The organism is Agrobacterium sp. SOY23 (assembly GCF_027212525.1).
GTDB classification, from domain to species: domain Bacteria; phylum Pseudomonadota; class Alphaproteobacteria; order Rhizobiales; family Rhizobiaceae; genus Agrobacterium; species Agrobacterium tumefaciens_I.
Map to the genome: position 1 here is coordinate 57672 of NZ_JAPWDT010000007.1, position 56867 is coordinate 114538.

Here is a 56867-nt window from a genome sequence, read left to right on the forward strand (position 1 = left end):
ACACTGTTGTTGATGCCGTAGGCGCCGATGCGCCAGAAGCCGATGCATCGAACGGCAGGATCAGGCGCGAGGGGTTCCATTTGGAGTCCCGCCCCTCGCACACCTGATATTGACGGCCGCCTGAGAGCAGCCTTTTTTCATGCGGAACACACGAACGGGGCCAGTCGGTCCCGCGCACCCTTCAGGCCGCTACGCTTAAGGCTCCTGCGGCTGGCCTGTCTTCGCTCTTTGCGTGTCGAGAAATCCCGAAATCCCGTCCTGCGGCCGGCGCTTCTCTAATCGGAGGGGCAACGTCTAGATCTTTCCCGTTTATCCATAGACAACGGAGAGCATCGTCCGCTCACGGCCCATTCCGGACAAAATCGCTTACTCCAACAATCCGCCTGCCAAACCAGCCGCCTCCTGCTGGACCACGTTGCCATCGATACCGAGACGTTTGGGCAATAGAACAGCGATCGCGATGGCGCATACCGATGTTATCGCGGCAAGCCACCAGCACAGAATCGTGAATGCGGCCTGATAAGCATCCTGCAGAGTGCTGGCGCTTATTTCCGGAGATAAAACACCTGCCGAAACCAGGTCACCGACGGCTAATCGCTGTCCTATATCATTTAACACCGAGGGCGAGAGCCCCGTCGCTTGACCAAGCTCTGCCGCGACCAGGCCGGACAACGCCGCGCTAACAATCGCAAGAGCGATACCCTCTCCGGCAACCCGCACGGTGCTGAATATCCCGGTTGCCATTCCGGCACGCTCCACGGGTACGACACTGACTGACAAGCCATCCATCAGTCCCCACGGCAGTCCAGCACCGATGCCGACCATAATCATTGGCAGGACAAGCAGACTCCCATCGTTTCCGTCGATGTCGGCGAGCCAGACAAGGCCAGCAGCGGCGATCAGGAGACCGGCGGCAGAAAGGATGCCGGGTGATATCTGGCGAGCCAATATTGTTGCTATGAAAGGCATAATCAACATCGGGGCTGACAAACCAAGCATCAGGAGGCCCGCCGTGATCACGTCGTACTTTTCAATGCCGATCAGGCGCAGCGGGATAATGACAAGCAGAACGACGAAACAAGCGCAGGTGGCGACGGGCAACAGTTGCACGCCGATAAACCGCCGATAACGAAAAAGTGACAAGTCAAGCATCGGCCGAGGGATCCGGATCTCGACGAGGATAAATGCTGCAAGCGAGATGGTGAATCCCAAGCTCAAAATCACAAAGTCGGCCGCGTTGAGGGAAGGTAATTCTATCATCGCGATGGTGAACAGCGTCAGCATCAGGGTAAAGCAGGCCGTGCCCATCCAGTCGAGGCGTGTCGCTTCGGGGTCGACCGTTTCGCGCATACGCGGCGGCCCGAGCACAAGCGCCAAGAGACCGACCAGTCCTGTGACGAGAAATATCGAGCGCCATCCCACGGTCTCGATCAAGACCCCCGTGATGAGTGGACCCAATGCAAGACCGACCCCGAACGTTGTTCCAAGTAGACCAAAGGCTCGTGTTCTGGCGTGGCCGTCGAACTCCTGGGCAAGCGCGGCAGTCCCGCCTGCCAAGGCTGCGGCTGCGCCTACACCCTGGCACGCGCGTAGCGTATCGATGAGCCAGACCGCATTCGCCAACCCCAGGGCACATGAGAATCCAACGAAGAGCCACAAGCCGGTCAGAAAGACACGGCGTCTTCCAAATTTGTCAGCCAGAGCGCCTGCGGCCATGAGCAGACTTCCGAACGTCAACATGAAAGCGTTCGTGATCCAGATCAAAGCTTCCGGTGAGCCGCCGAGGTCTTGCGCGATTGCGGGTGTGGCGACTGCGCCAGCGGAGAAGCTGAGAGGCAACGTCAACGCCGCCAGGCAAACAGCCGCTAGTACCGAGTGGCGGGCGGCCGATGATTTTCGAGATATATCCCTCATGGAAGCTCCAGTGCAGAAAAATGCCGTCGCGGTGATCTCGCACCGTGATGACGAGCTTGCAGCAAAAGAGTAGGGGTCGATAATTCCTCTTTTTGTCGTTTCATTATGGACTGGAATTCTCTAATCTCAGGGAATGGATAAATTGAGCGAAATCGACGCTTTCGTCCGGGTGGCGGAACGCCTGAACTTTGCCAAGGCTGGCCAGAGTCTCGGGCTATCCCCGTCTGCGGTTGGAAAAAGCGTTGCCCGACTGGAAGCCTCCCTGAATGTGCGGTTGTTTCACAGAACCACGCGGCAGGTCTCCCTGACGGAAGAAGGCGCGATGCTGTTCGAGCGCTATCGAACCATACTGGCTGACCTGCGCGACACGCATGAAGCGGTCAAGGCCGATCGCGATCCGCCGAGTGGCAGCTTGCATGTGACACTGCCTACAATCGGCTACCGCTTTCTCCTGCCAATTCTTCCCGAGTTTCGAAAACGCTATCCACGGATCGATCTGGAGCTCGATTTTAACGACAGGCAGGTCAATCTGATTGAAGGCGGATTTGATGCGGCCATTCGCAGCGGTGACCTGCGCGATTCCAGCCTGATGGCGAGACGGCTCGGGCCATTTCGCTTCGTGGTCTGCGGATCGCCGGATTACTTCAGGCGAATGGGGAGGCCTCTGTATCCCGACGACCTGCGAAAACACGAGGCGTTACGTTTTCGGTTTCCGACATCGGGCAAGTTCCAGGAATGGCGTCTCAAAGACGGAAGCAATCACCTACAGACCATGGTGGTCTCTCTAACGTGCGGGAATATGGAGGCGATCAGGGCCGCCGCGATCGATGGCCTCGGTCTCGCATATATGCCTGAATTCCTCGCTGCCGACGCCATTCGCGACGGCCTACTGGAACCGGTACTGAGCGAAAGCCTCGCAGCGCCCGGTCACTTCTCAATACTTTGGCCATCGGCACGGTTCCTTGCGCCGAGGCTACGCGTCTTCATCGATTTTCTGGCTGAGAAGCTGTTTCCGGAAGGCTAACTCATGACGGCAATCGCCATGTCTCCTATCGGCGCATTCCGGTCGATCAGGAGGATTTCACTGATACTCGCAGATAAGAAGCTGTATGATTACAAGGAAATCGATTCCGCTTAATCAAGCTGATCGATAATGTCCGCCGTTCTGGATGAACCGATCGGCCGGTTTTCCGTGCAATTCAGTTTGGGTAAACAGTCGATCTGCATTCATGTTTTCACCTGCCTTCTCAATTGTTCCGGATCATTTTCCTGAGCCACTTGTCCCAATCGTCGTTGCTCATTATTGACAGGGTCTTCGCGGCGTCCCGGTACCGATCTCATAGCAATCGTCGCAAGTAAGCATTGGAGCTGTTGCATGGCAATCTACAAGGGCGCGCTGGCGTTGCTGGGAAAGTCGGAAACCGACGCAGCGGTCGTGGACTACTTGAAGTCGCTGGGTACGCCACTCCCGCTCAAGCGGCCGCCACGCGGCGAGAAGGAAACGAACGTCGAGGTTCCCGGTCAACAGATTGAACTGCTCTTTACTCTCGGAAGCGAGTTGCCGAACGGCACGCGCTTTGCAGAAGGGGAGTTGGTTCTGCGTACATTCTTCGTTCTTCCGGAGGAAGCAGGAAGACCGATCGATGGAACGCCTTTCGATCTCGATATGACCATGACCCGGGAGCAGGCGCGAGCAAAGTTCGGCGAGCCGGAATGGAGCAGCGGTGGCAGTTTGAAAAACGATCGCTGGGTGCTTGGAGACAAGCGGATGCTTCTAAGTTTCACCTCGGACGAATGGCGCATCCGACAAGTGTCGGTGTCGCAATTGTTCGAGTGAGCGGATGTCCGAACACATCACTCATTGCAAGTCCGAGGTCCTGAGGGGCGTTGGAAATTGCACTTTCTTGCCTGAAGGGTCTGAAGGAGGGCGGGCCGCTGCTCCAGAGCTTTTCGCTGATCTGGAAGAATTATCCAGAACCGCGATCCACGACATCGTTGCGATAACCGTGCTACCGCTCTGGTCAGATACGTGAACGCCAATGGCAGAGAGGGTTTGGCGGTCGGCGGATGATCCGGGAAGCTGTGCAGGACAATCATCGGTTGACCATCGGCATCACCACCCGAAACGTGTGAAAGGTGCTGTGTGGCAGGTCGAAGGTGACGTGTTCGAACTCCATGTCAGTCCGTTCCAAGAGCAGTCGGGTGACAGATGCTGACGCTGGATTCGGTGGGCCTATTTTGGGACGCGTACATCTCCCCGGGGTGCAGGGCGGGGTCAGCCGGCCAGTCGGTTTTCCATGACACCATCCCGCAACCTTCAAAAGATGATGGCTCGCGGCAAGGAATCCGGTGCTGCTTTATCAGCAGGCCCCGCAGCCGTCGGCGGCGGAATAGTCAGAGCCAGCGGCGAACCTCGGCCTTGTAACGGCGGTAGTCGTCGCCGAACTTCTCTTCGAGATAGCGCTCCTCGCGGGCAATCACTTGCGTCTGGATCGCGATCAGCACCAACGGGAGCAAGCCGAAAGCGACCGGCCCGTCGAAGCCGATCGCAAGGCCCGCATAGACAAGTGCCATGCCGAGATACATGGGATTGCGGGTCCACCGATAAGGACCGCTCGTTGCGATAAGGATCGTTGGCTGCGACGGCCGAACGTTAGTGCCCAGCCGCCGGAACAGCCCCGCCGCCGCAAGCATCACCGTCGCGCCGGCAACAAACAGCAGCGCGCCTGCTGCGACAAGCAACCGCCAGTCGATGCCGAAAGAGCGCAAGGTTACGAACCGCTCCGCCGCCAGCCCCAGCAGCAGCGCTCCCAGATAGATGAAGGGCGGAGGGAAGCGCACACCCGCGCTGTCCGGTTCGACGGCCATACTCATCTCCAATCTTTCCTCAAACCAGCATCGACTGCTGGGCAAAAATGCCCGCCATCGCACCCTGCCATGATGCGGTGGTGACCGAGGGGATTCCAGGGTTGGCAAGGTCACCGGCGGCATAGATGCCAGGCATGCTGGTTTCGCGGCGCTCGTCGGTCTTGAGGGCGATGCCGGTTGGCGTGTTGACCGTGGCGAGGCCCAGTGCGTCATGCAGGCTTGCGGACGGCTTATTGCGCGGATGCGCGAACAGGATGTCGGCTGCGACATCGGGGCCGGTATCGAGCTTGATCGTGGCGCCATGGCTCCCGTGACGTGCGATTTCGGTAATCCGCCCATCAACGATTGGTACCTGGCGTTCCGCCAGATCGGCTCGTATGTCGGGGCTGATGCCGTGACCATTGCCGAAGACGGTCAACCTGTCGGTCCAATCGTGAAACAGCCTGACCTGATTCATCGACTGCGGGCCAGACCAGACGAGGCCCCAATGCTGGTCAGCAACCTCGAAACCATCGCAATACGGGCATGGGATAACGGACGTGCCCCAGTTTTCGGCAAAACCCGGAACATCAGGCATTTGGTCAACAACGCCATAGCTCAGGATCAGGCGGCGCGCGCTGAGGCTTTCGCCATCGCCAGTGATGACGGAGAAATTGTCGATGGTACCAGAGATGCTGTCGGCGCAGGCATTGACCATCCTGATAGCAGGGTAGCGCGCGAGTTGCTGCCGCGCCTCGGCTAGGATGGCGGACGGTGGCTTGTCATCGTGGCCGAGCATACCGTGCGAGCGGCCAGCGAAGCGGTTGCGCTGAAGACCGGTATCTAGAACGACGACTTTGCGGCGGGCACGGCCAAGCTGGAGAGCGGCGGCGAGACCGGCAAAGCTCCCGCCGATGATGATGACGTCGTTCATTGTGATGGGCTCCGTGTTGCGGATAGAGGGGGCTGGATTGGATTTCGCGGTAGCCTCAGCAGGAGGGACGCCAATGGCAGAAACTGCGGCCAGCTTCAGCAATGTTCGTCGTTGCATAGCACCCTCGTTCGATCGGCAGAATTTGACTTGCATATTTCAGATACTAAATGGTATCGTAAATTCAATTAATGATACTGTCAAGGACTGGAATTATGGTGACTGAAAATAGTCAGAGCCGGCGCGGCCGGCCCGCCAATGAAGCACTTGGTCAAACGATCGTCGACACCGCAGGCGAACTCTTTGCGGAACTGGGTTTTCAAGCGACGACATTGGACAAGGTTGCTCAGCGGGCGAAGATATCCAAACTCAGCATCTATCGTCACTTCGAGAACAAGGAGGCGCTGTTTGGAGCTGCCTTTGCGGCCCGCTGCCAGCAGTTAATACCACAGGTCCTTTTTGAAGGCGTCGACGGTTCGGCCGAAGGTCAGCTCATGGCGGTGGGATCATCACTGCTTCGCACGCTGTTGCGCCCGGACGTCCGCAATGTCGAAGCCATGGTCATGGTCGACACACCGAACCAGAGGTCGTTGAGCAAGATCCATTACGAAGCCGGTCCCGCCCATATCATCGCGCAAATCGAGGTCCTGCTGCGTCAATTGCACGAGAAGGCGGTTCTGAACGTGCCCGATCCTCTTCGATCCGCCCGCCTGTTTGCCGCGCTTTTCAAAGGCTCCGATCTCCTGATTATCGCGCGCTTCGATGAGGCGAGAGCAGAGGACGACAACGAAATCGAATCCTATTGCCGGTCGGCCGTCGCCATGTTCATGGCCGCGCACGGAGGCAACGACCGCGTGGGCGCATAGCCTGGTTAAGAGCGGGTCGGAAAAGGATGGATGTGGACATGGCTGAACAAAATGCCGATCGGATTGCCGACTGGAAAGGACAAAGAGGGGAGCGCTGGGTTGCTTATCAGGCACGGCTTGATACCATGATGGCGGTGTTTGGCTAGGCCGCGATCGAAGCTGCTGCGCCAGTCACGGGCGAACGCGTGTTGGACATCGGCTGTCGCGCGGGGGCGACTAGTCTGGAACTGGCCGTTCGCGTCGGCGCGGAGGGCCATGTGCTGGGTGTGGACATATCCGAACCGCTGATCGAAAGCGCGCGCTGGCACCGCAGGACACGCCGGAGAACCAATACCTGGCGTCCTTCTACGAGAAGCTTCTTTCGCAGGGCCAGCGCATGCTTCACCTGCACTTCGAATATCCGGAGAGAACGCACGAAGGCTACCTACTGACCGATGAACATGGTCAGATGCTGGAAGCGATCCGAGACCGCAACGTCGATCTCGCAGACGCGCTCGCGCATACCCGCCAATTCCAAGACAATTTCAGGCGCGAGAACTATACAACTGATGTAACGCTTGGACCACTCCGGGCTGCGGAGTAGTGCCTGCTGTCTGCTGGAATGTCCGTTGATGCCGCCGATGACTTCGCAAGGCCGCGCGCCAACGCATCGAACGCGATGCGGTCTCCGGCGCTCAAAGTAATGGGCGTCGCCCGGACCTGGGATGCGGCGCTCGTTGTCGTCCGTGACTTTCAATCGACCGGACAACACGGCAGGGCGCTCCTCGTCCATCATGTACGAGCGAAACCTTAGCGGTGTCTGCACCGGGCTGATAACATTTCTTCAGCAGTTGTAGGCTGCGGCCGAACTGGGTGACTGGGTGAAGTTGACTGGCGTTGAACGCGAACCTACCGGCTGTTGGAGAGCTCGTGGTCTGTGACAACTGACGAGACGTTAATACCGGACGCCGAAAAGGTTAGCCAAGCCCCGCATGTGATCAGCCTTGTCGCTGTTTTCCAACCGCGGTATTTCCGCGAAAGCGGCAATGCTAGTGCTCTGAAAGAGTTCGCTTATCCGCCAGGAAGCTGTATCATGTCGGTTAGAGATGAGCAGCGCTCACCTGCCCTCCAAGGTATCAATACCAAGTTAGGCACATCAACGACCATGTCCAATCCTCTGCCCCCGCTAAATCCGCTTCGCACCTTTGAAATTGCAGCCAGGCTGAACAGCTTCACCTTGGCAGCCGATGAATTGAACGTTTCGCAGGTCGCCGTCAGTCGCCAGGTAAAAGCGCTCGAAGACTACTTGGGCGTCGCGCTATTCAATCGACTGCATCGAGGTCTGGTGCTGACCCGTGAAGGGCAAGAACTGTACAACGGCATTTCCGAAGCTTTCCAGCAGATTGGAAACGCAGCAAAACGTGTGTCACGTCGCGGTCGCCGTGATATACTGGCGGTGCAGGCATATACCACTTTTGCCCAGAAATGGCTTATACCGAGGCTTGTAGCGTTTCACACGGCACATCCCCGTATCGAGGTGAGATTATCCTCCTCCGCCACCGCTGCGAACTTTGATACGCAGAACCTTGATGCAGCCATCCGTTCGGGGAATGGCGACTGGCCAGATTTACATGCCGAGCGTCTGGTCGATGTAGAGTTGACGCCGGTTTGTTCACCGTCTTTCCTTGAAGAGTTTCCGTTGAAACAGCCCAGCGACCTTTCCAAGGTTCGCCTGCTTTACTCCATGGCGCGGCCGAACGACTGGCGCGCCTGGGCCGACAGCGTTCAATGCGACATTGTTTCCAATCAAGGCGTAAAATTCGAGAATTCCGCTCTGGCTTACGAAGCAGCCACCGTCGATGTCGGCGTTGCTATTGCGGTGCGCGTTTTCGTCGAGCGCCATCTACGCTCAGGTGTTCTGGTTGCGCCATTTGAACAAACCTGCCGCACAGGTGACGGCTATTATTTGACATGGCCGAAAGATAAACGGCCATCGCAACCGCTCATGCAGTTTCTGACCTGGATTCGCAAGCAGATGGAGGAGGATGCTGCACGTCTGAGGTCATAAAAAAGCGCCGACTTTGCATCACCGGCGCTTTGATCTTCAAGGTGCTTGCCTCCTATTCGCCTATGACGACGAGCGCATCGCCCGCTCTGACACCCTGCCCCTCCGGCAGAACGAAAACCGGGTTTATTTCAGCCTCGAGCAGACGGGCATCAAGAGAATGCGCCATATCGGCAAAGGAGAGGATGGTCGAGACCAAGCCTTCCGTGTCGGCCACCGGTTTACCCCGGAAGCCTTTGAGGAGTGGTGCGCATTTCAGGGTGTCGATCATCGAAGCCGCCTGCTTGCGATCGATGGGCAAAAGCCTGAGCGACACATCCTGATAAAGCTCGGTCGTGAGACCTCCGGCACCGAGCAATATATACGGTCCAAGCTGCGGGTCGCGGTTAAAGCCGAGAATGAGTTCCACGCCGCCGGTGATATATTCCTGAACAAGGAAGCCGTCGATACGCGCGTCCGTGGCTGAGCGCACCCGCGTCAGCATATCGTTGCAAACCTTCTGGACATGGTCAGGCGCCACACCGACGGCCACTCCACCGACCTCCGATTTGTGAAGAATCTCGTCAGACAAGATCTTGATGACGACGGGACCGCCAAATGTCTTTGCGGCTTCGGCAGCCTCTTCCGAGGTCGGAACGGCGACCTCCCTCGTGATCGGAACACCGAAGCGGGCGTAGAGTGCCTTGGCATCGGCCTCATTCATCGGCCCGGCAACGACGTCCGAGCAATCGATGGCCTGTTGTGCTCGCGCTTCAACGCTTTCCGACTTGCCAAGCTTCAGCAAGGCCGCAAGCGCGGATGCGCAGCTTTCCGGTGCCGCAAATGCGGGAACGCCGCTCCTGTTGAGATGCCGCACAATGCCGGGTGCCTCCGGGCTGACATATGCGATGAGGGGCTTATCGGTGATCGCCATAGAGTCCAACAATGGTCGCGCCACGACATCGGGTTGGGCAATGGATGATGACCCAATAACCACGACAATTGCATCAAAACTCGGGCTTTCAGCCAGTATCCTGATGATGGACCGGAAGAGATCCGGGCGTAGACCGGCGAGCGTCACGTCAATAGGGTTACGGTCCAGCACCGCTTCCTGAAGCTCCAGCGCGAGCAGCTTTTCGGCTGTCTCCTGGTCAGGCGATGGCATGGCAAGCCCAAGGCATCCCACATTGTCAGCGACGATGGTGGCCGCACCGCCAGTCGAGGTCACGATTGCAACCCTGTTGCTTGCGAGCCTTCTCCCCGTGGACAGGATCGCGGGGATGTCGAGAAGGTCTGCGAAGGTCTGCGCCCTTATAATGCCGAGCTGGTTGAAAAGCGCATCGTAAACCTCATCGGCACCGGCGAGAGCACCGGTGTGAGAAACAGCGGATTTGGCGCCGGATTCCGACTTGCCAACCTTGTAAACGACGATGCTCTTTCCGGCGTCGACGACGCGCTTGGCCGCCGTCCGGAACTTTCCAACGTTGCGTATGGTCTCCAGATAGAGCGCGACAACCATCGTCGCATCGTCGTCGGCGAGCGCCTCCAGAAAGTCCGAAGTCTCGAGGTCGCATTCGTTACCGGTTGCGACAAGCTTGGAAAAGCCAATGCCGCGGCCGGCAGCACGGGAGAGAAGCGATCCCATGATTCCACCACTTTGAGACAAAAGCGCGATCGAACCCGTTGGGAAATCCTCCATTTCCATCGCGCCGGTCGCCGTCAGCATGATCTTGTCAGTGAGATTGACAAGCCCAATCGTGTTTGGCCCCAGAATGCGCATCCCACCGGCAGCCTCCATAAGCTGTTGCTGACGCAACTTGCCTTCTTCCCCGCTCTCTCCGAAACCCGATGCGAGAACGACAGCAGCCTTCGTACCGGCTTCCGCTAATTGGCGAACGGATTCGACAACGCGATCGGCACCGACGAGCACCAGGCCAAGGTCGGGCGCTGCGGGAAGATCGCGCGGATCGGCATAAGCCTTCAGCCCCGCAATCGTTTCGTAGCGGGGATTGATGGGATAGATCTCACCGGAAAAATTATGCCTTTGCAGATAGGCTACCGGCCTCCCCGTCAGCTTGGCAGAGTCGTTGGAAGCGCCGACCACGACAACGCTACGAGGGTTGAGAATGGCATGTACGATACTCATATCATCCCTCACTTTGCAGACTTGTTGAGGAAATCCTCAACCGAACGGCGGTGCTCCGCCGTCGTGTAGCAGATGGCCTGGGCCTCCCGTCCAAGCGCAAACACCTGCTCGTCCGTGCTTTCAAATGTCTTGTCAAGGATCGACTTGGTGAGCGCAACGGCAGCCGGCGATCCGGCGCAGAGTTCCTCCGCCCAGGCCTGGGCGCTGTCGACCAGCGCTTCCGGCGAAACGACGCGGTCGATCATGCCGATCTGCAAGGCTTCTTCGGCCTCGAGAACGCGCCCGGTCAGAATGAGTTCTTTCGCCTTTGCAAGACCCACGCGACGCGGGAGAAAATACATGCCACCCCCATCAGAAACGAGACCACGCTTGATGAAGCTCATCGAAAGCTTGGTACCTTCCACTGCAACGATGAAATCACATGCAAGTGCCATATCCAGGCCAAGGCCGAATGCGGCGCCGTTGACGGCGGCAATCACCGGCTTGGAAATGCCATGAATGGCGGCAACACCCCGGTGGGTACTCTGTTGACGCCGCCAGCCGTTGAAGGCCACTTCGCCTGCCGGAGCGTCGAGTCTGGCGCGCATGCCGGCGACATCGCCGCCGGAGCAGAAGCCTTTGCCGGCACCGGTCAGGATAATGCCGCGCACGGCCCTATCGGCACTCGCCGCGTCGAACGCCGCAATTAACTCGGCGCGCATCTGATCATTGATGGCGTTGCGTACGTCCGGCCGGTTGAGCGTGATCGTGGCAATGCCGTTTTTTTCACTTACGAGCACGAATTCGGCTTGGCGATTGGCAATGTTCATCATGTGCTTCCTCAAATTTGATAATGCGAACGGCAGCACTCCTCCGCGCCGCTTTGACATTCATGATTAGTGAGATGGGCGCTATTTCCGCAACCGAGGATCACGTCAGGCTTGGCCAACATTAGGTTGGGCAAAAGAAGCCGCGTGGCGCGGAGGTTCTGTTCCGGCCAAAATTGCTTTCCTTAACGTTGCCAAATCGCGTTCGGCAAGCACGCTTCCGGCCAACTCATCAAACTTTTGAACCACTTCCTGAAGGGTCAGGGGATCCTCGGGATCGCCTTTTCGTGTTTCCTGGAGATGCTCGAAACCACGTCCGTCTTTCAGCTGTACCACCAGTTTTGCCATGCGCTTTCGAGGGTAAAGCGCGGCGAGGGTCGGATCTATACCAACATTAACCCTGGGCATCACCGCCCGAATGTCCGGATGAGTAAGGGCGGCCTCATCGAAGGCACTCAACCGAACCGCTCCAAGCACCATATCCGCGGCTATGCAATACTGCACGCTGAACCTGGCGTCTGAAGCACCTTGCGGATCGGGGCGATCACACATGGTCTTCGTCGCCTCATAGCCCTTGATCCGTATTGATCGGACGGCCTGCCAGGAAAAACCGTATTGCCGCCGCATCAGGCGCAAGCCGTCGAGGGCCGGAACGATATGGCCACAACAGCCATGGTTCTTGATCGTTATCCGTTCGATCGGGGTCCACTCGCCCAACCCTTCCAGGGCGGCTGTCCAATCACCTGGCGAAGCACTTGTGGCTGCGGCGTAACCAGTCTTGCCGTGCAATGCATCTGGTGAACCAGTCATGCCGTTTGCCGCGGCAAAGGCTGCAAGCATGCCGGCTTCGGCCGCATGCCCTGCATGGAGGGCCTTGGCTGTACCTCCATTCTTGAGGTTCTGCTGATGGCCGCCCGCAAAACTGCTGGCGAGTGAAATGGCGTGCGCGATTTTCTCCGCGTCACAACCAAGCAACATCGCACAGGCGGCGGCCGCGCCCATCGTACCGATGGTCGACGTCGTGTGCCAAAAAGAATAGTGGCTCGGCTGCACCGCAAGCGAGATTCGACAACCGATGTCATATCCACCGATGATTGCCCGATGAAGATCAACGAGGGAACAATCCAGATGCTGGGCAAGAGCAAGGGCTGCCGCAATCGTTGAACTGCCCGGATGATAACCGCCGTCCTTGAATATATCATCGAACTCAACGACGTGGCTCGCGGTGGCGTTCAAGAGCGCAGCAACTCTGGGCGAGCGCATGACACCATCAGCATAACAAACGGAGCGGCCAGGCGCTTCCTCGATTTGCAGAGCGCGCACAAGCGCAAGCGATGTGTCCTGCTTGCTTCCGGGAATGGTTGTGGCGAACCAGTCGAGAATTACACGCCGCGCAGCCGCCTCAAGGCCCGGCGTCAATTTCGCCGACTTCCAACGGTCTGCCTGAACGGCGAGAGCCTCAAGTGGATTAACCATGACATATCTTTCGAAGCGTTAGGAATAAATAGGTGAAAAGCCGGACCGTCTCGTCAGCATCGATAAGCGGGTCACGTCTTTATCAGGTAGCCATCAAGCTAAGCGACGGTTCGGACTTCACTCGGCGCGGCATCTGCCATATACATCGGACCGCCCTTATGACGCGGAAACCCGTAACCGTTGATCAGCACGACATCGATATCGTCAGCGGTTTCTGCTATGCCTTCGTTGATCACCGCACGCCCCTCACGCTGGATCGTGCTTAGAATACGGTTCATGATTTCCGCCTCGGTGAAGGAACGCCTGACGAACCCGCCGCGTTTGCTTTCCTCAAGAATAAGGGCAACCACCTCGTCATCGGGCACCGGTTTTCCCGACCTGTAATCAAACCAGCCCCGGCCGGTCTTTTTGCCAAACCTGCCGGCCTCGCAGAGCCTGTCGGCAATATGAGCGATGCGCTCGTTACCGGAATGCGATGCGGCTCTGGCTTTTCGCTGCGCCCACGCTATGTCGAGGCCGCTCATATCCTGAACCTCAAAAATACCCATAGCGAAACCAAAATCGCGCATTGCGGCATCAATCTGGGATGGCAAAGCCCCCTCCTCCAGCATGAACTCGCAATCGCGACGATAAGCAGCCATGATCCTGTTACCGATAAAACCATCGCATACACCGGAAACGACCGGGATTTTCCGCAGTCTTTTGGCAAGTTCATGGGCGGTCGACAGTGCGACAGAACCGGTCCGTTCCCCTCTCACAATCTCCAGGAGTTTCATGACGTGAGCCGGAGAGAAAAAATGCAGCCCGAGAATTCTTTCCGGATGAGCGGTCGATGCTGCCAGCCGATCGACATCGAGATAGGACGTGTTCGTCGCAAGGATCGCCGACGCCGGCATGACAGCATCGAGCTTTGCAAATACGTCGCGCTTGACGGCCATATCCTCAAACACGGCCTCGATGACGAGCGGACAAGTTTTCAGGGCATCATAGTCGAGGACAGTAGAAAACCGTTGCACCGCCCAATCAGCCGCCTCGGCATTTATCACCTTGCGTTCGGCGCTTTGTGCAATCGTGTTCCGAACCCGTTCCCGCGCTTCAAGAGCCGCTTCTGCGTTCTGTTCAACGAGTGTGACGGCGGAGCCTGCAAGCAATAGTGCTGACGCAATTCCCGCCCCCATTGTTCCGCCTCCAATCACACCGACATGGGACAAATCGACGGGTGAACCCCCGACATTCCTGAGGCTTTTTCCCGCGTTTCGTTCAGCAAAGAAAATGTGCTTTAATGCACGGGATTCGTCCGACACGGCGAGCCGAAGGAAGCGTTGCCTTTCACTCGCGAGCGCGATCTCAGACTCGTGTGTAACGGCGTCCTTTAGAGCCGCCAGAGCCTCAACCGGGGCCATGGCACCACGTCCTCGCAAGCTGACCGAGCGTTGTGTGGCCTCCCAATCCACCGCTTCATCACCTCGAATGGCGCGCTGAAGCAGTGGCACCACAGGATTCTCGATCAACGAGCAGGCATGAAGACACGCCTGCCCTACCAGATCGCCTTCCGCAACCTTGTCAACGAGGCCCAAAGTCAGCCCCTCTTCCGCCGATATGGGTTTTCCTGTGGTGATCAGAGTGATGGCTTTTTCAAGCGGGATCAGCCGGGGAAGCCGCACGGTGCCACCGGAACCCGGTATGACACCCAAGGAAACCTCAGGCAGACCCAGCTTCGTTCCCTTCTGTGCCACGCGCCCGTGACACGCCATGGCGAGCTCCAATCCACCACCGAGTGTCGTGCCATGTACAGCCGCGACCCACGGCTTCCGGGAATGGTCAATTTTTTTAAGCAAATCGGGCAGGTAGGGTTGCAGGGGATTTCCAAGTTCATTGATGTCGGCACCGGCAACGAATGTCCTACCGGCACAGGCAAGGACGACTGCGTCTACATTCCCATCAGCCTCCACAGCTTCCACAACCTGGAGCATCGACTGCCTTACCTGTTGGTTCAAGGCATTAACCGGCGGGTTATCAATCGTAACAAGGGCGACGCGGCCTTCAACTTTATAATCTACCAACACCAATTCCAAGCTCCTGTCATCGTCCTCGGTCTTGGCTTCGCGCCATTCGGAGGGAGTAAAAATGTCCTCGTGGGTGACGAAACTTTGCGCCCCGCCACCCACGAAAACCAATTTCCAGATCGAAAGATTACTTCTTCAGTTCCGCAACTGCCTGTTCCACGTAGCTATTATCGAAATACTTCTGAGGCCCGCCCTCGATCTTGGCGCCCTGAAGCTCGCCCAGGAATTGAATAACGCGCCCTACTGTTTGTGCCGTCAAAGCAGGTGTCTTCGGATATGTGCTGGCATTCGACTTCCATGCCGCTTCGAAGACCGGACCGGATGTCGCTTCGAACCGTTTGCGGACAGCAGCTTTCGCCTTTTCAGGATCATTGTGGATGAGCTCGTCGGCTTTGGTGATTGCGCGAAGGAACTTCACGGCCTTGTCGCGATTGTCCACCAGCCATTTGTCCTGCGCTGAAATAGCAATTGATGGATAGCCGGCGAGAGGTTCATATTGGCCGGCGGACATATCGATCAGAAGCTTTCCCTTGTGATCGAGCACGGCGATGTCCGAGGTGGGCGACGACAGGGCAAAACCATCGATGCGATTGCGATCGAACGAGGCAAGCATGGCGCCGCTGTCATTCATATAGAGAAGGCTCATGTCACTTTCTGGCGAGAGCTTTGCCGCGCCAGCAAGGTGACGCACCAGGAAATCGGCGCTGCCGCCAGCGCCGGCGGCGGCAATCCTAAGGCCTTTCAAAGCTGCAAGGCGCTTTTCCATCGGCATATCCGGCGTGAGGCCGATACGCTCTGCAGCCTCTTCCGTAACCACGATGTTTGAGGCATACTGGTCGATCATTGCCCCGATGAGCTTGACCGGCGCGCCCTTCTCGGTAGCGTTGATAGCGTTCTGTACGGAGCAGGAGCAGATTTCCACGCTTCCGCCGACAAGGCCAGACATGGCCGCCCCACCGCCCTTGAACTTCACGAGTTCAACATCCAGCCCTTCCTCCTGAAAAAGACCGCCATCATAGGCGACGAAAAGCGGAAGATGGACGAAGCCATCCGTACCCAGCGCAACCTTGAGCTTGTCTGCCGCGTGAACAGAACCTGCCATAAGGCCAACAGCCATCGATATTGCGACGATTATTGATCTTGCCTTCATGTTTTCCTCCCATGAATTGTTAAATTTGCGGTCGCCGATTCCGGATGTCAGATCGTCAGTTCGCGCTCGTTCGCCACGGTTTTCCACGGCATCAGCGCCTTCTCGGCAAATTTCACCGCCGTCTGCAGGCAAAGCGCAAGGAAGATGATGGCGATGAGGGCGGCAAAGACGCCTCCCGTATCGAGCTGGCCTGCAGCGTCCTGCAGCAGGTATCCAAGCCCGCGGTTGGAGGCCATGATCTCGCCGACGATCGCGCCGATCAATGCATAGGGCACGGAGAGCTTGAGACCGGTAAAGACCCATTGAATGGCAGAGGGCGTGATGACCTTTGCAACAAGATGGCGCTCCCTTGCTCCCATCAGACGCAGGATTTCAACGAGTTCGCCGCTGACACTCCGCACACCGCTATAGGTGTTGAGGAAGACCAGGAAGAAGACGATGACCGCCGTCAGCATGATCTTCATTTCGATGCCGATGCCGAACCACATGATGAAAAGCGGAGCAAGGGCCACTTTTGGCAGGCTGTAAAGCGAGATCAGGATCGGATCCAGAAGCTGGGCCAACGTTTCGTTACGCCCAAGGACCAGCCCGACGGTGATGCCGGCCGCCGCACCGAGTGCAAAGCCGCCGAGCGTTTCCACAAGGGTGATCCAACCGTGGTCGAAAAGGCGACCCGTGTGGACGAGAATCCAGAAGCGCCCCGCCACTTCCAGCGGACTGCTGACAAAGAACGGATCGGCAAACCTGCCGGAGGCAAACTGCCAGATGCACAGCAGGCCAAATATCAGCGCCAAGCGCCCCAGAAATATTCTCATTTCTCTCTCCCGATATCAGTGCGCAACGGTCATTGATGGCGCAAGAATGTCCCAGAGATCGGAGCAAAGCTGCTGATACGTCTGATCCTTGCGCAAGGCGAGGATCGCGCGATCTCTCGGTAGCGGAACCTCGATGTTTTTCACGATCGTTCCCGGACGCCCCGAAAACACCAGGCATCGATCCCCAAGCGCCACTGCCTCGTCGATGTCATGCGTAACAAACAGCACGGTCTTCTTGAGGCGGCGCGACAGTTGGAAGAGCTCCGTCTGCATCTTGATGCGCAACTGCGCGTCGAGCGCGGCAAATGGTTCGTCGAGCAGCAGCGTCTCCGGGTCATATGCCAGCAGTCGCGCGAGCGCTGCACGCTTGCGCATGCCACCGGAAAGCTGGGACGGATAGGAATTCAGGAACTGGGTCAGGCCGACGAGCTCGGCCAATTCGTCCACGCGCGCCTTCCGTTCAGTCTTGCCCATTCCGCTGATTTCCAGCGGCACGGCGATGTTTCCCGCAACGGAGCGCCAGGGAAGGAGATGGTCGCTTTGAGTCATATATCCCGTGCGGCCATTGACATCCGAAATCGGGACATTGCGATACTTCACCGTGCCGACAGTCGGCGACAGCAGCCCGGCCGTGAGATTCAGCATCGTCGATTTGCCACATCCCGAAGGGCCAACGATAGTGACAATCTCGCCCTCGCAGATATCAACATTGATGTCTTTGGTCGCCTGAATTACCGCAGCTCCGGCACGGAATGTCTTGCCGACACCAGAAAATGAGATGACCACCTCGGCTTCCCTTTCGGCAGGGGTGACCGACACGGTATTTATGATTTTTTTGGCAGACGACATGAATCCTCCCATGCGTTTCGAACCATGCTGCTGGGCCTCCGCCAAAACGTAGGCGCAGCTGAAAAAATCGATGAGTAATTGGCCAGGAGGCATAGGCAGCTCAGCACGGATCGCGCAAACCCGCCCAATCGCGATATATAATGACGACAGAGCCTCCCAACTCCTTCGCACACAATTTATGAACGCGAGGGTGGGCCTTCGTCCGAGAGACCGCAAGAAACTTTCAGGAAGAAGATGGCCAACTTTTTGTTAGGCAACGTCTCAGCTGGATCAAGCCGAGCAAGCGGGTTGGGCCTGAGGGCTTCGACGGACCAAACGACCCGGGCCGAGTAAGGAACGATAGCGCTTTCCACCACACGCCGGGGGCTAACGGATAGGAACCCCTTCCCGCTCAAGGCCCACCGCATTGGTTCTGGCGTCAGGTCGCTGATTGTCTATAGAGTCGTTCCCAGCAATCCGCAGGAAGGATCTACCGGGCTTTGACCAGAGAATGGAATTTTCCCGGTTAATGCCGCAACTGTTGCACGTTGTACCGGCAAAATCGGAGAGTAGCCATTCACGAACGTTTCGCATTCCGGCATGTGGTAAAGGAGAAAGGGGGAACCGAGCGAGACATAAATTGTTGGAAGATAATCCCACAGTCTTTCCATGGATGCCGGAAACGGCCCATGCAAATCTGCCCAACGCGGACCAAGATGTTCCCTCGCGGACATCCCCTCTTCAGCGAGAACATAGATACCGACATCGCATTGCGCCGCTTCAATTTTTTCGCCAGGTCGAAGAATTTTCACCTCAAACCCTGCCTCCCGAAGCAGCTGGTCAAACTGAAGTTGCGCAATCGGCCCGGAAGGCGTCGTTCGATTTTCAAGCCATGACAGAAGAATTCGCGGATGTTTTTCAGGCCTCAAAGGGAGGATTTTTTGGGTGTCCTTGACCAAGGTCACCGCAGCTCCTGCGACATCATCAGCCCAGGCAGCGTGTTGAGCAGATGCGAGCAAGTTCGGTTTCAACCGCTCGTCCGGCAGGGTAGTCCGATCGAGATGAAGACCCAACGATGCCTTCAAGGCAAGGATGCGCAGCACGGCTTCGTCGAGACGACGGTAGCTGAGAGTTCCCTCGTCCAGTCCCTCGATCAGAAAGCGGAAGTCGTCGGCGAGATTGGTTGGGAACAGAAGAACATCACACCCGTTCTCAATACAGAGCGGAACGATCTCGCTCCGTTTTCCCTGCGACCCGAATCCCACCATGCCTGTCGCGTCGGAAACGATCACTCCGTTGAACCCCAACTCGCCGCGCAGCAGTCCAAGATTGAGGTCGCCGTTAAGAGAGGCAGGCGTCGACCCTTGACAGGATGCGCGCGCGCCCAGCTCGGAGGCATAGGCGGGTAAGCTGATGTGCCCCGCCATGATCGTCTGAACGCCGTCGGCCACCGCAGCACCGAAGATCCGGCCAAAGCTGCTGCGCCAGTTATTCATGTCCATGGTGTTGTCTGTCGTCACGAAATGCTGGTCACGCTCATCGACGCCGTCACCAGGCCAGTGCTTCAGGCAGGTTGCGAATCCCGCCTCCCGCATACCGTCATGATAGGCGCCAACGTACATGCTGACTGCATCAACGCCGTCACCAAAGGCGCGCGTGTTGACGACGCTGGAGTGAAAATTAAGTGCCAGATCACCGACAGGGGTCCAACTGATGTTGAACCCCAGATATGAGCCCTCCCTGGCAGCAATCGTTCCCATTCGGCGCGCGTGAATAGTGTCTCCGGTTGCACCCACCGCCATCTGGTTTGGGAATGCCGTACCCGCGGCAGGACTGCTTTTTTCCGAAAACTCGATGTCACCCGCCATAAGAAGCGGCACTTTGGTCTGCGACTGGGCATATTGCGCACTACGACGCAAATCCCCTTCTTCGCGTCTTATCATGCGATGTAGGCCGCCGACGTGATGGGCAAGCAGACCATCAAGCGCTGGTTCAGACAGATCCCGAGATACCGGAAGGAGGATTTGCCCGACCTTTTCCTCGGTAGTCAAAGACAAGAACGTCTCTCTAACCCAAGCCAGCGCAGCCGCGTCGAGGTAAAAGGGTTTCTCACGCAGCTTTCCCATGAGGGTTGTTACGTCGTCAGCCATTCACGTCCCTGCTGTTGTTATGGCGTTCGTTCGCCTTCAGGCGTCCCGAGATGGCAATTATGGAATGTTCGTCAGAATATCCGCTACCGCGTCAGGCCGGTCCACCATGGGATCGTGACCGCATCCTTCCATGACCACGGTTTGCCAGCCAGGATCCTTCTCACAGCGCTGGAGCGCCGCATCGAACAAAGGTTGTGGGAAAAGCGGCGTCCTCACGTAGATTTTCGTGGCCACGCGGTCGCGGGCGCCAGTCAGATGAAGCGGTTCCAGCGAGACACCGATCGGCTGCCGCGTGATCCTGGAATCGACCCATATCGCATTTGCTTCATCCTGAATTCTCAGCGCAGTGGAGGTCGGTCCCGGACGGGAAATTTCCCCGTTATCCTGCGCGGACAGAAACGCAGCTTTCTGTTGTTCGTTCAGGAAATCAAAACCGCGCTGGCCGTCGTCAGGCAGGAAAGCATCCAGATAAACGAGGCCGCTTACACGCCCTTCAAGCTTCTCCATCGCACCGGAAACAACCCAACCGGCATAAGAGTGTCCCACCAGAACTGCGTCTTCCAGCCCTTCCCATTCAAACACATTCACCACATCATCGATATGCGTCGAAAGGGTGATCGAGCTACTCATGAGGTGGGAGCGCTCGCCCAGTCCCGTCAGCGTTGGCGTGAATACGCGGTGTCCGGCGGCAACAAGCAAAGCCGCCAGATCCCGCCAAACCCAGCCACCATGGCCGGCGCCCGGGACCAGAACAAAAGATCGGGATGATTTTTGCGTCATGTCAATTTCCTGTAGCATCATTGTTTGGGAGGTAGGAGGAACCGGATTATCCTGCCTTATCCTGAAAAGTCTGGGGACACCCCCTCGGGAAGAGGCAGTTCGAATGTGTTGACCGTCATTGCAACAAGCGAATAGTAACCGATGATCCCAACCAGATCGACGACACCATCGCTTCCGATGGCTTCGATCGCAGCCGCATATGTTTCGTCCGAAACCTTGCGCTCATTGTAGATTTCTATCGTAAAGCGATAAACCGCCCGGCCCGCCGCATCGGCAATCTGCGGTTCCTGCCCCAAGCGGATAGCCTCGATCACATCAGGCTCCAATCCGGCCTTAAGGGCCTCTGCCTTGTGGGCATACCAGGGCAGTTCAGCGTTCCACAGGCGTACGAGTGCGAGGATGGCAATCTCAGACAGTCGCGGTGCGACCGAAGAACCATATCGACAATACTGCCCCATGTTCTGTGCGGCTTCAGCCAAATGAGGTCTGCGTAGCCAAAGGGCGAGAGGCCCCCTCACACGGCCGCGGGGACCACCGGCGATAACGTCGTGAACCCTTTTCTGTTCAGGGTCCAGATTGTCCAGATCAGGTGCGGCAAGGCGCATTCCCGTTTCCTCCCATTACAGTCGTTTTTCAGTTTCAAGATCGAAGAGAGAGGACCGCTGCAGGTTAAAACCGACAGGCACCGTCATCCCGAGGGAGACTTCGGCCTGCCCATCCATGCGAAACCGCAACGTCTGGCCGGCGAATGAGGCCCAGACGAGTGTATCGGCGCCCATCGGTTCGACAAGTTCAATGACCGTGTCAAACCGGACATCTGCACCATCGGAGGCAGCGCCAATGTTGAAATGCTCGGGACGAACACCTAGCCAGACATTTTTCGGCCGCAGATCACTACAGAAAGAATAGCCATCGAGCGGAACGTGCAAACCACCGAAGTGCAGAGTGGCGCCCTCCACGGTAGCCTGGAAGAAATTCATCGACGGCGAACCAATGAAATCCGCCACGTATTTGTTGGCAGGCGTATTGTAGATTTCCTGCGGGCTCGCGAGTTGCATCACTGAACCGCCCTTCATCACGGCGATACGGTCGGCAAGAGTCATCGCCTCCACCTGATCATGCGTGACGTAGATCATCGTATTACCCAGCTTCTGGTGGAGACGTTTGATTTCCACCCGCAAATCCGCACGCAGTTTTGCGTCAAGGTTCGACAGGGGTTCGTCGAACAGGAAGACGTCGACGTCTCTGACAAGCGCACGGCCGATTGCGACACGCTGACGCTGGCCTCCGGAAAGCGCTGACGGCTTCCGGTCAAGCAGAGGTTCTATCTGTAGGACTGACGCTGCGCTTTTGATCCGCTCTGCAATGACGTCTTTTGCAACACCAGCATTTTTCAGGCCAAAGGAGAGGTTTCCGGCAACGGTCATTTGCGGGTAAAGCGCGTATGACTGGAACACCATGCCGATGCCCCGCTTGCTGGGCTCCTCCCAGGTCACGTTGCGACCGTTGATGAATATTTGTCCATCGGTCGGTTCAATAAGGCCGGCAATGCAGTTGAGAAGCGTCGATTTTCCGCAGCCGGAGGAACCAAGAAGGACAAGAAACTCGCCCTCCCCGATATCAAGATTGAGGTTCTTCAGAACCTCGACGTTGCCGTAATTCAGCTTGAGTTCGCGAATTGAAATGCTGTGTTTCATGGCTTTATCCCTTGACTGCACCTGCTGCTATCCCGCGAACGAACAGTTTTCCCGAAAGAAAGTAGATCGACAGAGGAACAAGACCTGTCAGCAGAGTTGCAGCCATATTGATGTTGTATTCCTTGACGCCCTGGACCGAGTTCACGATGTTATTCAACTGAACGGTCATCGGATAATTCTCAGGTCGGGTGAATATCACGCCGAAGAGAAAGTCATTCCAGATGCCGGTTACCTGAAGAATGACCGCGACCGTAAAGATGGGCAGCGCCATCGGCAGCATGATTTTCAAATAGATTCCCCAAAAACCGGCGCCATCAACGCGGGCGGCCTTGAAAAGCTCTTCAGGAATGGCACTGAAGTAATTCCGGAAAAGAAGAGTGAGGATCGGCATCCCGAAGACGGTGTGGACAAGCGTCAGGCCTGTCAGCGAGCCATAGAGGCCAATTTCTCGCAGCAGAATTACGATCGGGTAGATCATCACCTGATAGGGGATGAACGCTCCAACGATCAGGATCGTAAAGAAGATGTCCGCCCCCTTGATGCGCCAGTTGGCCAGAGCATAGCCGTTGACGGAGGCGATCAGGATCGAAAGGATTACCGACGGGATAGTGATTTTAACCGAGTTGAAAAAACCTCTTGAAAGACCTTCGCAGGTGAGACCCGTACACGTTGACGACCAGGCCTCGACCCAGGGCTGAAACGTGATTTCGACAGGCGGGGCGAAGATGTTCCCGAGCCGGATTTCCGGCATTCCCTTCAAAGAAGTGACGACCATCACATAGAGAGGAAGAAGATAATAAATGGCGAAGACAATCAGGGCACTATAAAGCAATACCTTGTCTCGCGAAATAAAACGCTGAGGACGAGGGCCACGAGGCTCTACGCGCGAAATCGGATAATCAGACACGTTTCTTTCCTCCAAATTCGAGAATGGCCCAGGGTATGATCACGAAGGTGACGGCGACCAACATCATTGTGGAGGCTGCGAAGGCCTGCCCGAGATTTTGCGACTGGAAAAGATAGTCAAAGACGTATTTCGCGGGCACTTCCGAAGAAAGGCCGGGACCTCCCCCCGTCTGTGCGATGATGAGGTCGTAGAGCTTGATGATGCCCGACGTAATGAGAACGAGTGCGGTGACGAAGACGTTACGCATCATCGGAAGAATAACCAGAAGATAGGTCTTCCAGGTGGGAATGCCGTCCACCCGCGTCGCCTTCCAGATATCTTCGTCGATGCCGCGCAAGCCTGCCAGCATGAGGCACATCACCAGCCCGACACCGTGCCAGAGTGCTGCGGCGATGACGCCAAAGAGTACCAGTTGCGGGTCATAAAGCGGATCGAAGGAGAAGCCCGTGAAGCCCAGTCCCCGGACAAAGCTCTGGATTCCGAATTCCGGGTTGAGCAGCCATTGCCACACAAGCCCGGTAACGATGAAGCTAAGCGCATAGGGATAGAGAAAGATCGCGCGAAACGTATTTTCGAAACGTATTTTTCGATCCAGCATCGCCGCAAGCACGAAACCCAGCAACAGGGAAAGAACAAGCATCATCGCGCCATAAATGGCGAGATTTTCGATTGATATTAGCCAGCGCCTCGATCCCCAGAGCCTCTGATACTGGCTTAGTCCCACCAATTCCGCATTGGGAAGAAGCCTGGAATTGGTAAATGAATAACCGATGGTCCACAGTGTACAGCCGAGGTAAACGACCAAAGCCGTCACCACCATGGGAATTGAAGCGGCAAGTGCGCTCGCATTGCCGAGCCGCCATCGCCTGAAAGCAACCTTAGACATAAATTTTTCTCTGATTTGAGCGAAAGTGCCGTGGAGATCCACGGCAAGGTCCCGTCAGTCGGCGTCCGCGATGATTGCGACGAACTCGCTTTGCGCCCGTTCCGCCGTAAAGCTGTCATCACTGAAGAACTCTACAACAAGATCAGTGATGCGCCCCACCGAGTCCGGTGAGAGCAAACTGTTGACGCTTCGGATAACCTGCCCCTTCGCCAGGATATCCAGCCCCTTCTTCATGCAGACACTTGCATCTTTGACCTCTATATCACCGCGCACAGGCAAGGCGCCTTTGATGAGGCTGAACTTCACCTGGACGGAAGCATCAACGATCGTGGATGCCAGCGCCTCCTGAGCAGCCTCGATATCCTTGCTCTTTACCTTGGGGAAATAAAACGCATCGCCTGCCGTCGTGATGTAGGGGTGAACGCCAAGGCCCACGAGGCAATCATAGTCCTTGCCAGCCGTCAGTCCGGCCTGCTCGAATTCGCCCTGAACCCAGTCACCCATGATCTGTCCGGCGGCACGGCCATCAATGACCATCTGCGCCGCCGTATTCCACTCCTGGACATTCGACTTTTTCGACAAGCGCCGTGCATCTGCGGCAGCTGCAAAAACCTTCGCCACTTCCGGACCTGCCGCGAGGTCGGCGTTCTTGTCCCCGTAAACCTTTTCAAAGACTTCGGGACCGCCAATCGAAACCATCAGTACGTTGAAGAGAAGCTGAATTTGCCAGGGCTGCCGCCCCGTTGCCAGAGGAACAATGCCCTTTTGTTCAAGAGCAGGTGCAACCGCGACAAACTCGTCCCAGTTTTTAGGCACAGGAAGCCCAGCCGTCTCGAATGCTCTGTGTCCAAGCCACAACCACTGCTGGGAATGAATGTTCGACGGGACGCAATAGACGCGCCCTTCATAGGTGCAGTCTTCCAGCAGGGACTGCGGGCGGATTTTATCGAGCCAGCCTTCCCGTTTTGCGAGATCGGTGACATCGCGCATCAAGCCGGCCTGAACCAGCTCCTTCATGGCCTTGCCATGCGTGAACTGCGTTGCACCCATCGGGTCTCCACCGGTAATCCGGCTGGTGATGAGCGGCCGCGCAACGCCACCGGCCCCGGCAATCGCGCCATCCTTCCAGACGTTGCCCGTGGCGTTAAATGCCTCCGCAAGTACTTTAACCGCCGCCGCTTCGCTCCCGGACGTCCACCAGTGTGTTACCTCAAGCTCGGTAGCGTCGGCAGCGTTAGCCGTATTCAGACCCAATACGGCAACCGTCACGTACAACCAATGTTTCACATGCACCTCCTCTGCATCGTGGCAAGATTAAAACGATTAATACAGAGATTCCCCCATCGTTGACGGAGACTCTTAATTAGGCTCAGGCCAACCTGACATTGGGCATCTCCCCCACAGGATGAATCGAAAGCGCGCCGACCGATCCGATGGACGGTGGAGCTGATAGCAAAACGCCTGGCCCCAAGAGCAGGCTTTGATCGCTGGGAGGCTTCGTCTCACGGCCGATGTCGTTGCGTCATGGTCGTCTCGTCCTGCCTTGCTTCCGGCCTTTGAAGCCACAATACCGACCGGGCAATTTTCTCCGACTATTTCTGTTGCCCAAAAGAATCCAGAAAGTGAAAATTTCGGAGTTAGCCCATCCACCCAATATCCGACAGCGTATTGGCCATGAACAGGAGACCAGCCTGCAACTCTTCGCGTTTCACCGTACCGCCGAGACAAACCCGGACATGTTCATCTGGCGTGCCCAGGACGGTAAATGCGTCCGATGGCATCAGCCCCACGTGGCGCCCCGCCATGCGTCCCATCAATTCAGCTCGACTGGCGCCGGTTGGCAGCTTTAGCCAAATATTGAACGCTTCGGGCTCTCCAAGAAATTCGTGCCCTCTCAACGTCTCGGCAACAATCTTCTGACGCACCGCGCTTTCATTTCGAACGAACCGACGAATGGCGTCAGCGGTACCGTCTTCGATCCATCGTGTTGCAAGAGCCATACAAAGAGGAGACGGCATGACCGAGCTCGCTCGGATTGCCTGCGCAAGTGAGTAGGCAGCCTTGGCACTCGGCGCAACCGTATAAGCAAGACGAAGGCCTGCACCCAGGCACTTGGCGAGCCCGCCGATATGCCAGGTCAAGTTGGGCGCCATTGTCGCAAAAGGGGCCGGCGCGGCTGCGGGAATAAAGCCGTATGCGTCATCTTCGATCAGTGGAAGCCGATGATGGATCAGCACTTCGGCAATCTCCATGCGCCGTGTTTGAGGTATCGTTATTGTTGTCGGGTTCTGGACAGTGGGGTTCAGGTAAAGCGCTTTTGGCTGATGCAGGTGAATGGCAGCATCCAGTTTATCAGGAAGAATGCCCGAACTGTCCATTGGCAAACCAACCAGTTGAAGACCCATACGCGCAGCAATGGCCCGAAGACCCGGATAGGTAATCGCTTCACACAAGATAACGTCGCCCGGACGCGTCATCGTCGACAATATCGCCGTCATCGTCGCATGCGCTCCCGGCGTGATGGCGATGCGTTCGAGGCTTGGCACCATCCCTCTCTTGGAGAGCCACGATGAGGCCGCGGCTTTATCTTGATTGCCGCCGGTCGTGGATTGATATCGAAGCAGTGGTATGAGATTTGCCGATACCGTACGAAGACCGTCCTGCATGCGGGCAATCAGCTCGGCATCCTGCGGCTCTGGAGGCATGTTCATGGAAAGATCCTCATCCCGGGTGCGATGAGGATTTGCTTCATGGCGCGAGTGAGCGGGAGCACAGGCGAACGTCCCGCGACCAACGTGGCTTTCAACCAACCGTCTTGCATGGGCTTCAGCGTAAGCACGGGTAACGGTCGTGAAGTCGATCCCAAGACGGTCGGCCAGTTTGCGCTGTGGCGGCAGCCTCTCCCCTGGCGCAAATTCACCGCTCTTCACCGCCGCTTCAATTGCATCGGCGATTTGCAGATATCTGGGCTTACCATCCGGTCTCAATACGGGGGGCCAACTTGCCATTATTCGTCTCGTTTCCAAAAACCACTCTCTGATTGTTTTATATTGTATGGAGTAAACCCGAACATTTCAACCCGACTAAACCATGACGAATACCGTAGACAAAAATGGCAAATGTTTAGGCATAATGTGCCCATTTACGCGTCAAAACGAGGAAAACAGGTGCGATTCAGCTGATCGTCTTCTCGTTTTTCGTTTTTATTGTATGTATATTGCACTTGTTATTGATTCATACAATTTTCGTCGTACGCTTTAGCATCCCAACCGCACAACAGGAGCGAGATTGATGCCTCAGGTAACGCACGAAGCCCATAAAGACGGCGACTTCTTCGTGGATTACGAAACGAAGGTTTTTGAAGATGTGAAAGCAGATCCCGGGGAAAAAGCGCTGGTGACCTTTCACACCGTTGCTTTCGAAGGATCCATCGGCCTTGTCAATATCCTGAACGCCATCCGCCTGCAGCGCAAGGGTTACGAGACTTCCATCCTGCTTTATGGCCCCGGCGTCACGCTCGGTATTCAAAGGGGCTTCCCGAAGCTTGGCGACGAAGCATTCCCTGGCCATCTGAATTTCAACAAGAATCTGGAGCGCTTCATGAAGGAAGGCGGCAAGGTCTATGCATGTCGCTTTGCTCTCCAGGCGCTTTACGGCCACGGCGAGCCATCGCTGATCCCAGGAATCATTCCTGTCCTTCCACAAGACGTCCTTGACTGCGTGTTGCTGCACAAGAAGGCCAACGCGCTGATCATCGACACCTGGACGGTGTAAGCGACCTGCGCGGCGCGACCATTTCGCGCCGCGCCTTCAGCATGATGATTGTAAAGGAGCCAGCCGTGTCCAGAATCGTGCGCGCCGCCGCCGTACAAATATCACCCGACCTCACTTCGCGTGCAGGTACGATTGAAAGAGTGCTTAATGCCACTGCCGAGGCTGCGGACAAAGGCGCTGAGTTCATTGTCTTCCCAGAGACATTCGTTCCCTGGTATCCCTATTTCAGCTTCGTTATGCCACCCATGCTGCAGGGACCTGAACACCTTCGCCTTTATGAGGAGGCCGTCACGGTTCCCTCCACGGAGACGATGGCTGTTGCGGATGCGGCGCGCAAGCGCGGCGTCGTTGTCGTACTGGGTGTGAACGAGCGCGATCACGGCTCCCTCTACAATACGCAACTCATTTTCGATGCAGACGGCAGTTTGAAACTCAAACGCCGCAAGATCACCCCGACCTATCACGAGCGCATGATCTGGGGCCAGGGGGACGGTTCCGGCTTGAAAGTCGTGGATACGGCTGTCGGACGTGTCGGGGCTTTGGCCTGCTGGGAACATTACAATCCCCTCGCCCGATATTCGCTCATGGCTCAGCATGAAGAAATTCATGCAGCGCATTTTCCAGGCTCGTTGGTCGGCCCGGTCTTCGCAGAGCAGATCGAGGTGACGATGCGCCACCACGCCCTGGAATCGGGATGTTTCGTCGTGAATGCAACGGCATGGTTGAGCGAGGAACAGATCGCCTCGATCAATCCAGATCCAAACCTTCAAAAAGGGCTCCGGGATGGTTGCATGACCTGCATCATCACCCCTGAGGGTCGTCATGCCGCGCCGCCGTTGACCGCGTCAGAAGGCATCCTCATCGCCGATCTCGACATGAAGCTGATCACAAAGCGCAAGCGGATGATGGACAGCGTCGGTCACTATGCGAGACCGGAACTCCTCCACCTCGTCCATGATGCACGGTCCGCAAAGCCATTGGAAACATATCAGCCAAATCTGTCGCTCGGCGACGCAGAAGAATCCCTCGCGAAACAGGAGCGTGAAGATGCGTGAAGATGCCGAAATGGTCATTCCTGAGCTCATCAACGACCTCCAAACAAAGGGGATGCGGCTTGTGGATCCACGCGCCGGACACGAGAGCCGCCGCGGCGGTGCTGGCCCGTCCGACCACAAGGCCGTAAGTTTCGGCGAAACGACTGTGATGATACCGGTCCATACCGCACCGGCCTTCGACAGCCCCTATCTGGTGGAAGCGCCGGATGACAAAGGACGTGCCCGCATCACCAAGCAGGGAATAGAAGTTGCCAAAGTCCGATTTCCGAACCGGCCGAAATTCTATGATCTGATGACCAAAGACGGCATCCCCTATAACAAGATCGCGGTTCTTCACTCTCGCGACGTCCTTGCCACCACGGTGTTGCAGACGTGCATCCGTTATGAGAGCCGGAAAAAAACCTGTCAGTTCTGTTCCATCGGACAGAGCCTCGCGGCTGAACGGACGATTGCGCACAAGACGCCTCTACAACTGGCTGAAGTCGCGAAAGCCGCAGTTGAACTGGATGATGTGAAACACATGGTCATGACGACCGGTACACCGCCAGGCCAGGATCGAGGCGCTTCTATCCTGGCAGAAAGCGCCCGTGCCGTGAAAGCAGCCGTCAATCTGCCCATCCAGGTTCAGTGCGAACCTCCGGAAGACGACAATTGGCACGAACGCATGAAAGAGGCTGGCGCCGATGCGCTCGGTATGCACCTGGAGGCCGTCACACCGGAAGTCCGCAATCGAATAATGCCCGGCAAGGCAACCGTCCCGCTTGAGAAATATTTCTCGAGTTTTGAAGCAGCCGTAAAGGTTTTCGGCCGCGGGCAGGTTTCTACCTATATTCTCGCCGGTCTTGGCGATACAGCCGAGGCAATCCTCGATGTCTCTGACCGCCTCGTGCGGATGGGAGTCTACCCTTTTGTCGTTCCGTTCGTTCCGATTTCCGGCACCCCGCTGGAAAGCCACGCGGCGCCAAGCTCCGAGTTCATGGCAAGCATTCTGAAACCCCTGTCCGAGATCATTTTGGACGGCGGGCTTAGAGCAGCGGACATCAAGGCAGGTTGTGGCAAATGCGGTGCCTGTTCGGCCCTTTCAACCTACGAGAAGTTGAAGGTGACGGCATGAGCGGAATAAGCCATTCGTCCTTTGTAAGCCCCGAATTCATTATTCGCGCCGCGACCGAGAACTGGGAGCTCCAGAGCGTCGCGCGACTTCGTCACGCCGTATTCGTTGACGAACAACGGATTTTCAAGCGCCATGATCGTGATGAAATCGACGATGTGGCGATCCCTCTTGCAGCAATTACGACGATGGCGGCAGAGCCCGCCGAAGTTGTGGGAACGGTTCGTATCCATCAACCTTCCCCCGGAATCTGGTGGGGTTCCCGGCTCGCTGTCGACGCCAATTACAGACGGGTAGGCAAGCTCGGTGCGGAGTTGATCCGCCTGGCAGTGTGCTCCGCGAACGGCATGGGGTGCACCCAGTTCAACGCCCATGTTCAACAGCAAAACGTTCCCCTGTTCCGTCGCCTTCACTGGGATTGTGTTGGCCCGGTCGATCTTCATGGCGTTCGTCATATGCATATGCGCGCGGCGCTGGATCATTATCCCGCTATTCTCAGCCCCGAGACCGGTTGGTACGCAAGATCTCGGAGAGCAGGATGATGCTGGAAGCCCTGGCAAAAGAGCTCGCCGCCCACCCTTCCATACGCGGTAAGCTCGATATAGCTGCCTCCACCAAAGCTCTCGGGCTTTCCGCCGCGGCCGTCGGCAGGCCCGGTGATGACGCAGCCGCCATCAAATGTCCCGAAGGAGGCTGGGATCTGTTCGCGGGTGAAGGGTTCATGACCCAATTCGTCAATGATGATCCCTGGTTTGCCGGCTGGTGCGGCGTGATGGTCAACCTGTCCGACATAGCTGCCATGGGGGGGCGTGCAACCGCACTTCTCAACACCCTCTGGGCTCCAGATGTCGCGACCGCTCAACCTCTTCTCAAAGGCTTGAAGGATGCGGCGGTAGCTTACGGTATTCCTATCGTTGGCGGGCATACCAATCTGCGAACTACCGAGCTCAATCTTTCGGTTTCGGTTCTCGGACACGCAAGACAACTGATTTCCAGCTTCACTGCAAATGCCGGGGACGTTCTTATCGCAGCGATAGATCACAGAGGGCACTATCGCCCGCGCTTCGATAATTGGTGCGCCGCACTCGATGCGCCTCATGATCGACTTCGTGGCGATTATGAACTCTTGCCGCTATTGGCTGAAGCAGGCCTGGTGCAATCAGGCAAGGATATCAGCCAGGGCGGGATCGCGGGCACGGCCTTGATGCTGGCGGAATGCTCACGGTGCGGCTTCGATATAGACCTTGAAGCCATCCCACGGCCTGATGGCGTCGAGATTGGTCGGTGGCTGCGCACATTCCCAAGCTTTGGATTTCTGCTTTCTGTCGATCCTGCAAAGGCAACCTCAGTCTGCAAAGCTTTTGAAGCACGCAACATAAGCGCGGTCGCGATAGGCCACGCCACTGATAACGCACAGATAAATTTCAAACATGAAGGTTCACGGGCGACATTCTGGAACTACGGAATCGCACCTTACCTTTCACTTGCAAAGGAGGCTTCCCATGCCTGAAGTTCACTTCACGATCCGCTGGCCGGATGGTGTGGAGGAGAAATGCTATTCTCCCTCGACAGCAATACAAAACCATCTCCAGATCGGACAAATTTATCCCGTTCCCGAATTTCTGCAGCACGTGCGGGCTGGCTTGAACGAAGCTTCGGAACGTGTCGCCGCCAAGTATGGCTTCACCTGCTCGTCCGCGTTGGACCAATTGGCCAAGATTGAAGAAACTGCTACGCGCCAGGCCGCTGAGGGCCAAGTCGCTTGCCTGTCATTCTCCTGAAGGAACAAGCCATGACTGATGGTCGAGAATTGAATATTCCCGTCGTTATCATCGGGGGCGGACAGGCGGGCTTGTCCGTAAGCTGGTACCTTACGCGCGAAAATATCGAGCATGTCGTAATCGAGCGTCACCGCAGATTTGAGAGCTGGCGGAATAACCGTTGGGACTCTTTCTGTCTCGTGACACCAAACTGGCAGTGCCGCCTGCCGGGTTGGCCCTATAAGGGCAAGGATCCAGATGGCTTCATGCTGAAGGACGAGATCGTCGATTATCTTGACGGCTTTGCCGAAAGCTTTAACCCACCCTTGGTCGAAGGAGTGGATGTCACGAGGGTCGAACCTCGCGCTGAGGGCGGCTATCGTGTCGAGACGACAGCAGGAACGTGGCTGGCCGATCAGGTTGTTGTCGCCACAGGCGGCTACGATCACCCTATCGTACCTCCCTTTGCTAAAGATATCGATCCATCCATCGTGCAGATGCACTCGCGTGAGTACCGGAGGCCATCGCAACTACCGGACGGTGCAGCTCTCATCGTCGGCACGGGCCAGTCGGGCGTGCAGATCATGGACGATTTTCATCTTGAAGGCCGACCAGTGCATCTCGCCGTTGGACCTGCACCGCGCAGCCCGAGGAAATATCGCGGTCGTGACGCTACGGACTGGCTATATGATGCGGGCACTTATGCTGTGACCATCGATGAGCATCCGGACCCGGTTAAAGCTCTTACCCAAACCAATCACTACATGTCGGGCCGAGATGGCGGAAAAGAAATCGATCTTCGGAAATACGCGCTTGAGGGTGTCAAACTCTACGGTTCGGTAGCGGATGGGAAGGGGTTCACAATGAATTTCCTTCCCGACCTCGAGAAAAACCTTGATGATGCAGACCGCAGCTACCTGGGCATTCGCCAGCAGATCGATAAATGGATCAGCGCCCAAGGCATAATCGCACCGGAAGAGCCACCATTTGAAAAAGTGTGGAAACCGGAACGTGAAATTGAAGAAGTAGATCTCTCGACTGCCGGGATATCATCGATAATCTGGGCAATAGGCTTTCGCCCAGATTACTCCTGGCTTGAGGTGGACTGCCTTGATGCGCGGGGCAAGCCGAAATTCCACCGCGGGGTGACGACATCACCGGGGCTGTACTTTATTGGTTTGGGTTGGCTCCATACCTGGGGCTCGGGACGTTTTCTCGGAATCGACGAGGATAGCCATTACCTTGCCGAGCAGGTTGCCGCGCTTCAAAAGGCCAGGTTTGCAGCATGAGTGCCAGACCCTCTCTCGCCCAACCCAAGACGATGGTCACAGAGCGACATATTCTTGGCATGGCGGAAATGGGCTATCGAGGCCTTTCCGAGCAATGGCTCCTGCGACGTGCAGGTGATCTGCACTGGCGGCTCATCGCAAAAGCGATGGGGCAAACCGAGACGATCTTCACATGCGCCAAAGGAGAGCCGCTATATGCGGCTTTCCGGTCCACCAGCCTGCGTCTAACCAGGCCCGAGGCTTCCTATCTGGGCGGAGAGCTTCAACTCTCAGGAGAGCTATATCGCACAGCGCAGGGGCAGCTGGCATCGCGACAAACAATAACTTTGGATGGCGAGGTTATTGGTGACCTAACCCTGGCGTCTACCTTCGTCGGCAGATCGGCAGACGGGAGCAATCGCACAATTGTCCGACGAAGTCCGAAAGCGTTGGCTGTCCCGCCAGATGCTCCAGTGCTCGTCCAGCGCATTGTCGACCGGGGAGCCGCAGCCGCGCGCCGGATGCTTCAAGGCAAACAAGCATGGATCGAGGACGCCAGGGGCGTAGAAATCCTCCCGTGCCCGTCCACGGACTTTAACGCCGCGGGTCTGCTCTACTTTCCCTCCTACAGCGCCCTCTCCGATCGTGCACTTTTCCAGGCCGGGGAGACACAATCAAATTTAATTGCTGCCAGGGAAGTTTCATATGTTGGCAATGTAGAGCCAGGCGAAATTGTGACAACGACATTCAAGCGCTTCGCCCGAGGATATTTCGTTGGGATGTTCGGTGCACAGATTCGTCCACTGGCTGTAATGCGCATCCGCGTAATCAAGCATTGAGATAAATCGCTACCTCACGCCAAGCATCACCGATTGGATGAAAGCCAAGCCTGGCCCTGGCGGGTATACTGTTTTGAACCCTTCGCCGGTGTATCCGCCAAAGATGCCCTTTTTCAACCATTCCTCCCCTTCGTTGAAGCCAAGCAAGCAGACTTGCTCTGACCTCGGCCGTAGTCTCGAACTGCACGGGGTTCCCAGTCCTCTGCTGGACGACCATGACGCGAGTTCGAATTTTGTGGCTCGTGACGAGGGTCCCCATTTTGATTTTTACCAAATCGCAGCTGCGGAGCTTGCTGTTGTCTCCCGTGCTTCCTTCTCGGTCGAGAAAGAAGCGCGCTGCCCAGATCTGGCGCTGCTTCAGGGGCTTTTTGACGCCAACTTGCTTGCCTGCATTCCAAGCCGGTTGACCCAGTGCAGCAGGATCATATTGTGAGATACCCATTTCAGTTCTCCTAGCCACCATTGGCCAGAGGGAGAATGCAGCCCTCGGTTCTATGACGGGGCCGCAATGAGAAATGTACACGCCGGTCCAGTGGTCATGGAAGCGGACATCGGCAAATGCTACAAGCGGCATCGGGCCACCGAGTTCCTGGACTTCCTGAAGCAGATCGATGCGAACGTGCCGCCCGATCTGGATGTGCATATTGTAATGGACAACTATGCAACGCATAAAACTGCATCGATCAAGAACTGGCTGATGCGGCGGCCACGCTACCACGTGCACTTTACGCCGACCTCGACCTCCTGGATCAACCAGGTCGAACGCTGGTTTGCGGAATTGACCCGCAAGCAACTACGACGTGGCGTCCACACTTCGACAGCTCAACTCGAAGCCGACATCAAAGGCTTTATCGAGCGCCACAACGAAAACCCCAAGCCATATCGCTGGACCAAATCGGCAGACGACATTCGCGCATCCGTCAAGCGCTTCTGTCAGAACGTCGACAACAGCTTATGACACGAATTTCGGATTCAGATGACTAGGTTCTTATGGCATTGGCACGCTCACCGTTACCCAGCGACTCCAGTACCAGGGATATTTGCGGTGCGGGAAAGTAGCTGTGGTGATTGTACAATAAAATTGCACATGGCGGTCACGCGTTCGTGTTTGCGACAAGCTGTAACGTCGTGCCCGGATAGATCGAATAAAGCCATACGCGGCCGATGATCGGTCTGCGGACATCCAAGAGGAGATCATTTATGAACCGTTCCACGCTCACCCTCGCTCTGGCAGGCTCACTCGCAAGCGCTGTCGCATCTGTGTCTTTTGCTGCGCCGCTGGCACCGGAAAAGATGGCCGGAAACGAGAAATGCTACGGCATCGCCCTGAAGGGGCAGAATGATTGCGCTGCCGGCGCCGGCACGACCTGCGCCGGAACCTCCACCACGGATTACCAGGGCAATGCCTGGAAAGCCGTACCCGCTGGCACGTGCACCACGATGAACGTGGATGGCCATAAGGGCATGCTGGAGCCGTCTAAAAGCTGAGCCGCGACACCGGAGGCCCGCTTGCCGGGCCTCCCCCTTATCCGTCGAAACCGGGAGACCAGCAATGACCGTTTCAGCCGACCGCGCCACCGTCCTGCCACCCCGTGCTGGCCTCGGCCTCAAGCCGGAACATTCCGAGACTATTCTCGACACCAGGCCGAATATCGGTTTTTTCGAAGTCCACGCGGAAAACTACATGGGCGCCGGTGGCCCGCCGCACCGTTATCTTGAAGCCGTTGCAGCGCTTTATCCCCTGTCGCTGCATGGCGTAGGCCTGTCGATCGGTTCGGCCCGTGACCTCGACACCGGGCATCTGAGACGGCTTCGCGACCTTATCGATCGTTACCGGCCGCAGAGCTTTTCGGAGCATCTGGCGTGGTCGACCCATGACACCGGTTTCCTCAACGATCTTCTGCCCTTGCCCTACACGACCGAAACCCTGTCGCGTATTGCCGACCATGTCGATGAGACCCAGCAATGGCTGGGCCGGCAAATGCTGCTTGAAAATCCGTCAACCTATGTGCTGTTTTCCGAAAGCACCATCGATGAGGTGGATTTCCTCACCGCCATTGCCAGCCGAACCGGATGCGGCCTGTTGCTCGATGTGAACAATGTTATGGTCTCGGCGGTGAACCATCGCCTCGATCCGGTCGCCTATATCGACCGTTTCCCGGTCGAGCTGGTGGGCGAAATCCACCTTGGCGGTTATGACGAGACCGTCGATAGCGTTGGAGACCGGCTGCTGATCGATGCCCACGGCTCCGCCGTCAGATCTGATGTTATGGAGCTATACCGGCACACGCTATCGCGCAGCGGCGCTTTGCCGACCCTGATCGAATGGGACAACGACGTGCCAGACTTTGCGACGCTTCAGGCAGAAGCGGTGCGCGCTGACACCATGTTGAACGAAGCGGCCCTGAAACGCCGCGCCAGCAAGGCGGCGTGACCATGCGGTTTTACGAAAGCCAAGGCGCCTTTGCCTCCGCCCTGCTCGATCCGGGCCAACCGCTACCGCACGGTATCACCACCGCGCGCGGTGCTGCCGATCCCTCGCGTTTTGCCGTCTATCGCAACAACGTCTATGTCGGTCTGACAACGGCGTTGGGGCAACGTTTTCCAGTTACGAAACGGCTAGTCGGAGTCGAATTCTTTGCCGGAATGGCTCGTGCCTATGCCGCCGACCGCAAACCAGCCTCGCCGCTCATCATGCAGTATGGCGACGATTTCCCGGATTTTGTCGCGACCTTTCCGCCAGCATCGTCTCTCGCCTATCTCGCGGACGTGGCGCGGATCGAGGCGGCGTGGAGCACGGCCTATCACGCGGCAGACAGAGCGCCGCTCGAGGTCTCCCAACTCGCCGCCCTTTCACCCGAACACCTTCTCGAGAGGGTGCTTATCCCGCATCCTTCGGCCCGACTTGTGCAATCTTCGTTTCCGGCCGGCAGCATCTGGAGCGCCCACCAGGGCGAAGCCGTGACACCGCCTGTCGACTGGCGAGCCGAAACGGTGCTTGTCGTGCGGCCGGCTATGCAGGTCGAAATCAGCGTCCTGCCACCGGCAGATGTTGCTTTCGCAGCGCGGCTCTTTGCCGGCGCAAGCCTTGGCGAAGCGGCTGAGACGGCCTTGGCCGCAACATCTTCGTTTGATTTCGGATCGGCCTTGATTGGCCTGATCGGCCTTGGCGCTTTCAGCGCCGTTCAACACCGTGAAGGGGACCTTCCATGACCACAGAACTTGCCTCCACACGCGGCCTCGGTGGCGCGCTTGCAGCACTTCATCGCCACGCCGAATGCCTGCTCGCCTCCATTCCACAGTCATTGCCGCTTCTGGCGCTGCGGCTTGGCCTGGCAATTCCGTTCTTCAAGTCAGGACTGACCAAGTGGGATGGATTTCTGACGCTGTCGACTGGCGCCAGATATCTGTTCGAACAGGAGTTCAGGCTGCATATCTTCGGCAACCTGATCCCCTACCCCATGCCACTGGTCGTGGCAGCAGCAGCAGGCATTGCCGAACTCGTTCTGCCCGTGCTGCTGGTTCTTGGCCTTTTCACCCGTTACGCCGCTTTAGGTCTGCTGGTGATGACGGCGGTGATCCAGCTTACCGTTCCGGATGGTTGGGCCAATTTCCACCTGCCCTGGGCTGCCATGGCGCTGACCCTCGTGGTCTATGGTAGTGGCAGGATAGCGCTGGATGCGCTTTTCAAAAAGCACCAGGATTGAGGTTCGATCGGAAGTTCTGCCTGCCCTGCCCCAGGACTTAAATTAATACTCGTCTACTAGCGCCTCGCCCACCAAAGATCGTTTGGGGGCTAGGATGCTATTCAGTAAAGATGCAGATACGTATCCCATTTTCAAGATCGAATGTTCAACACGGCTTTGTGGCCCTTTTTCTCGTGGGAAGTGCTCCGTTTTCCAGATCGAACATCATATGTTGCCGAAGGCTCTTGGGATCATACCTTCGTGTCACGATCACGTCGGGAGACAACGGGCTGGTTTCGAAACCTTAAGTTCAGAACTCTTTGCGAAACTGCCGCCGATAGTCGCCAGGCGTCATGCCTCTGGCTGCCCGGAACTGACGCGGGAATGCGCGGCATCGGAAAAACCGACTGCGTCGGCGATCTGGGCGAGGGGCAGGTCTGTCTGAGCAAGCAGTTGGCACGCCCCGCCCACGCGCAACTGGCCGATTGTCATGCGGGTTGAACGCCTGAAAAGCGGCTGTAACTGGCTGTCGCTCAGATGCGCTATCTCGCTGAACGGCTTGATGCTGATGGTCCCGATATAATGGGCGTGAAGCGGCCTTTTTTTGTTCTGATTTCCGTCTGTCATACAATCGTCGATCATGATCACTTCAGCCCGCGAAACGCTAGACTATGGCTCCAATTATCTGCGAAAGCGCCTAAACCACGCCCGCACTCTGAGTGCATCATCAAATCCTGGCCCGCCAGACGCGACAATGGGCACGATGGTCTGGATGGCAACATAGATCACGTAGAGAATGACAATAGTGTACCAAAGTATGTTGAACACGAAATTTAGGCCCGCTCCCGCTGTCAAAAACACAATCAGGTTGTTCATGATCCAGAAGACAATAGCTCCGGCCAGAATGCGCAATGGAGTCAAAAGAAATAGCTCCAACCTGCGCAATACTTTCACATCTTCGGCTGGCAGCGGATCCGAGAAATGAATATCAGCTGGCAATCCACGAAAGGTCAGAATAGCTCTTTGCGGGTTCGATCGTTTGGGCAAACGATCCACGCGTCCGGCACCACGAAGCAGAAGACTGTCCGGTTGTCCCCTCACCGCCACAATCGTTCGACCGGTGCTGAGCAATACCAATCCGATACTTAGCCATAGCGCAAAATCATAAAGCCCCGTTAGATCGCCAGGAGAAAATCGTTGGAAGAGCCCGTAGACGGCCCACACCGGCGCAACGACAAGTGAAGTTCTCAACGGAAACCAAAGAAGCTCAAATACGCGTACACGTCTGAGATTCGACGATCCGTTAGATTGTTGACTACCCAAATCCTTGAGCCTCCATTTGTCCTCGTACTTTCGCAAATTGCATGCCGAGATGCAATCTGACCGTCCTCATGGACCGGGAGAGTAAGCTGAACGGGCGTAATCAGCCGCCTGTCTGACATTGTTAGTAACCTGACAAGCAGCTCCACTGCGTATGGAGCGCGCGCGGGAGGTGCGATGTAAGGGCGGGAGCTCGCCAGAAAGGGAAAGGATGGCCGTGGAATGCGACCAATACTCAGGGCCGGATTACGCGACCGGTGCGGCACAGCGGTCAGCCCTAGTCGGGCATCAATGTTCTCCTCCTGTGGTCCGAAGGTATGGCAAGAGGTTTCGCCTCTCCGATGTGGATGACATTCAAGCAGGCGTTGGAGCTCGGAGCTGCGGTCCGCAAGGGCGAGATCTGCTCGGCTGTCGTGTTCGCGAGCCGCTTCACAAAATTGGAGGCCGACGGCAAGGCAACGAGGCCGACCGGGAAATTCCTTTCCTGAAAGCGTATTCCGTATTCAACGTGGACCAAATCGATGGTCGGCCGGACCATTATTGCCAGCATCCGGAACCAGCTCTCGATCCGGTCAAGCGGATCGAGAATGATCGCTTCTTCAGCAACACCGGCGGCTCGCAAGCCTGCTATTCTTGTGGCTTTTGACGGAGAGATTTTCCTCGAAAGAGGCAAGGTACGGCTCAAGACAGCTAAACCGGTTGGATATGTCTACCATTGTGCTCCGGGTCGGTGGAGTAACAATTTTGTTCAAAAACCTCTACATCAACCCGATACCGGTCTTTGCTGCCTTGCTGACAGACATGATTGGGCCGCGCTGATTACGACAATCCAGGAGTGCAGCAGGGAGTGGTTTTGGCACCTGTCGTCAGGAAAGAGATATCGATATTGACACGGTAGGACAAGTGACCTAATCCCTTGGCTAGGGCAGATGACCTAATTCGCGGAGAAAGTTTCATGATCGCCGATCTCTTCAATACCTTTCAGCTAAGTGATTTGCCGCTGTCCAATCGCATGGTGATGGCGCCAATGACGCGCAACCGCGCCGATGGTGATGGCAATGTGACGCCCATTATGGTTTCGCACTACCAACAGCGGGCTTCCGCGGGTTTAATCATCGCCGAGTCCACTACTGTTTCTCCTGAGGCAGTTGGCTACCCCTTCACTCCCGGCCTTTTCACTGACGCACACGTGAGCAGCTGGCTGCGACTGACCAACGCCGTCCATTCCTCAGGAGGTCGTATTTTCGTGCAACTGCAACACTGCGGCCGGGTTTCCCATCCCAGCCTCCAGCCGGAAGAAGCTTCCCCGGTCGCGCCATCGCCGGTTCGTCCAGCCGGCAAGGCGGTCACATATGCCGGGATGCAGGATTTTGTGACCCCGCGCGAACTAATGCTCGCGGAGCTTCCAGGTCTCGTCGCTCAGTTTCGACATGCCGCGGCGTTGGCAATGCGCGCGGGATTCGATGGGGTCGAGATTCACGGAGGCAACGGATACCTGATCGACCAGTTCCTGCGCGACGGCAGCAACCGGCGAGGTGACGCGTACGGCGGCAGTGTCGGCAACCGTATGCGATTACTGAACGAGATCCTCGACGCCGTCGGTGAGGTTTGGCCCGTAGCGAGAATTGGTGTGCGCCTGACACCAGAGAACAGCTTCAACGACATGGTCGATTCCGGCCCGCAAGCTCATTTCGAATACATCGTCCGGGAGCTTGGGGCCCGAGGGCTTGCATACGCCCACGTGCTACAAGGAGACATGTCAGCAAAACCGTCTGTGGTTGACTATCGCGCTCTTCGGGCATGTTTCGCGGGCACTTATATCGCGAACAACGGCTATGACCTAGCCCGCGCAAAGCAGGCTATCGCGAATGGCGAAGCCGATCTCGTGGCATTCGGCCTTCCCTTTCTCGCGAACCCTGATCTCGTACGGCGTTACCGGCAGGGATTGCCATTGAACACGGCTGATCCAGCGACTTTCTATGGTGGGGGGGATGCCGGATATACTGATTATCCGTTCTTCCCGGGCGAAGAGGCCTCTGCTGCCTAAGGTGTCCGAAGACCAACAGGGAATTACTACGATGGCCAATCGGGCTACACGTGAGGAGATCGTCGGCGTAGCGGACGATCTGTTCTATCGCAGAGGATTTGATCACACGTCCTTTGCAGACATTGCCGAACTGGTGAGGATTTCTCGCGGCAACTTCTATCACCATTTCAAAACGAAGGATGACATTCTCGAAGCGGTGATTCAAAAACGCCTCGCTGATCGCAATGCCATGCTGGAGCGATGGGAGATAGAGGGCAAGACACCTGTAGAGCGGATCAGCAGCTTCATCGATATCCTGATTGTGAACGGGGATAAGATCAAACTGTATGGATGCCCGATCGGGACCTTAACGAGCGAGCTTGCGAAGCTGAACCATCCAGCGCAGCCAGACGCCGGCAGATTGTTCATGCTGTTTCGGACGTGGCTTCGCCGTCAGTTTGTAACACTCGGTCGAGAAGCAGATGCGGATGTGCTTGCCATGCATCTTCTCTCCCGGAGCCAGGGCGCAGCGACCCTTTTTAATGCATTCCAGGATCAAGACTTCGTTCAGCGCGAGGTCGATCAGATGAAGGACTGGTTGAAGGATATTGCTGCCGGGGTGGCAACACCGACCGGGGATAGGCTGTCTCGAACAAAACCGCTCGACGCGTCGTAGCCGAGCGCCTTTCTCATTCCATCACAGCTCAAGAAACGGGACCGTTCATGTTTATCGTACTTCTCAGGTTTTCCGACAACAAGCCGCAGGCCTCTCATTTTATTGACGGACACAATGCCTGGATCAAAAGAGGTTTCGACAGCGGAATTTTTCTTCTCGCAGGCACCCTCCATCCGAATGCGGGCGGGACACTCCTCGCCCACAATATTGATCGGAAGAGCCTTGAGGCGTTGGTTCAGGAGGATCCGTTTGTGGCAGAGCGTGTGGTGAGCGCCGAGATTCACGAAGTCACGCCAGGTCGCGTTGATGAACGGCTTGTGTTCCTGAAAGGTAATCGATGAGCGGAACGGTCCTGGGGCATGACGGACGGCTGCGCTGCCGCTGGTGCGCGGCCACACCGGAGCTTCTTCGTTACCATGATGCCGAGTGGGGCTTTCCGGTCTCCGACGATTTTCGTCTTTTCGAAAAACTCTGCCTCGAAAGCCTTCAGTCGGGCTTGAGCTGGCGAACTATCCTTGCCAGGCGCGAGAACTTCAGGTCTGCCTTCTGTGCTTTCAATTTCAACCGCATCGCGCAATTCGATGGTTCCGACGTGGAGCGATTCTTGAATGAAGAGGGCATCATTCGCCATCGCGGCAAAATCAATGCTGTCATCAACAACGCAAAGTGCGCGCAAGAGCTCGTCAAGGCGGAGGGCTCTTTCGCCACATATATCTGGCGCTTCGAGCCGCGACGGGAAGATTACGTCGAACCGCAGACTACATCGACTTCCGCAGCTTCGATTGCGCTATCAAAAGACCTGAAAAGGCGCGGTAGGTCCTTCGTAGGGCCAACCACCGTTTATGCATTCATGCAGGCAACGGGGCTCATCAATGACCACGCCTCGGGATGCGAGATCAGGGCTTTGGTCGAAGAAGGGAGAAAGGATTTCCAGTGCCCCGTGTAGCAGACGGAAAGAAAACCGATAGCGATTATGCCGACCATCAGTTCGGAGTTAGTGTTTGATCTCAATGCCCTTCTGATCAGAGTCGGCATAATCCAGCTTACGGCATAATGAATATTATGCCGATATCGGCATGAAGTGGACTGGACAGAGAATCCGGGGCGGGTGGGCCGCGATCTCAGTCGTTACGCCAAGGACAAGAGTGAACGCGCCCGCGAAGAGCTCATTGCCGAACTCGGCAGTTGCTTTCGGTGCGCGGATCTCGGAATTGCCCCCGAGCTGGAGCAGCGGCCGGATCATGCGTCCTGTCTCGCCCCCTGGCTACAGGTACAATCTGAAGACAAGCGAGCAATCTTCCAGGCGGCGGCGCACGCCCAGCGTGCCCTCAACTTCCTGCACGGTCTTCAGCCAATTCAGGCTAGCGACAGGGCTGCTGCATAGCCGGCTTTCAGGGTCGGTCGTTGTCATCCGCAGCGACCGGCGCCACATTCAGATTCCTTTCCGATTGCGTATCGTGATCGGAAGTAAGGTCCAGCTTCCCCCAAATCGATGTTTTCCGGTCGTTGGTCCTTGGCTTTCGGGATTGCTTGATTTCGACGATAAACGGCTTTGTCTGCTGACGCATAATTCCTCCAGGCGACGAATCGCGGGCCCACGATATCCGGTTGTAAGACGAACGCAACTCCCTGCCCGGCAACCACTCGCCCCGGTTCTACCGCCCCGGCGTGGAGAATGGGCAAAGAATTCGCCCCGGGGACCGTTTCAGCGCGGCAAGCTGGTGACAAGTGCCGACATTGCCGGTTCCTTCCATCAGTGTCACGGGCCACGTTCTTCGCGGGCTCGATGAGGCATGTCTGATCGGTGAGCGGCTTCGCCTCGATCGTTCTCCCGCAACGACCCTCCGAAACTTTCTTCCCCTGCGGCTTTGCCGCATTCCTCGCGCAACAACAAAGCTCCTCCGGGCCGCCCTCCACGTTGTTTCGTCCTTGCAGGTGCGGTCCAATCGTCCCCGATCTTTGCGACAGCCATCGAGGCCGCGAAGGGCGCGGTCCGAAACAAACGAAAGGAACATGATAATGGCAACCATCGGCACCTTCACCACCTCTGAAAGCGGCTTCAACGGCTCCATCCGCACGCTGGCCCTCAACGTCAAGGCTCGCATCGCCCGCATCGAGAGCCCCTCCGACAGAGGCCCGCACTTCCGCATCTATGCGGGTAACGTCGAACTGGGTGCAGCCTGGCAGAAGCGTTCCGCAGAGACCGAACGCGACTACCTCTCGGTCAAGCTGGACGACCCGAGCTTTCCGGCTCCGATCTACGCTACCCTCTCCGAAGTCGAAGGTGAAGACGGCTTCCAGCTCATATGGTCCCGACCCAACCGTGACTGAAGTCCTCGAGGCTCCGCCCACGGGCGGGGCCTCTTCAAACTACAGGAGAAGCCGGTACCAAGGCATCGAGCCCGGTTCCGGCCTTTCGGTGAGATATGGAGACGAAGGACGCGGCTTGGATCGCCCGAGGTTGCCTGTTCGACTGACGGGCTCAATGAAGAACGATCACTAACCCGATCTGCTTTCGATCCCGCGACATCGCCAATTCGAAAGCAGAATCTCCGATGCAAAAACTTGCCAGATTCCTCGTCGCCATGGGCCGTCAGTTTTGTAAACTCGGCAAGACGATCGTTCGCTTTTCCGCAAGGGAAAGCTCTGGCCGTGGCTATATGGGCGGACGCTCATTTCTGTTCCGGCTTCGACACCACTATCAATCAGCTCAATGGCCGTTGTGCAATAGCTCTCGGTCGGTAGCCGCGTGCCCGTTTCTGCCGCGTAAGGTCGAGAAACAGTCTGACCGCCTCTTCCTCCCGTCCGAAATGATGGATCATCATTTGCCCCGATGTTCCGATTCTTCCCCATCGTCTGGTCAGACAGGTTTCCCCGAACAGCGATACGGAAATCTGCATGGCGTAGAAACGGGCCATGTTCTTCGCAGCGTCAATACGTTCGACGTAGAGTTGGTAGGGTTGGATCATCATCGGCACAGATTCGCCGATCGGCAGCAACACGTCCAACGACAGTTTTGAATCATTGGGTCTCAATCGATTCATCGTCGTGATGTTTTGCGTAACCAAAATGATTGTTCGGGCGAGACGACTAAGGTCGAAACGGTGGTTGTCGGATTTGCGATTTTTCCTGGATGATACGACGGTCTTCTGCACCAAACTCTCCCCCTTTCTCGATGGCAGACGTTATATTGCTCGCAGTAGCATCGTCTTTGCGGCATGTGTCGAGTACCACCAGTCCTTCACGTTTCCGGGGGTGAATGAAACCGGTTTTCGCCGACGCATGCCTTCATGTCATCACGTCGAAACCAGAGCGCGCGGCCACAGCGGAGCGGTGCGTTGCCGGCGGTGAAGACGATCTGTTCATCCGCACGCATGCGCAGGACCTCATGCGGCTGGATCAGCGCTCTTGCGGCAAGCTGCTTCGAGCGCGTCCGCGACGATCCCTTTGCCTGAAAACTACGGCTGACCTGGTCAACCTCGACCGTGGTCATACCGCATCGTTTCGATATGTAGTCGGCGGTCTCGGGATCATTGATCGCTGCAAACGATATCCAGCTGGCGCTTTCGAACCACTTGCTCGTCGCATCGCGACCCCCATAGGTCTCGCGCATCTGGCCGAGCGACTGATAGATCATCGTCAACGTGATCCCGTATTTGCGACCCGCGTCGCGCGCGGTTTCCAGGATTCGCATGTAGCCAAGGCGGGCGACCTCATCGAGGAGGAACAGCGCGCGTCCTTCGATCTGGCCGTCAAGATTGTAGATCGCGTTCAGAAGCGAGCCGATGATGACGCGCGCGAGGCCCGCATGGGTCTCCAATGTCTTGAGGTCGAGGTTGATGAAGACATCGCTGTTTCCAGCGGCGACGTCGCTGGTCGAGAATTTCCCGCCTGAGACAAGTGCGGCGTAGTTCGGATAGGAAAGCCAGTGTGTTTCCTTCACGGTATTGGCGTAGACGCCGGAGAAGGTCTCCGGCGTCATGTTGACAAAGGCCGCGACATTTTCCTTGACAAAGTTCGAGCCGGAATTCTCGTAGATTTCCTGCAGCCGTTTGCGCAAAGTCGGCTCGGGCTCGGAGAGATTTCTGCGCACCCGCCGAAGCGTCTGATCCCTCTCATCCGTGTAACCGGAGAGGCAGACATCGGCGATGAGCGCGGTGAGCAACTGCAGCGCCGATGCCCGGAAAAAATCGTCACGGACACCCCGCGGCCCGCCGCCCTCGCTCATGACCCATGACGCGACCGAGGCGATGTCCTCTTCCTTCGTTCCGCCGAAACGGCCAACCCAGTCCAGCACATTGAAGCCGACGTCGGGTTTCCTCGGATCGAGGACGAACATGTCCCTTCCCGCTCCGCTGCGATACGCGGAGACCATCGGTGCAACCTCGTTCGAAGGGTCGAGCACGATCAGCGTGCCACCCCATTTGAGCGCCGTCGGTATTGTCACAGAGGTTGTCTTGAAGCCGCCGGAACCGGCAAAGACGATCCCGTGCGACGAGCCGAAAGAACCGTCGAAGCACAGCAAGGGCGACTTCCCGCCGGCGCCCCAGGTCTCTGCATTATCGGCTCGAAACACCTGGGCTGCGACAGCATCCTTGTCGACCCGATAACGTTCGCCAATGACCATGCCGCCGGCGTCCGGAAACAGCTTTGCCGCTTCTGCTAGCGTCATCCAGTCGGCCTCGCCATGAAGTGCTCGCTTCCCCCGAATGCGTTTCGGCGCGACGCTTGCAAAGGCCGAGTTGCCGATCAACACAACGCGGAGCGCGAAGCAGGCAGAGAGAAACGTGGCGCTCGCTCCAATCGACGTTGCCGGATCGAGATAAGCGAAGACCGTCTTGTCGGACGGCAGTGTCTTTCCGAAAGCGGAAAGTCGGATTGTTTCGCGGATGGCTGCAATCAAGGCTGCCCCGCTGCTCCCCGCAAGGACGCCCCAACCTGCCTGCCTGATATTGATCGAACCGGCACTTGCGAATAGAAAGACGATCCCGATCGCCGCGCTGGCCACATAGGGCAAGGCAATGCCCGCCCGCCCCCATGCCAGTCGTGCGGCTTCTGTCTTGCCGAGGCCGGAAAGCCAGTGCTCGATCCCGGTCATTCCGATCACGACCAGGATCATCAGCGCCGCTGGCACGACAATAAGTGCAATCCTATTGAGCGTCATTGCTGAAGGCCTCCGCCCCGATCGCAATGAGCCTCGCCCGCTCGCCCTCGTTGCCCTCGATGCGGCGGGCGATGTCGATCAGCGCACCGAGCAGCAGCGCCCGCTTCTGGTAGCGCAGTCCGGCTTTGACGATCAGGCCGCCAAGCTCGATCTTTTCGCGCGTATCTTTCTTGCGGGCCTCGGATGTCATCGTCCTCGCCATCCGCTCAAGCCTCGCCATTCCCGCCCGCATCCGCACCAGCCGGGATCGGTGCGGTTTGCTGCGAGGCGATAACTGATCCTCCCCTTTCTTTTCCGATCGAAGCAGGCTTGCTTTCGCGAAACCGTCTGGTCACGTCCTCGAAGGTCGCCTGAAGCTCCCCCTCATCGATCTCGATGTCACCAAGGCCCGCCTTGAGCGCGATACGGCCGATGCGCTCGGCTTCCCTTGTCTCGGCAAGCTTGAGTTGTTCCTGCAGCCTGGCGATTTCATCGCGGATTTTCGAGGATGGTTTCTTCATTCCGTTCGTCTCCTGGGTGAGAAAGCCTGTCTTTCGAACCCAGTTTTTCGCAACAGGGTGCGGAACGCACTACTGTTAATCCTGCAATCGCCAAGGGCGATGCTTTGGTGAATGATCCCGGCCGTTTCGAAGAAGCGGCTTCCAAGGGCGCAATTATACGTCGCTGGCGCGACGCTCTGCTTTTCCGCCCCGGCGGGCCGCTGCTTCCGACGAACCAATTGATCTCGTTTGCAACCGGGAAAGAATTCTGCCGTGGCCATCCCCCATTTCTCTGTCAGTGTCGTCGCCCGCGGCTCCGGCCGGAGCGCCGTCCTGTCGGCCGCCTATCGGCACTGCGCCAGGATGGAGTTCGAGCGGGAGGCTCGCACCGTCGACTATCGCGCCAAGCAGGGGCTCGTCCATGAAGAGTTCATCATCCCTGCCGGTGCCCCGGAATGGCTGCGAACGATGATCGCCGACCGCTCGGTCGCCGGTGCGTCCGAGGCTTTCTGGAACAAGGTGGAAGTGTTTGAGAAGCGCTCCGATGCGCAACTCGCCAAGGATGTCACCATCGCTTTGCCGCTCGAGCTGACCTGCGAACAGAACATCGCGCTGATGCGCGATTTTGTGGAAGGACATATAACGTCGCAGGGAATGGTCGCCGACTGGGTCTATCACGATGCGCCGGGCAATCCGCACGTCCATCTCATGACCACCTTGCGGCCGCTTACCGAAGACGGGCTCGGCGCGAAGAAGATCGCTGTGTCCGGTCCGGACGGCGCGCCGATGCGCAACGATGCCGGCAGGATCGTCTATGAGCTTTGGGCCGGAAGCCTTGAAGATTTCAACGCGTTTCGCAATGGCTGGTTTGCCTGCCAGAGCAAGCATCTGGCGCTCGCCGGTCTTGATATCAGGATTGATGGCCGTTCCTTCGAAAAACAGGGGATCGATCTCGAACCGACCATTCACCTGGGCGTCGGCACGAAGGCGATCGAGCGCAAGGCGGATCGATCCGGTGACAAGCAGGAGGATATTGCCGGCAAGCTCGAACGCGTCGAACTCCAGGAAGAGCGCCGTGCCCAGAACGCACGCCGTATCCAGCGGTATCCTGAAATCGTGCTGGACCTGATCACGCGGGAGAGAAGCGTCTTCGACGAACGCGATGTCGCAAAGATCCTCCACCGCTATATCGACGATGCAGGCCTCTTCCAAAGTCTGATGGCGAGGATCCTGCAGAGCCCGGAGGCGCTTCGTCTCGAACGGGAGCGGATCGGTCTTGAAACGGGTATCCGGGCACCGGCAAAATACACGACGCGCGAAATGATCCGACTGGAAGCCGGGATGGCCAGTCGTGCGATCTGGCTGTCGCAGCGGTCCTCGCATGGTGTCCGCAACGCCGTGCTCTCGGCGACCTTGGCACGTCATGACCGGCTTTCGGATGAGCAGCAAACAGCGATCGAGCATGTCGCAGGACCCGGGCGGATTGCTGCGGTGGTCGGCCGCGCCGGCGCCGGCAAAACGACGATGATGAAGGCAGGGCGTGAAGCCTGGGAAGCAGCAGGTTTTCTGGTCGTCGGTGGCGCGCTTGCCGGCAAGGCGGCCGAGGGCCTGGAGAAGGAAGCCGGCATCGTCTCTCGCACCCTGTCGTCCTGGGAGCTTCGCTGGAACGAAGGCCGCAACCAGCTTGATGACAAGACGGTATTCGTGCTGGACGAGGCCGGCATGGTGTCGTCACGGCAGATGGCGCTATTCGTCGAAGCGGTAACGAAGACCGGAGCCAAGCTGGTTCTGGTCGGCGATCCGGAACAGTTGCAGCCGATCGAGGCGGGCGCCGCCTTCCGCGCGATCGCAGACCGGATCGGCTATGCGGAACTCGAGACCATCTATCGCCAGCGCGCGCAGTGGATGCGCGATGCCTCGCTCGATCTTGCGCGCGGCAATGTTGGTCGAGCGGTCGACGCCTATCACGCCCACGGGCATTTCAACGGCTTGGACCTCAAGGCGCAGGCGGTCGAAAGTCTGATCGCCGATTGGAACCGCGACTACGATCCCTCGAAGACAAGCCTGATCCTCGCCCACCTCCGCCGCGACGTTCGGATGCTCAACGATATGGCGCGGGCCAGGCTGGTCGAACGCGGCATCGTCGCCGAAGGCTTTGTCTTCAAGACCGAGGACGGAACGCGCAAGTTCGCCGTCGGCGACCAGATCGTATTCTTGAAGAACGAAGGTTCGCTGGGCGTCAGGAACGGCATGCTGGCAAAGGTTGTCGAGGCGGCGCCTGGCTCTGTCGTCGCTGAGATCGGGGAGAGCGACCAACGCCGTCAGATCGCGGTTGAGCAGCACTTCTATGGCAACATCGATCACGGTTACGCGACGACAATCCACAAGAGCCAGGGTGCGACCGTCGATCGCGTCAAGGTGCTCGCATCACTGTCGCTTGACCGGCATCTTGCCTATGTCGCCATGACCCGTCATCGAGAAGATCTCGGCGTCTACTACGGTCGACGGTCTTTTGCCAAGGCGGGCGGGCTGATCCCGATCCTGTCGCGGAAAAATGCAAAAGAGACGACCCTCGATTACTCGGCTGGTCCCTTCTACCGTCAGGCACTTCGTTATGCCGAAGCGCGCGGACTCGATCTCGTCAGGGTCGCCCGAAACCTGGTTCGCGACCGGCTCGATCGGACGGTTCGGCAGAAACAGAGGCTGGCCGGTCTCACCGCCCGCCTTGCCGCAATTGGCCAAAAGATCGGCTTCAGGCGCACCGCAACCCAATCGGATTCCAGACCCTTCACGGAGGCGAAGCCCATGGTGTCAGGCATCACCACTTTTGCCAAATCACTCGCGCAGGCCGTCGAGGACAAGCTCGCCGCGGATCCCGGCCTCAGGAAGCAATGGGAGGATGTGTCGACCCGCTTCCATATCGTTTACGCGCAGCCGGAAGCAGCCTTCAAGGCGATCAATGTCGACGCCATGTTCAAGGATCAATCGGTCGCGCAGGCCACCCTTGCTAGGATCGCTCGTGAAGCCGGGAGCTTCGGTGCGCTGAAGGGCAAGACCGGTCTTCTGGCCGGTCGCACGGACAGACAGGATCGGGAAAAAGCCATCGCCAATGTGCCGGCGCTCGCCCGAAACCTTGAACGCTACCTTCGTGGGCGGGCCGAGGCGGAACACAAGCATGAGACGGAGGAGCGTGCCTTACGCTTGAAGGTGTCGGTCGACATCCCGGCGCTCTCGCCCCTGGCCCGGCAAACGCTCGAACGCGTCCGGGATGCGATCGATCGCAACGATCTCCCCTCTGGCCTCGAATATGTGCTGGCCGACAAGATGGCGAAGGCGGAGCTCGAAGGGTTCGCAAACGCTGTCGCCGGACGCTTTGGTGAACGGACCTTCCTGCCGCTGGCCGCAAAAGACACCGATGGCAAGACCTTCGAAACCGTCACGGCAGGCATGACAGGCGGCCAGAAGGCGGAGGTCCAGAGCGCGTGGAATTTCATGCGCACCATACAGCAACTCTCCGCGCATCAACGCACCACCGAGGCGCTCAGGCAGGCGGAGACGCTGCGCCAGACGAAGAACCAGGGGCTATCGCTTAAATGACGATCTTTGTCGAAACACGCCGAGCCATGACATCGCAACAGCAGCGAGCGACCGTGATCATTTCGATTGCGGCGATGGTGGCCATTCCGGCGACGGTCGCCGCCTTCGCCGGTGGCTACCGCATTAATCTGACCCCAAGCGAGCCGCTCGGTATATGGCATATTGTTCCGCTCCATCGATCCGTGGGTGTTGGCGACATTGTGTTTATATGCCCACCGGAAACAGCGGAAATGCGGAACGCGAAAGCGCGTGGCTATCTCCGCTTCGGTCTTTGCCCGGCCGGTCTTGCGCCTCTCATCAAGACGGTGATCGCCGTCGCAGGACAGCATGTCGAAATCGGTGCCAGCGTCAGCGTGGACGGGCGCATGGTTTCCTCTTCACGTCTCGCGCAACGGGACGGAACGGGTCGGAGGTTGCCGCCGTTTGCCAGTGGTATCGTGCCGCCAGAACATGTTTTCCTGCATTCCGCCTTTCCCGGTTCCTACGACTCCCGATATTTCGGTCCCCTGCCTGCCTCAGCTATCCTCGGTCTGGCGCAGGAGGTACTCACCTATGCGCCGTAAGTGCCTTCAATCGATGCTTCTGACAGTGGCCGCGGCCATCGCAGGTGCGGTGGGCTGGAGCGGCCATGCCCTGCTCCTTCCCGTCGCCCTGGCGTTTCCAATCCTGTGGTCGAAAGCACGAAGCAGGCCGGAGGCAATGCTTGTCTCATCTGGGTATTTTCTGGCGGCATCACGCGGATTGCCGCAGGGCGTTGCGGCGTTCTATTCGTCAAATCTCTGGCCGGGTTTATTGCTCTGGTTGTGTGCTTCCTTCAGCTTTGTCACCCTGCATACACTCCTCTGGACAAGGGCTGCCGGTGCGCTTCCGTGTCGCTATCTTCTGGTGGCCGTCATTGTGGCCATCCCGCCGTTCGGTATCACGGGTTGGGCGCACCCCGTCACGGCCGCAGGGGTTCTGTTTCCGGGATGGGGGTGGTGGGGACTAGGGGCGATGACAGCTGGCCTGGCAGGCCTCGTAACCCGCCCTTGGCCAGCTGTCGCCATGGCCCTGACAGGCCTTTGGCTCTGGTCCGCCGCAACCTGGACCAACCCGAGACTACCCGAAGCCTGGCGCGGCGTCGATCTGGAATTGGGTGCTTCGCTCGGTCGGGAGGGCGGTCTTGAGCGTCACCGTGATCTGATCGCAACGGTGCACGCCGCCGCCAGGGATGGGACCCGCTTGGTCGTACTGCCGGAAAGTGCCCTTGGCTTATGGACCCCGACCACGGAGCGACTTTGGACCGGTGGTTTCGCTGATGGTGACATCGCGGTCATCGCCGGTGCTGTGGTGGTTGATGTCGACGGTTACGACAATGTCCTCGTTGAGATCGACAGCAAGGGCGGGCGCATCCTCTACCGCGAACGCATGCCGGTCCCCGGGTCGATGTGGCAGCCCTGGCGATCCTGGGTCGGGGAAAGTGGCAGCGCCAGGGCGCACTTCTTCGGGAGCGCGATCGTCGTTGTCGGGGATGTCCGCGTCGCTCCGCTGATCTGCTATGAGCAGCTTGTCGTCTGGCCGGTCTTGCAATCGATGCTCGACGGTCCCGACGTCGTTGTCGCCGTCGGCAATGGCTGGTGGACGGCCGGAACCTCCATCGCCGACATTCAGCGCGCGAGCACCGAAGCCTGGGCGCGACTGTTCGACAAGCCTCTCGTCATCTCCTTCAACACGTGAACCATGGAGCTTGCATGCTTGACGCTGCGTTGATCAAAGAATGCGCCGACCCTTCCCTCAAGCCCGCGATCGTCGAGCAATTCGTGATGGCCGCAGGCTCGACTGATCCTCTCGCCGTCACGGTCAAATCAGGCGGCCGGTTGATCCTCGTGCCGAAAGCCACCTCAGCGGAAGAAGCGATGGCCATCGTGCGACAGTATGCCGGTCAGGCGGTTGTCCGCGTTGGGGTAACACAGTTTCCAGCCGGTGTTGGCATCAGGGAACCGGCGGATATCAAGCCGGACCTTGTCGATGCCTGCCGGAATCTCCGCATAGGCACGGCGATGTTTGCCAAGATCCTGAGGATCGTTGCCAAATGGTACGGTAACCCCAGGAGCGATGATGATGTTTTTCCGCAGATTTTCGATGATGCGGTTTACGCGTGGAAGACCGGCGAGTTCGAGGGCGCAGGCATTTTCCAGGCGGAGGATCCGGGAACGCCGGTTGAAGTGCCGCAGCGAGGTAGAGAAACGGCCCACGCCGGGGCGGACGACACCGAAATGGCGCCAAACGAGGAGCAACCGGTGACTGCCCAGAATGTCGGGCAAGCCGGGATACGGATCGATCTGTCGCGTATTGGAGGTCAACAGCATTGACTTCGTTTGCCGGGTGGGGAGAAGAAGTTTCGATCCAGATGCAGCGCATGAAACCGGTGTCTTCCAAATTCGGGTCTCATACCCTCTCCTCCTCTGCGTCGTTACGGTCGCACAGGACAGGCTCGAGTATCCTCGTTACATCTTCGGCCAGGCTCGCCTAATGCGTTTGGCCTTGGATTTGTGCACCGCCCCGAGCAGGCGACAGGTTCCCGAAACTCTCCTTGTCCACCGCCTCCGCTTCTTACGCTGCCATGCGGGCATATCGAGCCGGAGGCATCCCGGTATTCCGCGCAAAGGCCACGCTGAAGGTGCTTGCTGACCCGTAGCCAACCCGTTCGGCGATATCCTCGATTGCGAGGCTACCATCCCGCAAGAGCTGCTTTGCCAGCGCCATGCGCCAGACCAGCAGATATTCCATCGGAGGAACCCCGACAATGCGATTGAACCGTGCAAAGAATGCCGAACGGGACAGCGCGGCCCTGTTTGCAAGATCGACAACGGTCCATGGATGGCCGGGACGGGCATGCATCGCACGAAGCGCGCCTGCGAGGCGTTCGTCTGCCAGTCCCCTGCGAAGGCCCGGCGCGGAGGTTGTTTCCGTTGCAGACCGCAATGCCTCGATCAGCAGAACCTCGATAAGGCGTTCCAGAACGAGTTCGCGGGCTGCGCGCCGATCCTGCGTCTCCTCATCGATCAATTGCATCAGCGTGGCAAACCGGGTTTTGTCACGGACCAGAACCATCTCCGGCAGCAGGGAGACGAGCAGCGCAGAATCCGGTGCGCCAAAGCTGCAATGGCCGATACGCATGCGCAGATCGGCCGGACCGTCGTGTGGCCCGACGCGGAAATACCCTTCATTGATCTTTGTCGGCACCATGGCCGGCAGATCGGCCGCAGCATCAACGCTCTCATTGACGAGATCGCGCATGGCGGGCGCGAGGACGAAGTCTCCGGCCTTAAGGGTCAAGGTTTGATGACCATCGAAGGTAACGCGGCATGTCCCTTCCAGGATCGCGCAATAAAATGGTTCCCCTGTCGCCTCGCGGCGTATGCGCCACGCGCCTGAACATTCCACCAGCTTCGACAATCGCGCGGTGGGCTGCAGAAGTGTGACGATTTCGGCAAGGGGGTCTACAGTCATATCAGGACTATCGCAAAAGAAATGAGGATGTCAGCATATATAAAGTCTTCCTCCTGGTCACTACCATAATGTCAGTCACCCTGTATGGAGATAACTATGCCCAACATATTGATTACCGGTTGTTCCTCCGGCTTTGGCCTCGAAACCGCAAAACTGTTCCTCGAAAGAGGCTGGGATGTGGTGGCGACAATGCGAACGCCCGACAGGGATTTGCTTCCGGCGTCCGATCGTCTGCAGGTTCTCGCGCTCGACGTCACCGATCCCGAAAGCGTCGCGCAGTTGGTCGAGACAGCAGGTCACATCGATGTTCTTGTCAACAATGCCGGCCTTGGCGCGCCGTCGCCGGTCGAACTGACCGCCTCGCAGACTGTACAGGCTCTCTTTCAGACAAACACGATCGGAACATTGGCGATGATCCAGGCGGTGGCCCCGCAAATGCGCCATCGCCGAGCCGGCGTCATCATCAATGTCACATCCTCGGTCACAGTGAAGCCACTGCCGATCATCGGGGTATACCGCGCCAGCAAGGCGGCGGTGAACGCATTCAGCGAGTCTCTGGCGATGGAAATGGAGCCTTTCGGCGTCCGTGTGCATATCGTCTTGCCGGGCCGTTCGCCGCAAACAAGCTTTGGCGCCAACGCTCGTCCACATCTGCGCGGCATGGATGACGGGGACTATGCTCCTCTTCTCCAGCAATTCATCAAGAATGTTCAGGACGATAAAGGCCCTGTCACCCAGGCCCATGATGTCGCCGAGGCGATTTGGCAGACTGCCAACGATCCCTCCGCACCACTGCGCATTGCCGCAGGCGAAGACGCAGCGCTCTGGATGGCTGAGGCAGGCCTGTAGTCATTGAAGCGCCAGTCAAACCGGTGTTACCCGATCTGGCACTGATGCTGATGGAGCGTGTCGGCATTGGACAACAATGCCGGCACGCTCAAGCTTGTTCTTGTTGCGTATGTGGTGTGCACAGGCGGGTTTCTCGATACCGGGGATGCCTTCGCGAACGGGATTTCACCAAGGGCATCGATTGACGGCGCAACTGGTGATCGGGATATCCCTAAGTTTGGCGGAGAGACAGGTGAATGCCCGCCAGCGTGCATCGCACGGAACCTCCGGCCATTTCGATAGATGGTATATCAAGCGCAACAATTCTCACGCGCTCTTCGATCGCGTTTCGCTGTGAAGTTTCGAGCGACGCCAGGGCAGTCGTCGACATGGCTAGAAGGCGGCCATTGTGCCCCTGAAGCTCCAGTGCATTGCCTGCAAACCTGTCGATCTGGCCATCACTCAGTTCAATGACGTATCGGCCTGAATTGTGCAGGCGTGCCAGGATTTCTTCTCGACGCACGACGTCTGGTATCATCCCTGCCCCGATCATGGCGAAATCGGTTCCGATGCACATCAGGACGTTCGTATGATAAATGGCTACTCCTTGAGCGTCGCAGGCATCAAACACCATCGGCTCGAACCCGAATTGCGTCGAGAAGCGTTCGAGCACAACGGGGTCTGTCCGGTCTGATCGCACCGCGTATGCAACCCTGTCGATATGGTCCAGGACCATTGCGCCCGTCCCCTCGAGGAACAGACCGTCGGGCTCCAGGCCGGAATAGTCGACGACCTGCTGCACGCGGTATTCGGATTTCAGCATCTCGATAATATCGAACCGCCGCTCCCGTCTACGATTGTTCGCCCGCATCGGATAGATGGCCACGTGCCCGCCGGCATGAGTCGAGAACCAGTTGTTGGGAAAGACCGAGTCCGGTGTGGTCGTTCCCAAATCATCAAACAGATGAACGGTTACCCCATGGCTGCGGAGTGTTTCCACGGCATTGGTGACTTCGAGATAGGCTTCTTTCGCTATATCCGAAAGATCGATATCTGCTGTCTGGAAGCTGTTGTCGTCAGCCGTCTGTTCGTTGACGGTGAAATTATGAGGCCGGACCATCACGACCGCGGCTGGCGCTTGCGGAGAATATCGCATGAATTCATCCCCTCTGCCGGAAGATGTCGGTTTTTAGCTGAAGGTCGACGCCTCCCTGCCCCGCAAGCTTGCAGATTGTCAGTGCCGTCTCATACGATTTTACGAAGGCGGGGACCGGCAGGAATTCAAACCGCGAATGAAAGTTGTAGGCTCCTGTGAAAAAGTTCGGCGTGGGTATTCCGCGCGCGGACAACGCTGAACCATCTGTTCCGCCACGCATGGGAATGATTTTCTTTGCAATGCCGAGGTGATCGAGGGCGCTGAACAACAGACCGGACGCGCGCGGATCAGCAGCGAGGTGATCGCCGATATTGTCGTAGGTGTCGGAAACAGAGCTTCGAACCGAAC

Annotated in this window: 54 protein-coding genes and 6 pseudogenes (1 of these 60 only partly in view); 31 read left to right on the forward strand and 29 right to left on the reverse strand. The window is 57.5% G+C overall.

What is annotated here, in order from left to right; translation table 11 throughout:
- Positions 1 to 366 precede the first annotated feature (366 nt).
- Positions 367 to 1914: an MFS transporter gene (locus tag O3S81_RS19510; RefSeq protein ID WP_269345848.1), complete on the reverse strand. Its 1548-nt coding sequence runs from the start codon at positions 1912 to 1914 to the stop codon at positions 367 to 369.
- A gap of 133 nt (positions 1915 to 2047) precedes the next feature.
- On the opposite strand from O3S81_RS19510, the gene O3S81_RS19515 reads away from it, so the two are divergent.
- Positions 2048 to 2938, forward strand: a complete 891-nt coding sequence (locus O3S81_RS19515) for a LysR family transcriptional regulator (protein ID WP_269345851.1) — start codon at positions 2048 to 2050, stop codon at positions 2936 to 2938.
- A gap of 351 nt (positions 2939 to 3289) precedes the next feature.
- Complete coding sequence (locus O3S81_RS19520) at positions 3290 to 3751, forward strand: hypothetical protein (protein WP_269345853.1); 462 nt, start codon at positions 3290 to 3292, stop codon at positions 3749 to 3751.
- 557 nt (positions 3752 to 4308) lie between these two features.
- Here O3S81_RS19520 and O3S81_RS19525 read toward each other — a convergent pair.
- Positions 4309 to 4782, reverse strand: coding sequence for a methyltransferase family protein (locus tag O3S81_RS19525; protein WP_269345854.1), 474 nt, complete (start codon positions 4780 to 4782; stop codon positions 4309 to 4311).
- 19 nt (positions 4783 to 4801) lie between these two features.
- The gene (locus O3S81_RS19530) at positions 4802 to 5695 is read right to left on the reverse strand and encodes an NAD(P)/FAD-dependent oxidoreductase (protein ID WP_269345856.1); all 894 of its coding nucleotides are present in this window, start codon (positions 5693 to 5695) and stop codon (positions 4802 to 4804) included.
- Between the two features lie 215 nt (positions 5696 to 5910).
- Here O3S81_RS19530 and O3S81_RS19535 point away from each other — a divergent pair, with 215 nt between their 5' ends.
- The 3 genes and pseudogenes from O3S81_RS19535 to O3S81_RS19545 form a co-directional block, all read left to right on the forward strand.
- A complete protein-coding gene (locus O3S81_RS19535; RefSeq protein WP_269346308.1) occupies positions 5911 to 6558 on the forward strand; it encodes a TetR/AcrR family transcriptional regulator in 648 nt (215 codons plus the stop codon).
- A 38-nt stretch (positions 6559 to 6596) separates the two neighbouring features.
- Positions 6597 to 6880: pseudogene (locus O3S81_RS19540) on the forward strand (methyltransferase domain-containing protein); the annotation flags it as partial.
- Positions 6881 to 7141 (forward strand): annotated as a pseudogene (locus tag O3S81_RS19545) (FCD domain-containing protein); the annotation flags it as partial.
- A 36-nt stretch (positions 7142 to 7177) separates the two neighbouring features.
- Here O3S81_RS19545 and O3S81_RS19550 read toward each other — a convergent pair.
- Positions 7178 to 7406 (reverse strand): annotated as a pseudogene (locus O3S81_RS19550) (cupin domain-containing protein); the annotation flags it as partial.
- Between the two features lie 68 nt (positions 7407 to 7474).
- Here O3S81_RS19550 and gcvA point away from each other — a divergent pair.
- A complete protein-coding gene (gene gcvA / locus O3S81_RS19555) occupies positions 7475 to 8605 on the forward strand; it encodes a transcriptional regulator GcvA (RefSeq protein ID WP_269345857.1) in 1131 nt (376 codons plus the stop codon).
- A 52-nt stretch (positions 8606 to 8657) separates the two neighbouring features.
- Here the strand turns inward: gcvA and O3S81_RS19560 are convergent, their stop codons facing one another.
- The 15 genes from O3S81_RS19560 to O3S81_RS19630 all read right to left on the reverse strand — a co-directional run bounded on the left by O3S81_RS19560 (position 8658) and on the right by O3S81_RS19630 (position 27296).
- On the reverse strand, positions 8658 to 10727 hold the full coding sequence (locus tag O3S81_RS19560; protein ID WP_269345858.1) for an acetate--CoA ligase family protein: 2070 nt from the start codon (positions 10725 to 10727) through the stop codon (positions 8658 to 8660).
- 8 nt (positions 10728 to 10735) lie between these two features.
- Positions 10736 to 11536, reverse strand: a complete 801-nt coding sequence (locus O3S81_RS19565; RefSeq protein ID WP_269345859.1) for an enoyl-CoA hydratase/isomerase family protein — start codon at positions 11534 to 11536, stop codon at positions 10736 to 10738.
- Between the two features lie 105 nt (positions 11537 to 11641).
- Positions 11642 to 13009 carry an MmgE/PrpD family protein gene (locus O3S81_RS19570; RefSeq protein ID WP_269345860.1) on the reverse strand — a complete coding sequence of 456 codons (1368 nt, stop codon included), beginning with the start codon at positions 13007 to 13009 and terminating at the stop codon, positions 11642 to 11644.
- 98 nt (positions 13010 to 13107) lie between these two features.
- Positions 13108 to 15177 carry a 3-hydroxyacyl-CoA dehydrogenase NAD-binding domain-containing protein gene (locus O3S81_RS19575; RefSeq protein ID WP_269345862.1) on the reverse strand — a complete coding sequence of 690 codons (2070 nt, stop codon included), beginning with the start codon at positions 15175 to 15177 and terminating at the stop codon, positions 13108 to 13110.
- Between the two features lie 25 nt (positions 15178 to 15202).
- The gene (locus O3S81_RS19580; RefSeq protein ID WP_269345864.1) at positions 15203 to 16225 is read right to left on the reverse strand and encodes an ABC transporter substrate-binding protein; all 1023 of its coding nucleotides are present in this window, start codon (positions 16223 to 16225) and stop codon (positions 15203 to 15205) included.
- Between the two features lie 47 nt (positions 16226 to 16272).
- On the reverse strand, positions 16273 to 17040 hold the full coding sequence (locus O3S81_RS19585; protein WP_269345866.1) for an ABC transporter permease: 768 nt from the start codon (positions 17038 to 17040) through the stop codon (positions 16273 to 16275).
- A gap of 15 nt (positions 17041 to 17055) precedes the next feature.
- Positions 17056 to 17889 carry an ABC transporter ATP-binding protein gene (locus O3S81_RS19590; RefSeq protein WP_269345867.1) on the reverse strand — a complete coding sequence of 278 codons (834 nt, stop codon included), beginning with the start codon at positions 17887 to 17889 and terminating at the stop codon, positions 17056 to 17058.
- A gap of 434 nt (positions 17890 to 18323) precedes the next feature.
- A complete protein-coding gene (locus tag O3S81_RS19595) occupies positions 18324 to 20018 on the reverse strand; it encodes a glycoside hydrolase family 3 protein (protein WP_269345869.1) in 1695 nt (564 codons plus the stop codon).
- Between the two features lie 57 nt (positions 20019 to 20075).
- Positions 20076 to 20798, reverse strand: a complete 723-nt coding sequence (locus O3S81_RS19600; protein WP_269345871.1) for an alpha/beta fold hydrolase — start codon at positions 20796 to 20798, stop codon at positions 20076 to 20078.
- Positions 20799 to 20854: 56 nt separating this feature from the next.
- Positions 20855 to 21403 (reverse strand): carboxymuconolactone decarboxylase family protein, encoded by a 549-nt coding sequence (locus O3S81_RS19605; RefSeq protein ID WP_269345873.1) that lies wholly within the window; start codon positions 21401 to 21403, stop codon positions 20855 to 20857.
- Positions 21404 to 21418: 15 nt separating this feature from the next.
- Complete coding sequence (locus O3S81_RS19610) at positions 21419 to 22495, reverse strand: ABC transporter ATP-binding protein (protein WP_269345875.1); 1077 nt, start codon at positions 22493 to 22495, stop codon at positions 21419 to 21421.
- Between the two features lie 4 nt (positions 22496 to 22499).
- Positions 22500 to 23345: a carbohydrate ABC transporter permease gene (locus O3S81_RS19615; protein WP_442864966.1), complete on the reverse strand. Its 846-nt coding sequence runs from the start codon at positions 23343 to 23345 to the stop codon at positions 22500 to 22502.
- A gap of 49 nt (positions 23346 to 23394) precedes the next feature.
- A complete protein-coding gene (locus O3S81_RS19620) occupies positions 23395 to 24288 on the reverse strand; it encodes a carbohydrate ABC transporter permease (protein ID WP_269345878.1) in 894 nt (297 codons plus the stop codon).
- Positions 24289 to 24342: 54 nt separating this feature from the next.
- The gene (locus O3S81_RS19625) at positions 24343 to 25575 is read right to left on the reverse strand and encodes an ABC transporter substrate-binding protein (protein ID WP_269345879.1); all 1233 of its coding nucleotides are present in this window, start codon (positions 25573 to 25575) and stop codon (positions 24343 to 24345) included.
- Between the two features lie 350 nt (positions 25576 to 25925).
- Positions 25926 to 27296 (reverse strand): aminotransferase-like domain-containing protein, encoded by a 1371-nt coding sequence (locus O3S81_RS19630; RefSeq protein ID WP_269345881.1) that lies wholly within the window; start codon positions 27294 to 27296, stop codon positions 25926 to 25928.
- 283 nt (positions 27297 to 27579) lie between these two features.
- On the opposite strand from O3S81_RS19630, the gene O3S81_RS19635 reads away from it, so the two are divergent.
- From O3S81_RS19635 to O3S81_RS19670, 8 genes are read left to right on the forward strand one after another with little or no spacing between them, the layout of a single operon-like run.
- Positions 27580 to 28062: an MSMEG_0572/Sll0783 family nitrogen starvation response protein gene (locus O3S81_RS19635; protein WP_080794113.1), complete on the forward strand. Its 483-nt coding sequence runs from the start codon at positions 27580 to 27582 to the stop codon at positions 28060 to 28062.
- A gap of 44 nt (positions 28063 to 28106) precedes the next feature.
- Positions 28107 to 29117, forward strand: coding sequence for a Nit6803 family nitrilase (locus O3S81_RS19640; RefSeq protein ID WP_442864967.1), 1011 nt, complete (start codon positions 28107 to 28109; stop codon positions 29115 to 29117).
- Positions 29110 to 30231, forward strand: a complete 1122-nt coding sequence (locus tag O3S81_RS19645; RefSeq protein WP_269345886.1) for an MSMEG_0568 family radical SAM protein — start codon at positions 29110 to 29112, stop codon at positions 30229 to 30231. The genes O3S81_RS19640 and O3S81_RS19645 overlap by 8 nt, the downstream gene beginning before the upstream one ends.
- Positions 30228 to 30770, forward strand: a complete 543-nt coding sequence (locus O3S81_RS19650) for an MSMEG_0567/Sll0786 family nitrogen starvation N-acetyltransferase (protein ID WP_269345888.1) — start codon at positions 30228 to 30230, stop codon at positions 30768 to 30770. The genes O3S81_RS19645 and O3S81_RS19650 overlap by 4 nt, the downstream gene beginning before the upstream one ends.
- Positions 30767 to 31738: a sll0787 family AIR synthase-like protein gene (locus O3S81_RS19655; RefSeq protein WP_269345890.1), complete on the forward strand. Its 972-nt coding sequence runs from the start codon at positions 30767 to 30769 to the stop codon at positions 31736 to 31738. Before O3S81_RS19650 ends, O3S81_RS19655 begins: the two co-directional genes overlap by 4 nt.
- Positions 31731 to 32009: an MSMEG_0570 family nitrogen starvation response protein gene (locus tag O3S81_RS19660; protein WP_269345892.1), complete on the forward strand. Its 279-nt coding sequence runs from the start codon at positions 31731 to 31733 to the stop codon at positions 32007 to 32009. Before O3S81_RS19655 ends, O3S81_RS19660 begins: the two co-directional genes overlap by 8 nt.
- An 11-nt stretch (positions 32010 to 32020) precedes the next feature.
- The gene (locus O3S81_RS19665; RefSeq protein ID WP_269345894.1) at positions 32021 to 33277 is read left to right on the forward strand and encodes an MSMEG_0569 family flavin-dependent oxidoreductase; all 1257 of its coding nucleotides are present in this window, start codon (positions 32021 to 32023) and stop codon (positions 33275 to 33277) included.
- On the forward strand, positions 33274 to 34095 hold the full coding sequence (locus O3S81_RS19670) for a Pnap_2097 family protein (protein WP_269345896.1): 822 nt from the start codon (positions 33274 to 33276) through the stop codon (positions 34093 to 34095). The genes O3S81_RS19665 and O3S81_RS19670 overlap by 4 nt, the downstream gene beginning before the upstream one ends.
- Here O3S81_RS19670 and O3S81_RS19675 read toward each other — a convergent pair.
- Positions 34085 to 34537: an integrase gene (locus O3S81_RS19675; protein ID WP_269345898.1), complete on the reverse strand. Its 453-nt coding sequence runs from the start codon at positions 34535 to 34537 to the stop codon at positions 34085 to 34087. The genes O3S81_RS19670 and O3S81_RS19675 overlap by 11 nt on opposite strands.
- A gap of 108 nt (positions 34538 to 34645) precedes the next feature.
- Between O3S81_RS19675 and O3S81_RS19680 the strand changes: the two are divergent.
- The 5 genes and pseudogenes from O3S81_RS19680 to O3S81_RS19700 all read left to right on the forward strand — a co-directional run.
- A pseudogene (locus O3S81_RS19680) lies at positions 34646 to 35053 on the forward strand (transposase); the annotation flags it as partial.
- A gap of 242 nt (positions 35054 to 35295) precedes the next feature.
- Entirely contained in the window at positions 35296 to 35583 is a 288-nt protein-coding gene (locus O3S81_RS19685) for a BufA1 family periplasmic bufferin-type metallophore (protein WP_269345900.1), read from the forward strand.
- A 64-nt stretch (positions 35584 to 35647) separates the two neighbouring features.
- On the forward strand, positions 35648 to 36529 hold the full coding sequence (gene bufB, locus O3S81_RS19690; RefSeq protein ID WP_269345902.1) for an MNIO family bufferin maturase: 882 nt from the start codon (positions 35648 to 35650) through the stop codon (positions 36527 to 36529).
- Positions 36526 to 37308: an HvfC/BufC N-terminal domain-containing protein gene (locus tag O3S81_RS19695; protein ID WP_269345904.1), complete on the forward strand. Its 783-nt coding sequence runs from the start codon at positions 36526 to 36528 to the stop codon at positions 37306 to 37308. Before bufB ends, O3S81_RS19695 begins: the two co-directional genes overlap by 4 nt.
- A complete protein-coding gene (locus O3S81_RS19700) occupies positions 37305 to 37802 on the forward strand; it encodes a DoxX family protein (RefSeq protein WP_269345905.1) in 498 nt (165 codons plus the stop codon). The genes O3S81_RS19695 and O3S81_RS19700 overlap by 4 nt, the downstream gene beginning before the upstream one ends.
- A gap of 330 nt (positions 37803 to 38132) precedes the next feature.
- On the opposite strand, the gene O3S81_RS19705 is transcribed toward O3S81_RS19700, so the two are convergent.
- Complete coding sequence (locus O3S81_RS19705) at positions 38133 to 38423, reverse strand: helix-turn-helix domain-containing protein (protein WP_269345908.1); 291 nt, start codon at positions 38421 to 38423, stop codon at positions 38133 to 38135.
- Between the two features lie 39 nt (positions 38424 to 38462).
- Entirely contained in the window at positions 38463 to 39104 is a 642-nt protein-coding gene (locus tag O3S81_RS19710) for a hypothetical protein (RefSeq protein ID WP_269345909.1), read from the reverse strand.
- Between the two features lie 242 nt (positions 39105 to 39346).
- On the opposite strand from O3S81_RS19710, the pseudogene O3S81_RS19715 reads away from it, so the two are divergent.
- The 7 genes and pseudogenes from O3S81_RS19715 to O3S81_RS19745 all read left to right on the forward strand — a co-directional run.
- Positions 39347 to 39735: pseudogene (locus O3S81_RS19715) on the forward strand (ArdC-like ssDNA-binding domain-containing protein); the annotation flags it as partial.
- Positions 39736 to 40056: 321 nt separating this feature from the next.
- A complete protein-coding gene (locus O3S81_RS19720; protein ID WP_269345911.1) occupies positions 40057 to 41148 on the forward strand; it encodes an alkene reductase in 1092 nt (363 codons plus the stop codon).
- A gap of 31 nt (positions 41149 to 41179) precedes the next feature.
- Entirely contained in the window at positions 41180 to 41803 is a 624-nt protein-coding gene (locus tag O3S81_RS19725) for a TetR/AcrR family transcriptional regulator (RefSeq protein ID WP_269345913.1), read from the forward strand.
- Between the two features lie 47 nt (positions 41804 to 41850).
- On the forward strand, positions 41851 to 42144 hold the full coding sequence (locus O3S81_RS19730) for a YciI family protein (protein ID WP_269345915.1): 294 nt from the start codon (positions 41851 to 41853) through the stop codon (positions 42142 to 42144).
- On the forward strand, positions 42141 to 42749 hold the full coding sequence (locus O3S81_RS19735; protein WP_269345917.1) for a DNA-3-methyladenine glycosylase I: 609 nt from the start codon (positions 42141 to 42143) through the stop codon (positions 42747 to 42749). Before O3S81_RS19730 ends, O3S81_RS19735 begins: the two co-directional genes overlap by 4 nt.
- A 141-nt stretch (positions 42750 to 42890) precedes the next feature.
- A pseudogene (locus O3S81_RS19740) lies at positions 42891 to 43187 on the forward strand (zincin-like metallopeptidase domain-containing protein); the annotation flags it as partial.
- Between the two features lie 635 nt (positions 43188 to 43822).
- Positions 43823 to 44134, forward strand: coding sequence for a DUF736 domain-containing protein (locus O3S81_RS19745; protein ID WP_060724607.1), 312 nt, complete (start codon positions 43823 to 43825; stop codon positions 44132 to 44134).
- Positions 44135 to 44508: 374 nt separating this feature from the next.
- Here the strand turns inward: O3S81_RS19745 and O3S81_RS19750 are convergent, their stop codons facing one another.
- The 4 genes from O3S81_RS19750 to traC form a co-directional block, all read right to left on the reverse strand.
- Positions 44509 to 44775: a WGR domain-containing protein gene (locus tag O3S81_RS19750; protein WP_442864968.1), complete on the reverse strand. Its 267-nt coding sequence runs from the start codon at positions 44773 to 44775 to the stop codon at positions 44509 to 44511.
- 269 nt (positions 44776 to 45044) lie between these two features.
- Positions 45045 to 46967, reverse strand: coding sequence for a Ti-type conjugative transfer system protein TraG (gene traG / locus O3S81_RS19755; protein WP_269345921.1), 1923 nt, complete (start codon positions 46965 to 46967; stop codon positions 45045 to 45047).
- Positions 46954 to 47169 (reverse strand): type IV conjugative transfer system coupling protein TraD, encoded by a 216-nt coding sequence (gene traD / locus O3S81_RS19760; protein WP_269345923.1) that lies wholly within the window; start codon positions 47167 to 47169, stop codon positions 46954 to 46956. The genes traG and traD overlap by 14 nt, the downstream gene beginning before the upstream one ends.
- Positions 47170 to 47173: 4 nt before the next feature.
- Positions 47174 to 47467 (reverse strand): conjugal transfer protein TraC, encoded by a 294-nt coding sequence (gene traC / locus O3S81_RS19765; protein WP_269345924.1) that lies wholly within the window; start codon positions 47465 to 47467, stop codon positions 47174 to 47176.
- A gap of 252 nt (positions 47468 to 47719) precedes the next feature.
- Between traC and traA the strand changes: the two genes are divergently transcribed.
- Genes traA through O3S81_RS19785 form a run of 4 tightly spaced genes read left to right on the forward strand, consistent with a single transcriptional unit; the run spans position 47720 to position 53394 of the window.
- The gene (gene traA / locus O3S81_RS19770) at positions 47720 to 51043 is read left to right on the forward strand and encodes a Ti-type conjugative transfer relaxase TraA (protein ID WP_269345925.1); all 3324 of its coding nucleotides are present in this window, start codon (positions 47720 to 47722) and stop codon (positions 51041 to 51043) included.
- Positions 51040 to 51606 carry a conjugative transfer signal peptidase TraF gene (gene traF, locus O3S81_RS19775; protein ID WP_269345927.1) on the forward strand — a complete coding sequence of 189 codons (567 nt, stop codon included), beginning with the start codon at positions 51040 to 51042 and terminating at the stop codon, positions 51604 to 51606. Before traA ends, traF begins: the two co-directional genes overlap by 4 nt.
- Positions 51596 to 52759, forward strand: coding sequence for a conjugal transfer protein TraB (locus O3S81_RS19780; protein ID WP_269345929.1), 1164 nt, complete (start codon positions 51596 to 51598; stop codon positions 52757 to 52759). The genes traF and O3S81_RS19780 overlap by 11 nt, the downstream gene beginning before the upstream one ends.
- A 14-nt stretch (positions 52760 to 52773) precedes the next feature.
- A complete protein-coding gene (locus O3S81_RS19785) occupies positions 52774 to 53394 on the forward strand; it encodes a TraH family protein (protein WP_269345930.1) in 621 nt (206 codons plus the stop codon).
- Between the two features lie 241 nt (positions 53395 to 53635).
- Here O3S81_RS19785 and O3S81_RS19790 read toward each other — a convergent pair whose 3' ends face one another.
- Positions 53636 to 54535, reverse strand: coding sequence for an AraC family transcriptional regulator (locus O3S81_RS19790; protein ID WP_269345931.1), 900 nt, complete (start codon positions 54533 to 54535; stop codon positions 53636 to 53638).
- Between the two features lie 96 nt (positions 54536 to 54631).
- Here O3S81_RS19790 and O3S81_RS19795 point away from each other — a divergent pair, with 96 nt between their 5' ends.
- The gene (locus O3S81_RS19795) at positions 54632 to 55384 is read left to right on the forward strand and encodes an SDR family oxidoreductase (protein ID WP_269345933.1); all 753 of its coding nucleotides are present in this window, start codon (positions 54632 to 54634) and stop codon (positions 55382 to 55384) included.
- 211 nt (positions 55385 to 55595) lie between these two features.
- Here O3S81_RS19795 and ctlX read toward each other — a convergent pair whose 3' ends face one another.
- Both ctlX and pepT read right to left on the reverse strand, forming a co-directional pair.
- On the reverse strand, positions 55596 to 56519 hold the full coding sequence (ctlX, locus tag O3S81_RS19800) for a citrulline utilization hydrolase CtlX (protein ID WP_269345935.1): 924 nt from the start codon (positions 56517 to 56519) through the stop codon (positions 55596 to 55598).
- Positions 56520 to 56523: 4 nt separating this feature from the next.
- Positions 56524 to 56867, reverse strand: partial view of a peptidase T gene (gene pepT / locus O3S81_RS19805; RefSeq protein ID WP_269345938.1) — the end only. The gene runs 952 nt beyond the window's last position; the window shows 344 of its 1296 coding nt (coding positions 953–1296); the start codon falls outside the window, past its right edge; its stop codon occupies positions 56524 to 56526.

Coding starts and splice junctions, on each gene's coding strand:
- O3S81_RS19510 (WP_269345848.1), bottom strand. CDS start 1,914: ATGAGGGATATATCTCGAAAATCATCGGCCGCCCGCCACTCGGTACTA.
- O3S81_RS19515 (WP_269345851.1), top strand. CDS start 2,048: ATGGATAAATTGAGCGAAATCGACGCTTTCGTCCGGGTGGCGGAACGC.
- O3S81_RS19520 (WP_269345853.1), top strand. CDS start 3,290: ATGGCAATCTACAAGGGCGCGCTGGCGTTGCTGGGAAAGTCGGAAACC.
- O3S81_RS19525 (WP_269345854.1), bottom strand. CDS start 4,782: ATGGCCGTCGAACCGGACAGCGCGGGTGTGCGCTTCCCTCCGCCCTTC.
- O3S81_RS19530 (WP_269345856.1), bottom strand. CDS start 5,695: ATGAACGACGTCATCATCATCGGCGGGAGCTTTGCCGGTCTCGCCGCC.
- O3S81_RS19560 (WP_269345858.1), bottom strand. CDS start 10,727: ATGAGTATCGTACATGCCATTCTCAACCCTCGTAGCGTTGTCGTGGTC.
- O3S81_RS19565 (WP_269345859.1), bottom strand. CDS start 11,536: ATGAACATTGCCAATCGCCAAGCCGAATTCGTGCTCGTAAGTGAAAAA.
- O3S81_RS19570 (WP_269345860.1), bottom strand. CDS start 13,009: ATGGTTAATCCACTTGAGGCTCTCGCCGTTCAGGCAGACCGTTGGAAG.
- O3S81_RS19580 (WP_269345864.1), bottom strand. CDS start 16,225: ATGAAGGCAAGATCAATAATCGTCGCAATATCGATGGCTGTTGGCCTT.
- O3S81_RS19585 (WP_269345866.1), bottom strand. CDS start 17,040: ATGAGAATATTTCTGGGGCGCTTGGCGCTGATATTTGGCCTGCTGTGC.
- O3S81_RS19590 (WP_269345867.1), bottom strand. CDS start 17,889: ATGTCGTCTGCCAAAAAAATCATAAATACCGTGTCGGTCACCCCTGCC.
- O3S81_RS19595 (WP_269345869.1), bottom strand. CDS start 20,018: ATGGCTGACGACGTAACAACCCTCATGGGAAAGCTGCGTGAGAAACCC.
- O3S81_RS19600 (WP_269345871.1), bottom strand. CDS start 20,798: ATGACGCAAAAATCATCCCGATCTTTTGTTCTGGTCCCGGGCGCCGGC.
- O3S81_RS19605 (WP_269345873.1), bottom strand. CDS start 21,403: ATGCGCCTTGCCGCACCTGATCTGGACAATCTGGACCCTGAACAGAAA.
- O3S81_RS19610 (WP_269345875.1), bottom strand. CDS start 22,495: ATGAAACACAGCATTTCAATTCGCGAACTCAAGCTGAATTACGGCAAC.
- O3S81_RS19620 (WP_269345878.1), bottom strand. CDS start 24,288: ATGTCTAAGGTTGCTTTCAGGCGATGGCGGCTCGGCAATGCGAGCGCA.
- O3S81_RS19630 (WP_269345881.1), bottom strand. CDS start 27,296: ATGGCAAGTTGGCCCCCCGTATTGAGACCGGATGGTAAGCCCAGATAT.
- O3S81_RS19635 (WP_080794113.1), top strand. CDS start 27,580: ATGCCTCAGGTAACGCACGAAGCCCATAAAGACGGCGACTTCTTCGTG.
- O3S81_RS19640 (WP_442864967.1), top strand. CDS start 28,107: ATGATTGTAAAGGAGCCAGCCGTGTCCAGAATCGTGCGCGCCGCCGCC.
- O3S81_RS19645 (WP_269345886.1), top strand. CDS start 29,110: ATGCGTGAAGATGCCGAAATGGTCATTCCTGAGCTCATCAACGACCTC.
- O3S81_RS19650 (WP_269345888.1), top strand. CDS start 30,228: ATGAGCGGAATAAGCCATTCGTCCTTTGTAAGCCCCGAATTCATTATT.
- O3S81_RS19655 (WP_269345890.1), top strand. CDS start 30,767: ATGATGCTGGAAGCCCTGGCAAAAGAGCTCGCCGCCCACCCTTCCATA.
- O3S81_RS19660 (WP_269345892.1), top strand. CDS start 31,731: ATGCCTGAAGTTCACTTCACGATCCGCTGGCCGGATGGTGTGGAGGAG.
- O3S81_RS19665 (WP_269345894.1), top strand. CDS start 32,021: ATGACTGATGGTCGAGAATTGAATATTCCCGTCGTTATCATCGGGGGC.
- O3S81_RS19670 (WP_269345896.1), top strand. CDS start 33,274: ATGAGTGCCAGACCCTCTCTCGCCCAACCCAAGACGATGGTCACAGAG.
- O3S81_RS19675 (WP_269345898.1), bottom strand. CDS start 34,537: ATGGGTATCTCACAATATGATCCTGCTGCACTGGGTCAACCGGCTTGG.
- O3S81_RS19685 (WP_269345900.1), top strand. CDS start 35,296: ATGAACCGTTCCACGCTCACCCTCGCTCTGGCAGGCTCACTCGCAAGC.
- bufB (WP_269345902.1), top strand. CDS start 35,648: ATGACCGTTTCAGCCGACCGCGCCACCGTCCTGCCACCCCGTGCTGGC.
- O3S81_RS19700 (WP_269345905.1), top strand. CDS start 37,305: ATGACCACAGAACTTGCCTCCACACGCGGCCTCGGTGGCGCGCTTGCA.
- O3S81_RS19705 (WP_269345908.1), bottom strand. CDS start 38,423: ATGATCGACGATTGTATGACAGACGGAAATCAGAACAAAAAAAGGCCG.
- O3S81_RS19720 (WP_269345911.1), top strand. CDS start 40,057: ATGATCGCCGATCTCTTCAATACCTTTCAGCTAAGTGATTTGCCGCTG.
- O3S81_RS19725 (WP_269345913.1), top strand. CDS start 41,180: ATGGCCAATCGGGCTACACGTGAGGAGATCGTCGGCGTAGCGGACGAT.
- O3S81_RS19730 (WP_269345915.1), top strand. CDS start 41,851: ATGTTTATCGTACTTCTCAGGTTTTCCGACAACAAGCCGCAGGCCTCT.
- O3S81_RS19735 (WP_269345917.1), top strand. CDS start 42,141: ATGAGCGGAACGGTCCTGGGGCATGACGGACGGCTGCGCTGCCGCTGG.
- O3S81_RS19745 (WP_060724607.1), top strand. CDS start 43,823: ATGGCAACCATCGGCACCTTCACCACCTCTGAAAGCGGCTTCAACGGC.
- O3S81_RS19750 (WP_442864968.1), bottom strand. CDS start 44,775: ATGATGATCCAACCCTACCAACTCTACGTCGAACGTATTGACGCTGCG.
- traG (WP_269345921.1), bottom strand. CDS start 46,967: ATGACGCTCAATAGGATTGCACTTATTGTCGTGCCAGCGGCGCTGATG.
- traD (WP_269345923.1), bottom strand. CDS start 47,169: ATGGCGAGGACGATGACATCCGAGGCCCGCAAGAAAGATACGCGCGAA.
- traC (WP_269345924.1), bottom strand. CDS start 47,467: ATGAAGAAACCATCCTCGAAAATCCGCGATGAAATCGCCAGGCTGCAG.
- traF (WP_269345927.1), top strand. CDS start 51,040: ATGACGATCTTTGTCGAAACACGCCGAGCCATGACATCGCAACAGCAG.
- O3S81_RS19780 (WP_269345929.1), top strand. CDS start 51,596: ATGCGCCGTAAGTGCCTTCAATCGATGCTTCTGACAGTGGCCGCGGCC.
- O3S81_RS19785 (WP_269345930.1), top strand. CDS start 52,774: ATGCTTGACGCTGCGTTGATCAAAGAATGCGCCGACCCTTCCCTCAAG.
- O3S81_RS19790 (WP_269345931.1), bottom strand. CDS start 54,535: ATGACTGTAGACCCCCTTGCCGAAATCGTCACACTTCTGCAGCCCACC.
- O3S81_RS19795 (WP_269345933.1), top strand. CDS start 54,632: ATGCCCAACATATTGATTACCGGTTGTTCCTCCGGCTTTGGCCTCGAA.
- ctlX (WP_269345935.1), bottom strand. CDS start 56,519: ATGCGATATTCTCCGCAAGCGCCAGCCGCGGTCGTGATGGTCCGGCCT.